The following is a 55,850-nucleotide window of genomic DNA, read 5'->3' on the forward strand; positions in this document are numbered from 1 at the left end:
CGTCAGGCCTTCTTTTTGTAGGCGATGCAATCGATCTCGACCTTGCAATCGACCATCATGTTCGCCTGCACGCAGGCGCGCGCCGGGGCGTGCTCGGGCTTGAAGTATTCGCCGAACACCTTGTTGAAGCTCCAGAAGTCACGCGGGTCTTCCAGCCAGACACCCACACGCACCACGTCCTCCAGGCCGTAACCGGCTTCGGTGAGGATCGCGACCAGGTTCTGCATGGTCTGGTGGGTCTGCTCGACGATGCCGCCCACGATGATTTCGCCATCGCGCGCTGGCACCTGGCCGGACACGTGCAGCCAGCCGTCAGCCTCGACTGCGCGGGCGAATGGACGTGGCTGGCCGCCACCTGCGGTGCTACCTGCGCCGTAACGAGTAATGCTCATGAAAGATCTCCTTGGGTTGAGCGGTTAAAAACGAATGTTCTTGAGAAATTCTGCCAGGCGCGCCGACTTCGGCTGCTCGAACAGCGCCTTGGGCGGACCCTGCTCCTCGATGCGGCCCTGGTTCATGAAGACGATCTGGTCGGACACCTCGTACGCAAAGCGCATTTCGTGGGTGACCAAGAGCATGGTCATGCCCTCTTCGGCCAGGCCCTTGATCACGCTCAGCACTTCGCCGACCAGCTCCGGATCGAGCGCGGACGTCACTTCGTCGAACAGCATCAGGCTTGGGTTCATGGCGATGGCGCGGGCAATGGCCACGCGTTGCTGCTGTCCACCGGACAACTGCCCCGGGTAGTGATTGCGGCGTTCAAGCAGGCCCACACGCTCCAGCCATTTTTCGGCCAGGGCGACGGCCTGATCCTTGGGCAGCTTTTTTACCTTGAGCAGGCCCAGGGTGACGTTCTGCAGCGCAGTCAGGTGCGGAAACAGGTTGAACTGCTGGAATGCCATGCCGGTCATCGCCCGGTGCTGGGCGATCACGCGTTCGGGGTGGCGCACGCGCTTGCCGTTGACGTCGCTGTAGCCGATGTCCTGGCCTTCGAGGCGAATGTGCCCGCCCTGGAACTCTTCGAGCAGGTTCACGCAGCGCAGCAAGGTGGTCTTGCCCGAGCCGCTGGAACCGATCAGGGTGACGACGTTCCCCTTGTTCATCTTAAGGTCAACGCCCTTGAGCACTTCCACCGGCCCGTAGGATTTGTGCAGCCCTTCGATGCTGAGCAGCGCCGGGGCGGCTTGTGCGGTTTGAGTCTGAGTCATGGCAAGGCCACCCGTTTTTCGATTTGGCGCCCGAGAAGCTCGATGGCGTAATTGATGACGAAGAAGAGGAATCCGGCGAACAGGTAAAACTCGAGGGTCATGAAGTTACGGGCGATGATCTGTTGCGTGCTGAGCAGCAACTCGGCCACTCCGATCACCGACAACAGGGTCGAAGCCTTGACGATTTCCGTGGACGAGTTCACCCAGGTCGGCAGGATCTGGCGCAAGGCCTGAGGCAGCAGCACGTAGCTCAGCGACTGGCTGAACGTCAGGCCGATGGCCTTGCCGGCTTCCAGTTGCCCACGGGGAATGGCCTGCAGCGCGCCGCGCACGATTTCCGCGACGTGGGAGCCGCAGAACAGCGTCAGGCCCAGTGCGCCCGCCTTGAACGCGGTGATCTGCCAGCCAAGGGCCGGCGCCATGTAGAAGCACGCCAGCACCAGCACGAAGACCGGTGTGCCGCGAATCAGATCGACGTAGGCGCGAAACGGCAGGCGTGCCCACCACTTGCCATAGGTCAGGATCAGACCGGCGAACATGCCCAGGATCGTACCCAGGACAATCGCCAGGCCCGCACACTGAATGCTAGTCACAAAACCCGCCCACAACGGCTCGCGGGCAATCCACAACTCATGCAGCCAGCCAGGTTGTTCGTACATATCAGCAGCCTCCTAGCGGCGAATCGCCAAGCGCTGTTCGAGGTAGCGCAAGAGCATGGCGATGAGGTAACAGGCCGCGACATACAACGCCGTGGTCACCAGCCAGGTTTCGATCACCCGGTAGCTTTCGACGTTGATCTTGCGCGCGTAATAAGTGAGTTCCGGCACCGCGATGGCCGCGGCCAGCGAGGTGTCCTTGAACAGCGAGATGAAGTTGTTCGACAGCGCCGGCAGCACGTTGCGCAGCATCACCGGAACGATGATGTACGCCCGCACCTGCCATTCACCCAGGCCGATGGCCAGGCCCGCTTCGCGCTGGCCCTTGTGGATGCTGAGCAGGCCTGCGCGAAACACTTCGGTCAGGTAGGCCCCGGCGTAGACCGACAGGGTCACGATGAACGACGGAATCTTGTCTAGGCGAATACCAAGGCTCGGCAAGGCGAAGTAGATCAGCAGGATCAGCACCAGGATCGGCGTGTTGCGAATCACGGTGACATACACCGACGCGACGATGCGCAGCGCGCGGTACTTTGACAGCATCGCAAACGCAGCCATCAGGCCGATCACGCAGCCGATGGCGATGGAAATCAGGGCCAGTTCAAGGCCCAGGCCCAGCCCCGCCAGCAGGCTGGGGAAATCCCGCCAGACTGCCGCAAAGTTCAACTGATAATTCATGGTCAAAAGTACCTGGGACAGGAAGGCGCCACGGCCCTCTCTGCCCCGTCAGTTGCAGGTTGCGTTACTTGTATTCCATCGGGAAGCCAATGGCTGGAGTCGGCAGGTCAACGCCGAACCACTTCTTGAAGGACTCCGCATACGCCGGGAATTCCACACCGGTCATGGCTTCATGCAGCGCGGTGTTGACGAAGTTCAGCCAGTCCTGGTCGCCACGTTTGACGGCGCAGGCATAGGTCTGCGGGCTCCAGGCGAAGGCCGGGGAACGATAACGGCCAGGGTTCTGCACCATCAGGTATTTGACCGAAGACTGGTCGGTGGCGGCCGCGTCGGCGCGACCGGAGTTGATGGCCTGGTACATCAGATCGACGCTGTCGTACTGGTCAACCTTGGCCTTGGGCAGCGCCTGATGCACCAGCTCCTCGGCATAGACGTTTTGCAGCACCGCGACAGTGACGCCCTCGCCCGCGCCTTTCAGGTCGTCGATTTCCTTGTACTTGCTGTTGTTCGGCAGCAACAGCGCCACGCCCTCGCGGTAGTACGGCAGGGTGAACGCAACCTGTTGCGCGCGGCTGGCAGTGACGGTGATGAACTGGCAGCTCATGTCGACCTTGTCGGTCAGCAGGTTGGGAATCCGCGCATCGGACGATTGCACCACGAATTCGACTTTCGACGGGTCGTTGAACAAACCCTTGGCGACGATGCGCGCAATGTCGATATCAAAGCCCTGCAATTTGCCGTCGGCACCCTGGAAGTGCCAAGGCGCGTTGGTGCTGCCGGTGCCCACGACCAGATGGCCGCGCTGCAAGACGCTGTCAAGTTTGCTGTCTGCCGCCTGCGCCACAGAAACGCAGGTGGCCGCAGCCGCCAGAACAAACGCAAAAGCTTTCACAAATGAGGGTCCGCGATGCATGGGAGAAGCTCCGTCGAGTCGTTGTTAATTCCGCTATAGCGGAACCTAGTTTGTAACAGCGGAATGAACAGCAGGAAGTGTGCCACAGAATCGGCAAAAAGAAAGGGCTGGGAAAAAGCTCGCGAGATCAATGAGCTAGAGTTGAAATGCCATCATCGGCAGTCTTAGGAGCCGCCCGCTGCCCGCTACTGAAGGCCACATCCTCGGGTAACGTGGCCCCAGTGTTGTGCGTAAAGCCCCACAATCGCGCATCAGGCGCGCCATGCGCTCAAGCCTGGGAAAGGTTGATCGACCGTTTGTCACCGGGCGCAGGACATTGGCATGCCCATGAGGGCCTAAGATCAGGTAATGCCTCTGTTCAAAGGAGACGCATCATGAACACGCGCACACTGGCAAGCCTGTGCCTGGCAGGCCTGATGAGCATGAGCCCTGCCCTGAGCCTGGCGGGGTCAACCTCGGCCGCAGACGCCGGCGGCTCGGCCCTGCCGCCCGGCATCAACCCGACCACACCGGCAGGCGGAAACGGCGGCGATGCCGATGGCCTGGAGAAAAAACCGGCCAACCCACAAGCGCCCGGCAAAGAGAAGAAGGCGGCCCCATCCAAGAGCACTGAAAAGCCCGCCTCCACCGTGCACAAGAAATCAACTGCGCCCAAACAATAAGTTCAACTCCTGGGTAGGGTTCACATATGAACTTTGTGTGAACCCGCACCCGCTCGGGCTCCCGCTGCCCTAAGATGGAATCAGACGCGTAAAGAATGGAATAACAACAAGGGAACGTTGGCACCGTAAATGCTTCAAAGGTTTATGAAGTTTTTGTGACAAGGCTGTGACTATGTACAGTCATTGCGCTTCTCACAGGTGTACGGTGAAGGAAATTGAAATGAAACAACGCGCAACTGTGATTTGCCGACGGGATGACCAGATCCTGTACGTGCGCAAACCCAAGGCCAAGTGGACACTCCCCGGCGGCAAGATCGAAGCCGATGAATCCCCTGCCCAGGCTGCCTCCCGTGAACTGCGCGAGGAAACCGGTCTGATCCTCGAGGACCTTTCCTACGTCACCCGTTTCGAAGGCGGCGAAGTGCTGCATCACGTCTTTGAAGTGTCTGTCACCTTCATGGCCACACCCACTGCCAGGAATGAAATCGCTGATTGCAAGTGGTTCACGGCCAAGCAACTGGGCGATCTCAAGGTCAATCCGTCCGCCAAGTCCATCGTCAAGGCATTTCTGGACGACGTTAAGTCATAGCCAGCCAGCTCAGGCTTTCCTTAGCGCGCAGCGTCTGGGGTGCATCAGGCTTTTGTAGGTGGCCGAGACCGAAATCCAGATCAGTGCCAAGGTGCCCGTTACCACTCCGGCCTTGTGCTCACGCAGCACCCCCAACTGCTCGGGCGTCGCGGTATAGGCCATAACCCCGGCCAGCACTGCGGCCACCGCGCTTGAGCAGGACGTGGCAATGAGCAGTGCGTGGGTGAGGTCCGGTGTCTGACGGTAGAAAATCGCGCTGGCAATGTAGACGGCAATCGCCGCCACGCTGATGAAGAACGAATACTGAAACTGAGTCTCGCTCATCGCCAACGCCTCAGAAATCCCGGGATTTGAGGATATGCAGCGCGCAGGCGGCGCCGAGCACCGCACCCACCGCAGCGCTGCCCATGCCGGGCACCAGCAGGTTTGCGATGGTCGCCGAACCTGTGGTCATGGCAATCATGCGCACGTCCATCAGGCGAGAAATCAAAGGGCGAGACGAATTGTTGCGAATGTCCTTGCGCGGCATGTTCATGTCCATCCATGTGAGACGAAGGTGAGCGCGCTTAGGCGCTGCCCGGTTGCCAGGAAGTCTGGAAGGCCTTGGCGCGCTTGGCAATGGAGGGACATCAAAAACAGACGCTTCCTACACATGCACGGCTCCTACCCCGATGTTGGACTATCCCAAAAAGCCGAGGATGGAAATGTGCTCCAGGACCCGCAAGTACTTCTCATATCCATCCTTTCGCAGAACGAGCGGGGGGACGCCGAACAAGACCGTCAAAACTGCAAACACGGCGCCTGCCCACCAGGAGCTCCGGAAAGCGAAGAGGGTGCACGGCACCAGGATGAAAATGGTTGTCAATACCGAGAGTTTTCTATCCCTGGCTTGCTCGTCATACCGCTCAAACATCCTGCACCTCCTGGCTAGATCTGCTGAGTATTAGCAGCGAAGAGATACGCTTACAACCCTGCCCAGCCACTGCATGGCCTCCCCCACTTGGCGGCGAAGCGCAGACCGGGCTTTTTGTACCTATAAACGTGATGCGCGATGCTCCAGGAGCCAAAGTGCCACTACTTGTGTAAAATTGGCCAGCTATGCCCAGTGAGGGCTGATAACGGGTACATCCAAAGGAAGCTGGTGATGCAAGTAGTACGCAATTTTACCTTAGCCACGTTAATCGCACTGACTGCAGGGTGCGCGACCGGGCTTAACTCATCTCAAGAAGCGGAACTTGCAAGCTATCGCGCAAATAACTTGGCAGTTGAGGAAAAGAACTCGGGCGCTGCCGCTGGGCTCGGACTGTTGCCTGGCGGCGGCTCATTTTATGGTCGTGCATATGGTTACGGGGTCGTTAACCTACTGTTGTGGCCGATTTCCATTCTCTGGGATCCAGTAAGCGGGTATGACGCGGCGGAGTCCATAAACTATCAAGCCACCAGAGCGCACGTGAAGAGCTTGAAGAAAGCCGACCTCGATGAGTTGGATAGTAAGCTCGCTGCCGATGAAATTGATATGAAGGGCTACACCCTGGAAAAGCGAAAGGTTGAGGAGAAATATTCCTACAAGCTTTGACGGAAGTTTCGCTGCTTAGCCATTGCAAACCCAAAGCCCGCCACTTGAGCGGGCTTTTTCATGTCTTGATCCGGACTGAGAACATTTGTACTCCTTCCATATTACCACCCGTTTGGATCCTTTTTACTGTGTATACATACAGAGGTAAAAATGGGGGCTTACAATGCTTCAGCAGCCCGAGTTCAGCCAGGTAAAACCTCGCTCCTACGGGCAGATCGGCCACCTGCATCACCCGGCCTCTCGCCCATCGCGGGGCCGGGTTCCTCAGATTCAATAATCGCCCAAGTAGAAAAAATGAATTTGTGACTTGCCCGCCAGGTCAAGAATTATGAACGCAGTAAATCTGACGAGGTGACAGTAATGACTATCCAGGCAGAGACACTCGTACAACTGACCGAAGCGCTCCAAGAAAGAGGAATGAACCTGGTCGCAGATGTTCACTTCACTCGAGCGCCGTACCGGCAAAATCATCGCTGGATCTGCATCGTAGAGTGACACCGCTCTCTGCCGGCGGCTCGGACTGATACTCCACCGCCGGCCCCACTGCCCCGCTACCCCGTGTTCCCTTCCTGCTCCACCAACTGAATAACCCACTCCCTGACCGCATCAGCAGGTGCCATGGCGCTCGGTTACCAAGGCGGCAACCAGCCACCGGAGGGTCACTGCGCCAATCGTTTCTTGAACATTGGCCGGGCAGAAGGCGTGGCGCGGGAAAGGATTTCGCCTCCTGCTTTCCTCCCTCCAAGAACTCGGCGCACATCCGTCAGACCTCCGACCTGCACAAGCAGTGGGTCCCAACCCTGCGCGAACTGGGGGTGCGACACCGTCCACCGTATAACTGTCGTCATACTTATGCGACAATCTGCATAATGTCTGGCATGAATCCCTCCTTTATTGCCCAACAGCTCGGACACTCAGTCCAGATGCTGCTCTCCACTTATGCGCGCTGGCTCAGTTCGAGCGGCGATTGGGGTGAGATGGAAAAGCTAAGGATTGGTCCAAACCTGGTCCAAGGCCAAAACCAGCAATCAGTAACTCCTTGATAGGTAAAGCAATTGATCTCCACAGCTAACATCACCATGCAGTTCGGCCCCAAGCCGCTGTTCGAGAACGTTTCGGTCAAATTCAACAACGGCAATCGTTATGGCCTCATCGGTGCCAACGGCTGTGGCAAATCCACCTTCATGAAAATCCTGGGTGGCGATCTGGACCCGTCCGGTGGCCAGGTGATGCTCGAGCCGAACGTCCGTCTGGGTAAACTGCGTCAGGATCAGTTCGCCTACGAGCAGTTCAGTGTGATCGACACCGTCATCATGGGCCACGAGGAGCTGTGGAAGGTCAAGGCCGAGCGCGACCGTATCTACTCGCTGCCGGAAATGACCGAAGACGACGGCATGGCCGTGGCGGAGCTGGAAACCGAATTCGCCGAGATGGACGGCTACACCGCCGAATCCCGCGCTGGCGAGCTGCTGCTGGGCCTGGGTATTCCGCTGGAACAGCATTTCGGCCCGATGAGCGAAGTCGCGCCAGGCTGGAAGCTGCGCGTGCTGCTGGCCCAGGCGCTGTTCTCCGATCCTGAAGTGCTGTTGCTCGACGAACCGACCAACCACCTGGACATCAATACCATTCGCTGGCTGGAAACCATTCTCACGGCGCGTAACAGCACCATGATTATCATTTCCCACGACCGTCACTTCCTCAACAGCGTCTGCACCCACATGGCTGACCTGGACTACGGCGAGCTGCGCCTGTTCCCGGGCAACTACGATGAGTACATGACCGCCGCGACCCAGTCCCGCGAGCAGTTGCTGTCGGACAACGCCAAGAAGAAAGCCCAGATCGCCGAGCTGCAGACCTTCGTCAGCCGCTTCTCGGCCAACGCCTCGAAAGCCAAGCAGGCCACTTCCCGCGCCAAGCAGATCGACAAGATCCAGTTGGCCGAGGTCAAGCCATCGAGCCGCGTCAGCCCGTTCATCCGTTTCGAACAGACCAAAAAGCTGCACCGCCAGGCCGTGACCATCGAGCACATGTCCAAAGGCTTCGACGGCAAGACCCTGTTCAAGAACTTCAGCTTCACCGTTGAAGCCGGCGAGCGCGTGGCGATCATCGGCCCGAACGGTATCGGCAAGACCACCCTGCTGCGCACGCTGATGGGCGAACTGGCTCCGGATGCGGGCGCCGTGAAGTGGACCGAGAGCGCGGAGCTGGGCTATTACGCTCAGGACCACGCCCACGACTTCGAAGACGACGTCACTCTGTTCGACTGGATGGGTCAGTGGACTTCGGGCGAGCAAGTGATCCGTGGCACCCTGGGTCGCATGCTGTTCTCCAACGATGAAATTCTGAAATCGGTCAAGGTCATTTCCGGTGGTGAGCAGGGCCGCATGCTGTTCGGCAAGCTGATCCTGCAGAAGCCGAACGTGCTGGTGATGGACGAACCGACCAACCACCTGGACATGGAATCCATCGAGGCGCTGAACCTGGCGCTGGAAAACTACCCGGGCACGCTGATCTTCGTCAGCCACGACCGCGAGTTCGTATCGTCCCTCGCCACCCGCATCATCGAGTTGAGCGCCGACGGCGTGACCGACTTCAGCGGCACCTACGACGATTACCTGCGCAGCCAGGGTGTGGTTTTCTAAACCACGCTCCGCGGTAATCCCGAAGCCCCGCCCCGTGACGGGGCTTTTTATTGGCCAATCGCGCGTCCTGGCGTGAACGTATGGATCAATGATTGCGCCAACAAATGTCGGTTTAAATCGTTAGCCTGCTTTCATTTCCGCTCGCCTCGGGTAATGATGATGCACCACTCCCACCGCTCCAGCGAAGAGTCCTATGTCCGCCGCCTTGCCGCCCGATACCCCCGTCCGCAACGCCAGTTCAACGGCGATTACCCTGCAGATCGTCTCCATCGTCTTCTATACCTTCATCGCATTCCTGTGCATCGGCCTGCCCATCGCGGTGATGCCGGGCTACGTGCATGACCAATTGGGGTTCAGCGCGGTGGTCGCCGGGCTGGTCATCGGTGCGCAGTACCTGGCGACGTTGCTCAGCCGACCTTTCGCCGGCGGCATCTGCGACAACATCGGCACCAAGCGCGCCATCGTCTACGGCCTCACAGGCATCGCGATCAGTGGTGCGCTGACGGTGGTGGCCATCCTGCTGCAAAGCCTTGCCAGCATCAGCCTGACGATCCTGATCATCGCCCGATTGATCCTCGGTGCGTCCCAGGGACTGATCGGCGTCGGCACCATCAGTTGGTGCATCGGCCTGGTCGGCGCAGAACACACGGCGCGCTCGATTTCCTGGAACGGTATCGCCTCCTACGGCGCCATCGCCATTGGCGCACCGCTGGGCGTGCTGATGGTCGATGCGCTGGGGTTCGTCAGCCTGGGGCTGGTGTTGGCGGCGCTCGCCATGGGCGCCCTGCTGCTGATCCGCAACAAGCCGCCGGTGCCAGTGGTGCGCGGCGACCGCATGCCGTTCTGGTCCGTGTTCGGGCGCGTGGCGCCTTACGGGCTGAGCCTTACGCTGTCATCCATCGGCTACGGCACCCTGACCACATTCATCACCCTGTTCTACGTCAGCCGCGGCTGGCAAGGCGCTGCCTGGTGCCTGACCGTGTTCGGCGTGTGCTTCATCGTCGCCCGGCTGTTTTTCATCAACGCCATCAACCGTTTCGGCGGCTACCGCTCGGCCATCGTCTGCATGTCGGTTGAAACCGTGGGCCTGGTGCTGCTGTGGCTGGCGCCCAATACCCTGGTGGCGCTGATCGGTGCGGGATTTGCCGGTTTTGGCCTGTCGCTGGTGTACCCGGCGATCGGTGTCGAGGCGATCAAACAGGTGCCCAACAGCAGCCGGGGCGCGGGCCTGGGCGCCTATGCGGTGTTCTTCGACCTGGCGCTGGCGGTTTCCGGCCCGCTGATGGGCGCGATTGCATTGGGCATGGGTTATGGCTGGATCTTTTTCTTCGCCGCGCTCCTGTCGGTGCTGGCACTGGCCCTGACGCTGTTGCTGTCACGCCGGCCGGCAGTCGATACCCGGTTATAAGCGCAGCCAGGCGCGGGGCAAAAAAGCCTGAACTGCCGCGCCTGCCTCCGGTCGGACCTATTACACCCCAGTAGCTCACCGAACAGGAGCGTGCGTGTGATTCCCGACCCGGATGGCATGGGTGCCACCCCTTCGCAACTGGCTGGCATGCCCGACGTTCACCGTTTGCGTGTGCTGACGGTCAATACCCACAAAGGCTTTACCGCGCTGAACCGGCGCTTCATTCTGCCGGAACTGCGCGAAGCGGTGCGCAGTACGGGCGCCGACCTGGTGTTCTTGCAAGAAGTGCTGGGCGGCCACGATCGCCACGCCGCCCGCTACCATGACTGGCCGATGACCTCGCAATACGAGTTTCTCGCCGACAGCATGTGGAGCGACTTTGCCTATGGCCGCAATGCGGTGTACCCCGACGGCCACCACGGCAATGCATTACTGTCCAAATACCCCATCCTGCAATACCGCAATCTCGACGTCTCGATCACCGGCCCCGAACGCCGCGGCCTGTTGCACTGCGTGTTGCAGGTGCCGGGGCATGAGGAAGTCCATGCGATCTGCGTGCACCTGAGTCTCTTGGAGAGCCACCGGCAGTTGCAACTGGACTTGCTGTGCGCCCTGCTCGACTCCCTGCCCGAGCATGCGCCGGTGGTGATTGCCGGAGATTTCAACGACTGGCAGTTGCAAGGCAACAAGCGGCTGGCGCGCTGCACCTACCTGCACGAGGCCTTCGAGCGCAGCCACGGGCGGCTGGCGAAGACTTATCCAGCGCGTTTCCCCCTGCTGCGCCTGGACCGGATCTACCTGCGCAATGCCACCAGCCACAATCCGAAGATTCTCGGCACGCGCCCCTGGACGCACCTGTCCGACCACCTGCCGCTGGCGGTCGAAGTGCACATGTAGCGCCGCCATGGAGCCATGCGGCCATCATCCGTTTGTCAGGTAAGCGGCCAATTGTTTAAACCAACCTTGCTGTACCTCATCCCACATTATGCGAGCCACATGACTCGCACTTCTCATAACAAGAGGTACGCAATCATGGCTAACACCGGAAAATCGAACCCTGGCAACTTCCAGAACGACCGCGAAAAAGCCAGCGATGCTGGCAAGAAAGGCGGCCAGGCTTCGGGCGGCAGCAACGTCGCCAACGACCGGCAGAAAGCAACCGACGCAAACCGTTCTGATGCCAACAAAAAAGGCGGTTCGATGCCACAAGGCGGCGCAGGCCGCAAATCCTGATTTATTGAAAGTCAGAGAGACGAGCGAGGGCGAAAGCTCTCGCTCTTTTTTTGGCTGCAATCAAGTCGGGTGGTCAGGATCGATCAAGGGCACGGTGGCATCGCGGTCGAACTGTGAGCCTGGGTCTTCGTTGCCGGGGTCGTTATCGACGTCCACCTCAATCTCTTCTTCAGTCTGAACAGCGCCGTGGGGCTTGGGTTCGGGGACGTTGGTATGAGTTTGCATGGCCGTTCTTCCTCATTTCTTGTGTATGGAGCTTAGCTGGCGCTGACCGTCCAGTGGACCGCGTCTTCAGGGAATTGATACTGCTCGACCCGATGGGCGATCCCGCAGGCCAGCGAATCTTCTGCCCGAATGACCTTTTCCTCTGCCGACAGGCACTTGCCGATATCCACCGGGTGCGCCGCGCCTTCGGTTTCACTCAGATAGATATTCACGTAGCGCTGCAGGTCGTTATCGAGGCTGCGCAGGTATTCGCGAATCCGCGAGTGGTCCACCGAGCTCTGATTGAAGTACCAGCTCATGGGGTGGATCAGGAATCGCGAATGGGGGCAGACGATGCGCTCATGGGCGGCCAGGTAAATGACAATGCCCATGGATTCGATATTGCCGCTGTTGAGCGCGCGGATCGGCACCTTCAGGGATTTCAGAAAGTTGTACAGCGTGAACCCCAGCGCCGTGCTGCCACCTGCCGTGGACAGGTTCAACAGCAGCCCCGTGGCGCCCTTGCCGATGGCCTCGAGGCAGCGGTCGCGCAATTGCTCGGTGCTGGCCTGGTCGACCCCGCAATGAAAGTGAACGATGTGCTCGGTCATCAACTGCCCTCCGCTGCCGGATAACGATGCCTGGTCAAAGGTTGGAAGCGTTCTGGCCCATGAAAGTTGCATCCACACCCTGTAGGAGCGCGCTTGCCCGCGACAGCAGTGCAACAATCACCGCTGATGTGTCTGAAAGATCGCTATCGCGGGCAAGCGCGCTCCTACGGCCGAACTCCTGCTTCACTGAGGGATCAGTTAAGAATCCGCATCCCCACACTCCATGACACCAGACAGGACACTCATATGAGTCTGCACGACAAGATCATCGGCCATCTGGGCTTCGGCTCTGCCCCGCTTGGCAACATGTTTCGCACCATCAGCGAAGAAGAAGCCGCCGCCACCGTGCAGTCGGCGTGGGATCAGGGCATTCGCTACTTTGACACCGCGCCGATCTACGGCGCAGGCCTCTCCGAACAACGGCTGGGCCAGGCGCTGGCCAACCAGCCGCGTGACCAGTACACCCTCAGCACCAAGGTCGGGCGCCTGGTGTCCGATGAGCTGGACGACAGCCCCCGCAGCGGCCCGTTCAGCGAAGGCCTGAAGAACAGGATAGTCACCGACTACTCCGCCGACGCGACCATGCGTTCGATTGCCGCGAGCCTGGAGCGCCTGAACACCGACCGGCTGGACATCGTGTTCGTCCACGACATCGCTCAGGACGCCCACGGTGACGAATGGATCGAACACTTCAATATCGCCCGCAAAGGCGCCTTCAGGACCCTGACCCGGTTGCGCGAGGAAGGCGTCATCAAGGCCTGGGGCCTGGGCGTCAACCGCGTCGAACCTTGCGAGCTGACCCTGGATTTAAGTGAAGCACAGCCTGACGGTTTTCTGCTGGCCGGACGCTACTCTCTGCTGGACCACGACCAACCACTGCAACGCCTTTTCAACAAGGCCCGCGAACACAACGCCGAATTCGTCGTGGGCGGGCCCTACAGCTCGGGCGTGCTGGTGGGCGGCCAGCATTTCGAGTACCAGCCGGCGCCAGCGGCGATGCTGGACAAGGTGGCGCACATCCAGGAAATCGCCCGGCAATATCAGGTGGACATCAAGGCAGCGGCCTTGCAGTTCGTGCTGGCCAACCCGTTGGTCGCGGCGGTGATCCCGGGCGCCAGCCGCCCTTCGCGGATCACCGAGGATGTGACGGCCTTACACGCGCAGGTGCCGGACGGGTTCTGGCAGGCCATGCGCGATCAGGGCTTCATCGCGGCGCAAGCGCCGGTGCCGATGAAGGATTGACCTTCCCAAATCTTATCCGTAGCAGCCCGGCCGGGCGGCGCTCCGCTTGCCGGCGGGGGCGTCCTCCAAATCGCCCCCGCCGGCAAGCCGTGCTGCTACGGGGGGCATGTGATACCGACCATCTGTAACATCCCCGTTGACTCATCTGTCATTTCGGTTAGTCTCTCCAGCGCACTGTATACAAAAACAAATACAAATAGCGCCGGAGATTGTTGAACATGCCAGTAGACAACACCCTGGATCCAGCCCTTGCCGCCCGTGCCTCCACCGCCGATCACCCGGCCCTGAGCCCCCGCCTTCATAACCACGACCTCGCGCCCCGACGCGCCGAAGGCAGAACATGGGGTGGATACAGTATCTTTGCCCTTTGGACCAATGATGTACACAATCTCGCCAACTACTCCTTCGCCATCGGCCTCTATGCCTTGGGCCTGGGCAGCTGGCAGATCATGCTGTCGCTGGCCATCGGTGCAGCCTTCGTCTACCTGTGCATGAACCTCACCGGCGACATGGGCGTGAAGACCGGCGTGCCATTTCCGGTCATCAGTCGGGTCAGTTTCGGCATCTTCGGCGCGCAGATTCCAGCATTGATCCGGGCGGTCATCGCCATCGCCTGGTTCGGAATTCAGACCTACCTGGCCTCGGTGGTGCTGCGTGTGCTGCTCACCGCACTGGACCCGGCACTGGACAGCTACGATCACGACTCGCTGTTAGGGCTCTCATCCCTTGGCTGGGTGTGTTTCATCAGCATCTGGGTGGTGCAGTTCGTGATTCTGGCCTATGGCATGGAGATGGTCCGTAAATATGAAGCCTTCGCCGGGCCCGTGATTCTGCTGACCGTCGCCAGCCTTGCGGTGTGGATGTTCACCCAGGCCAACGGCCAGATTGCCTGGTCGAACAAGACGCCGCTGGAGGGGCTGTCGATGTGGCGCAGCATCTTCGCTGGCAGCGCGTTGTGGCTGGCGATCTACGGCACGCTGATTCTGAACTTCTGTGATTTCTCCCGCTCCGCGCCCTGCAAGAAAACCATCCGCAAGGGCAATTTCTGGGGGCTGCCGGTGAACGTGCTGCTGTTCGCCTTCATCACCGTGATCATTTGCGGCGCACAGTTCTCCATCAACGGCCAGATCATCGAAAGCCCCACCGACATCATCAAGACCATCCCCAATACCTTCTTCCTGGTCCTGGGTTGCCTGGCCTTCCTGATCGTCACGGTGGCGGTGAACATCATGGCCAACTTCGTCGCGCCCGCCTTCGTCATCAGCAGCCTGGCGCCACGTTACCTGACCTTCCGCCGCGCCGGGATGCTCAGCGCCACGGTCGCGGTGCTGATCCTGCCGTGGAATCTCTATAACAGCCCGGTGGTGATCGTGTATTTTCTGTCGGGCCTGGGCGCCCTGCTCGGCCCGCTGTACGGCGTAATCACCGCCGACTACTGGTTGCTGCGCAAGGGCCGTGTGGATGTGCCGCAGCTGTACACGGAAGATCCGGCCGGGCCGTATCACTATTCACGCGGGGTCAACCTGCGCGCGGTCTGGGCGTTCATTCCCGCCGCGATCATTTCGACCATCACGGCGCTGATGCCGGCCTTCGAATCGGTATCGCCGTTTTCCTGGCTGATGGGCGCCGCCATCGGTGCGGCGTTGTACCTGCTGCTGGCCGACCGGCGCCAACGCTTCAAGGACGTCAGTGGCGAGGCCATTGCCGTGCAAGACATCAAGCATTGATTGCAAGCGAGAGAGTTCACCCATGCGTATTTTGATCGTCAACGTCAACACCACCCAGTCGATGACCCAGACCATCGCCGAGCAGGCACGCAGTGTCGCCTCCCCCGGCACCGAGATCGTCGGCCTGACCCCGCGCTTCGGTGCGGAGTCGGTCGAGGGCAACTTCGAGAGCTACCTGGCGGCCATTGCGGTGATGGACCGGGTGATGTCCTACGACCAGCCATTCGATGCGGTGATTCAGGCAGGCTACGGCGAACATGGCCGCGAGGGTTTGCAGGAACTGCTGGAGGTGCCGGTGGTGGACATCACCGAAGCCGCTGCGAGCCTTGCGATGCTGTTGGGCCACAAGTACTCGGTGGTGACGACACTGGATCGCGCGGTGCCGCTGATCGAAGACCGGCTGAAGCTGGCCGGGGTCTACGAGCGCTGTGCGTCGGTTCGGGCCAGTGGCATGAGTGTGCTGGAGCTTGAAGAGATGCCGGGGCGCGCCATCGAAGCCATCGTCGAGCAAGCCGCCCACGCGGTGACCCACGACAAGGCCGAGGTGATCTGCCTGGGTTGTGGCGGCATGGCCGGGCTGGACCAAATGATTCGCGACCGGGCGGGCGTGCCGGTGGTTGATGGCGTGACTGCGGCGGTGGCGTTGGCCGAATCGTTGGTGCGCCTGGGGTTGAAGACCTCCAAGGTGCGCACCTACGCCACGCCGCGTCCGAAGAAGGTGATTGGCTGGCCGTTGTTGCCGTGATCACTTGCCCTTAGCAGCAGGGCCGGGCGGCGTTCCGCTTGCCGGCGTCGGCGATCTTGCGGGCGTCCCGCGGGCAAGCCCGGCTGCTACGGAACCGCGGTGGCTGCAAGAATCGCGACATGCACCTTACCCGTAGCAGCACGGCTTGCCGGCGGGAGCGATCTTGAGGACGCCGACGCCGGCAAGCCGGACTGCTACGGTGGCCGCGAGAATCGGGGCGGGCGCAATGCCTGTAAATCGTTTAGTATCCCCGCCGCCGGTTTCCACTCGGAATTAATAGGGAATCCGCGAACCTGGCCGGTCGATGACACCAGGCTCAAACGGAACTGTCCCCGCAACTGTAGGCGCTGAGCCCTGCTTCACGATTGCCACTGGGTATCCCCGGGAAGGCCGGAGCATGGCGACGATGCGCCAGTCAGGAGACCTGCCGGCAAGCGTCAATCATTCACCGGCGGGGTGTCCGGGAAGGACTCCCGTGTGCGCGGCTTTCCATTCGCGCCTGCACCGCATCGGGATGTGCTTTCCAGTGCCAGTTCGTCGACCATCAGGCTTACTGGAGATCGCCTTTCATGTCGCTGCGCCGCCTCGCCCTTCTGTTCACCGGCCTTTGGCTGTCCAGCGCTGCCCTCGCCGCGCCCACGCATTACCCGCTGACGATCGACAACTGCGGCGTACCGCTGACCTTCGCCCACGTCCCGCACAAAGCCGTGACCATCGGCCAGGCCGCCACCGAAATGCTTTATTCCCTGGGCTTGAGCCAGCAGGTGGTTGGGACCTCGCTGTGGTTCAACCAGGTGCTGGCGCAGTATCAGGACGCCAACAGCAAGATCGAGCGCCTGGCCGACAACGCCCCCAGTTTCGAATCGGTGATCGGCAAGCGCCCGGACTTCGTGCCGGTGCAGTTCGAGTGGATGGTCGGCCCTCAAGGCGCGGTCGGCACTCGCCAGCAGTTTGCGGACTTGAAAATCCCGACCTATATCCTGCCGTCCGACTGCGAGGGCAAGGACAACCTGGTCGGCGCCGATGGCACGCGCCTGCAAGCCTTCAACATCGATACGCTGTACAAGAGCATTGCCCAACAGGCCGAGATCTTCGACGTACAAGACCGTGGCCAGGCGTTGATCGTCGAGTACAAGGCGCGTCTGGGCAAGGCGGTTGAGCAGGCGAAAAACCATGACAGCAAGAACGCCTCGGCGGTGTTCTGGTTCTCCAGCCCCGACCTCAATGCCGCGCCTTTCGTGGCCGGGCGCAAAGGCATTCCGAATTTCATGCTCGATACCCTGGGCATGCGCAACATTGTCGAGTCGGATGAAGAATGGCCCACCGTTGGCTGGGAAACCATCGCCAAGGCCAACCCGACGATTCTGGTCATCGCCCGCATGGACCGCCGTCGCTTCCCGGCGGACGATCACGAGAAAAAACTGGCATTCCTCAGATCCGACCCCGTCACCCGCAACATGGACGCGGTGAAGAACAACCGCATCGTCATCATGGACGCCAGCGCCATGGAGTCCAGCGTGCGTCTGTTCGACGGCATCGAACAGCTTGCCAAGGCCACCGAAGGCCAATGAGTCAATTGAATATCGGCCGCGCGTTGGGCCACTGCCTGTGGGTCAGCGCCGCGCTGTTGCTGGCGGTGATCGCCGGGGTGGCCATTGGCGAAACCTCGATCAGCCTGCCGGTGATCTTCCAGGTGCTGGCCAACAAGCTGTGGGCGGCAGGTTACGTGTTGGACCCTATCGATGAAGGAATTGTCTGGAACTACCGCCTCACCCGCGCCATCGTTGCGGCGGCGTGCGGCGCAGGGCTGGCCATTTCCGGCGTGGTGCTGCAATCACTGCTGCGCAATGCGCTGGCCGATCCGTACCTGCTGGGCATCTCGGCGGGCGCCTCCACGGGCGCCGTGCTGGTGACGCTGATAGGCCTGGGTGCCGGGGCCATTTCATTGTCCACCGGTGCCTTCGCCGGGGCGATTGCGGCGTTCGCACTGGTCGCCCTGCTCGCCCGCTCCTCCCGGGGGGAATCGGCTGCCAACCAGATCATCCTCGCCGGTATCGCAGGCTCACAGTTGTTCAACGCCGTGACCTCGTTTCTGATCACCAAGTCGGCCAACGCCGAACAGGCGCGGGGCATCATGTTCTGGTTGCTGGGCAACCTCAGCGGCGTGCGCTGGTCATCGGTGATGCTGGCCGTGCCCGTGGTGTTGCTCGGCCTGCTGGTGTGCCTGTGGCACCGTCGGGCGCTGGATGCCTTCACGTTCGGCAGCGACTCGGCCGCCTCGCTGGGCATTCCGGTGCGCCGCGTGCAGGCCATCCTCATCGCCACCGCCGCGCTGGTGACGGCGGTGATGGTGTCGATTGTCGGCTCCATCGGTTTCGTCGGGCTGGTCATCCCTCATGCGGTGCGGATGATCGCTGGCGTGCGCCATGCGCGCCTGCTGCCCTTGAGCGCCTTGAGTGGCGCACTGTTTCTGATCGCCGCTGACGTGTTGTCGCGCACGCTGATCAAAGGCCAGGTGCTGCCCATTGGCGTGATCACTGCGCTGGTGGGCGCGCCGGTGTTTGCCCTGATCCTGATTCGCGGGAATCGCACACGATGAATGCCCTGACCGAAAACACCGCCACCGTGCTGGGTGGCACCGACTTGGGTTACGTCATCAAGGGCGCGCAGTTGCTCGACGGCGTGACCCTCGGCATTCGTGCGGGCGAGAACCTCGGCATCGTGGGGCCCAACGGTTCGGGCAAATCGACGCTGATCCGGCTGCTGGCCGGGATTCTCGCGCCCACGTCCGGCGAGGTTCGGCTGGGTGATCAGCGCCTGGCCGCCCTCAAGCGACGCGACATCGCCCAGCGCCTGGCGGTGGTCGAGCAGCATGCCGAAACCAGCGATTCCATCAGCCTGTTGCAGGCGGTGGAACTGGGGCGCACGCCGTGGCTGTCTGCGCTGGCGCCGTGGAGCGATGAAGACCGGCAGATCGTCAGCCAGGCCATCGCCGATGTGAACCTTGCGCACCTGGCCCACCGCGCCTGGCACACCCTCTCAGGCGGCGAGCGCCAACGGGCGCACATTGCCCGGGCACTGGCCCAGCGGCCGCAGATTCTGCTGCTGGATGAGCCGACCAACCATCTGGATATCCAGCAGCAACTGTCGATCCTGTCGCTGGTGCATCGCTTGCCGGTGACCACGGTCATTGCGCTGCACGACCTGAATCAGGCGCTGGCCTGTGATCGCCTGGCGGTAATGGATGGCGGGCGGCTGGTGGCGCTGGGTTCGCCTTTCGAGGTCCTATCGCCTGAGCGCCTGCATAAAACCTTTGGCGTGCACGGACACTGGCTGACCGACCCGTACGACGGCGCACGGATCCTGCGGCTGCGTCCGCTCTAGCCGCTACTACCTCGCCTGTAGGAGTGAGCTTGCTCGCGATGCGTTTCACCAGGCACTACAGGGTCGCCTGACCCACCGCCATCGCGAGCAAGCTCACTCCTACAGGTAAGGCGTTGCTTTGAAACACCTATCCATGACTCAAGATTCCCGCCCCTTTGCCGATAGCGGCATACCATCAGACGGATTTGCTTCAAACATCGCACTGTCCTGATCGACCTGCTGCCCTGCAGCCCATTTCTACGCGTGAATCCAAAAACAATCAGGAGCGCCGATGAACATCAAACAGAAACTCACCTGGGCTTTTGCGGTAATCGCCTGCCTGCCGATCATCCTCGTTGCAACCATCGTTATCGTTAACCTGCGCAGCGATGCCCAGAGTGACTTCGTCGACGGCAGCAGCCGGGAAATCCGCCAGGTGGCCAACGCCATGCAGCTGTTCTTCGACGGCATCCGCCAGAACGTCGACTACCTGGCCGCCCACCCGACGGTTACCGGCGCAGGTGACGGCGTGAAAAGCTACATGAGCGCCGATGCGCCGAACATCGCCCAGACCGAGCCGGACCATCAGCTGTACAGCCTGTTCGAGAGCCTGGCCAAGAGCCACCCGGACTACTCCTACGTGTCATACGGCCTGGCCAACGGCAGCTATGCGTTCTGGCCCGGCGATCCGAAAATGGCCAGCTACGATCCGCGCCAGCGCCCCTGGTACAAGACCGCCCAGGCCAACCCCGGCAAAACCCTGCGCACCGAAGCCTACTATTGGGCAGGTGACGATGCGGTACTGGTCAGCACCGTGCGCGCGGTCAACAACACCCTGGGCAGCAACGGTGGCGTGGTCAACATCGACGTGTCCCTCAAGCAGCTGACCAGCATCGTCAAGCAGATCAAGCTGGGCGAAACCGGCTACCTGATGCTGATGGAAAACAACGGCACGGTACTGGTGGACCCGAAACAACCCGAACACAACTTCAAGAAGCTGGCGGACCTGGGCGATGGCTTTACCCAACTGGCCAAGGCCGGTCCCGGGCTGACCGAAGTGAGCATCAATGGCGAGCACTTCATGGCCAACGTGTTCCCGTCCGAGCAACTGGGCTGGAGCTTCATCGGCCTGATCAAGCAGGAAGAAGTCATGGCCTCGGCCACTCGCCTGACCTGGCTGATCGCCGGGATCGCCGCCGTGCTGGCGGTTATCTTCGCCGTGGTCGGCGCCAGCTTCGCGACGTTGATCGTGCGCCCGATTCGCGGCGTGGCCAGCGGACTGGAAGGCATTGCCCAGGGTGAAGGCGATTTGACCAAGAGCCTGTCGGTGCGCGGCAAGGATGAAACCGCGCAACTGGCCAACTGGTTCAACCAGTTCCTGGCGGCGATTCGCGGGCTGATCCAGCACATCGGCCATGCGGCCACCAAGATTCTCGACAGCTCCACCAGCTCGACCCGGGTGTCCAACGACATGGCCGAAGCCGCCGGCAGGCAGCGCGAAGCGGTGGACATGGTGTCGACCGCGTTCCATGAAATGGTCGCCACCGCCAACGAAGTCGCCCGCTCCTGCAGCCAGGCCGCCGATTCGGCCGACAGCGGCCAGCGTCAGGCCCGCGAAGGCCAGCGGCAGATCGATGATGCTGTGAACAGCGTCGATCAACTGAGTGCCGAGATCTCACGTTCGGCCAACGACATGTCGCAGCTGGAAAAGGACAGCAACGACATCCAGTCGATCCTCGACACCATTCGTTCGATTGCCGAGCAGACCAACCTGCTGGCGCTCAACGCAGCCATCGAGGCGGCACGGGCCGGCGAACAGGGACGCGGCTTTGCGGTGGTTGCCGATGAAGTGCGGGCACTGGCCAAGCGCACGGCGGACTCCACTGCCGAGATCGACTCGCTGTTGGGCAACCTGGCCAAGCGCACCGCGTCGGTGGCGCAACAGATGCACGCAAGCCTGGACGTGTCCCAGCAGTCCGTGGCGAAGATCGGCCAGGCGCGCAGCAGCTTCGGGCAGATTCGTGAGTCGGTGGACGTGATCCGCGACATGAACACCCAGATCGCCACCGCCGCCGAACAGCAGCATCAGGTGGCCGAAGACATCAACCGGCACATCAGCCAGATTCATGGTGATGCGCAATTGGTGGCTGAACTTGCGGATTCGGCGCGAGGTGATTCGAAGAACCTTGCGGCCCTGTCCAACGAGCTGGACAGTCTGGTGCGTCGGTTCAGGACTTGATACCGCTTTCGTAGCAGCAACTCGAACCTGTGGGAGCGGGCTTGCCCGCGAATAGGGAAGACCAGACTCCGAAAGGGTGTCTGACCCACCGCTTTCGCGGGCGAGCCCGCTCCCACAGGATGTAGTTTTGCACCTTGGGTGTGAGGCTCACCACGCCACGATGGTCGAATCCGCCCGTGGTTCGGTGCCGCCGCACAACACGCCGCTGACCGGGTCACGCACGATGATCTGCCCCCGGCCGTAATCGGTGGAGTCGTAGGCGATGACAATCTCATGCCCGCGCCGGGCGAGCGCGGCGGCCAGATCCTTGGAGGCGCCCTGCTCGATGCCGATCTGCATGCCGCCCAGCCACTGCCACCTCGGCGCATCCAGCGCGGCCTGCGGGTTGAGCCCGAAATCCACCAGGTTCATCACCATCTGCACATGGCCCTGAGGCTGCATGTAGCCCCCCATCACGCCGAAAGGCCCCACCGCCTCGCCGCCCTTGGTGATGAAACCGGGAATGATGGTGTGAAAGGTCTTCTTGCCCGGCACCAGGCAATTGGCGTGGCTGGCGTCCAGGCTGAATTCCTGCCCGCGGTTCTGCAACGCAAGACCGCTGTCCGGCAACACCACCCCGGAACCGAAGCCGTGATAGTTGCTCTGGATGAACGACACCATGTTGCCCTCGGCGTCGGCGGTGGCCATGTACACCGTGCCGCTTGAGTGCGGATCCCCAGGCTTGGGCGCCTGGGCACGCTCACCGATCAGCGCGCGACGCTCGTCGCTGTAGCGGTCGCTCAACAGATCGGCCACCGCCACCCGCATGTGCAGCGGATCGGTGATGTGGTGCAAGCCATCGGCGTAGGCCAGTTTCATGGCTTCCAGCTGGCGATGCCAGGTCAGTTGGCTGTCGCGATGGTCGAAGTCGAAGCCTTCTAGAATCTTCAGCGTCATCAGCGCCACCAGCCCCTGGCCGCTGGGCGGGATTTCCCAGACGTCATAGCCGCGGTAATTGACGCTGATCGGATCGACCCACTGCGGCTGAAAGCCGGCCAGGTCCTCTGTCCGCAGATAGCCGCCAGTCGCCCGGGAATGCGCGTCCAGCCGCTTGGCCAGGTCCCCGCGATACAGGCTTTCGCACTGGGTTGCGGCGAGCTCTTCAAGGGTGCGCGCCTGGGCCGGGTTGCGGAACACCTCCCCCGCCCTCGGCGCACGGCCATCGATAAGGAAGGTATCGAACCAGCTCTCCAACGCTTCATCGCGATGGGGCGAGAACTCGTCCAGCGCAATCTGCCACTGATGCGCAACCACCGGCGAGACCGCAAAACCGTCCCGGGCCAGGCTGATGGCCGGAGCCAGCAATTCGGCAAACGGCAGCTTGCCGAAGCGTCGGGACAGTTCGGCCCAGGCCGCCGGGCAGCCAGGCACCGTCACCGGGGTCCAGCCATACAGCGGCATCTGCCCATGGCCTGCGGCCTTGACCGCTTCGATGCTCAAGGCGGCCGGCGCATTGCCATTAGCATTCAGGCCATGCAACTTGCCCTGGGTCCAGACCAGCGCAAAGGCGTCACCGCCGATGCCGCAGCCGGTGGGTTCGACCACGGTCAGCGCAGCGGCCGTGGCAATCGCCGCATCGATGGCGTTGCCGCCCTTTTGCATCACTTCCATGCCGGCCTGCGCCGCCAGCGGCTGCGAGGCGGCGACCATGCCACGGCGGGCAAACACACTCTGGCGCCGGGACGGATACGGGTACTCGTGTGCGGAAAAATTCAACATGGCGAAGGCTCTTCAAAACAGGTTCATTGGCCAGACTTGATGCGGTTCCATTCGCGGGTAATCAGGCGCTGGATGTTGTCCGGCAGGTCGGCGGAAACGAAGGCTTTGCTGATCACCTCATCGCTTGGGTAGATCCCCGGATTGCCGCTGACTTTCGGGTCCATCAGGGCGGTGGCGTCGGTGTTGGGGTTGGCGTAGCCCACGTAATCGCTGACCTTGGCGATCACCTCCGGACGCAGCAGGTAGTTGACGAAGGCATGGGCGTTGGCGACGTTACCGGCGTCCTTGGGAATGGCCAGCATGTCGAACCAAAGGTTCACGCCTTCCTTGGGGATCAGGTAGCGAATGTCGACGTTCTTGCCGGCTTCGTGGGCGCGGGTTTGGGCCTGCATCACGTCCCCGGAATAGCCGATAGCCACGCAGATGTCGCCGTTGGCCAGGTCCGCCGTGTATTTCGACGAGTTGAAGTAAGTCACCGAAGGCCGCAATTTCATCAGCAATGCCGAGGCCTTCATGTAGTCATCAGGCCTGGTGCTGTTGGGGTCCAGGCCGAGGTAGAGCAGCGCCTGAGGGATGATCTTCACCGGCGCATCGAGAAAGGCCACGCCGCAGCTCTTGAGCTTGGCCAGGTTGGCCGGGTCGAAGACCATCGACCAGGAATCCAGGACCACGTCCTTGCCCAACACCGCCTTGACCTTCTCTGCGTTGTAGCCGATGCCCACCGTGCCCCACATGTACGGCACTGCATAACGGTTGCCCGGATCGGCCGCCTCCAGACGCTTCATCAAGCGTGGGTCGAGGTGGTTCCAGTTGCTCAGCAACGAGCGTTGCAGCGGTTGATAGGCCCCGGCGCGGATCTGCTTGGACAGGAACTGGCTGGACGGCACCACCAGGTCGTACCCGGAATGCCCGGAAAGCATCTTGGCTTCGAGCATCTCGTTGGTGTCGAAGATGTCGTACTCGACCTTGATGCCGCTGTCCTGCTGGAAGTTTTTCAGGGTATCGGGGCCGATATAGTCGGACCAGTTGTACATTTTCATCACGCCATCGGCGGCTTGAGCAACGGGCAGCACAGCGACAGAACACAACGCAGCGGCAAAGCAGATCGAACGCATGGTGATTTCCTTATGAGCGTTACAGCACGCGGCTGAGAAAGGCTTGGGTACGCGGATGGGACGGACGGGTGAAAATCTGCTGCGGCGGGCCCTGCTCGATCAACTCCCCCTGATCGAGCACCACGACGCGGTCGGCCACTTCACGGGCAAAGCCCATTTCGTGGGTCACCACCACCATGGTCATGCCGTCGTCGGCCAGCTCCTTCATGACCTCCAGCACCTCGCCCACGGTTTCCGGGTCCAGGGCGCTGGTGGGTTCGTCGAAGAGCATGGCCTTGGGTTTCATCGCCAGCGCCCGGGCGATGGCCACCCGTTGCTGCTGGCCGCCGGAAAGCATCGACGGATAGTGTGCGGCCTTGTCTGCCAGGCCGACCCGGGCCAGCAGTTCCCGGCCCTGGCTCAAGGCCTCCTGGCGAGACACGCCCAGCACATGAATCGGTGCCTCGATGATATTTTCCAGCGCCGTCATGTGCGCGAACAGGTTGAAGCGCTGGAACACCATGCCGATGTCGCGGCGCTGGCGGGCGATGTTGCGCTCCGAATCGCGCACCAGGCTGCCGTCGGCGCGTTCGCGGTAGCCCATGTTCTGGCCGTTGACCCGGATGCGCCCGGACTGAATGTCTTCCAGCAGGTTGATGCAGCGGATGAAAGTGGTCTTGCCCGAGCCCGAGGCGCCGATCAGCACCACCACTTCGCCTTTGCGTACCTGCAGGGAAATGCCTTTGAGGATTTCCAGATCACCGAAGGACTTGTGAACGTCCAGCGCCTCGATGATCAGTTCTTCACTTTGATGCGCCATCTCAACGCCCCCTCAACAGTTTCATCGCGCTGCGGCCAAACATCCGCCGGGCCGCAGGCGGCTGGCGGTCGGACTGGCCGAAGCGCTGCTCCAGCCAGCGCTGGAAGAAGCCCCACAGGGTGGTCAGCATCAGGAAGTAGATCGCCACCACCAGATACAACTCGAACACGCGAAAGGTCGCCGAGGTAATCATCTGGGTGCTGAGCAGCAACTCCTGCACACCGATCACGCTGACCAGCGTGGTGTTCTTGAGCATCACGTTGAACTCGTTGCCCAACGGCGGCACGATCACCCGGAACGCCTGGGGCAGCACGATGCGGCGCATCAGCTTGCCGAAGGTCATGCCCAGTGAACGGCCGGCCTCGTACTGACCCTTGTCCACCGCGCCGATGCCTGCGCGGATGATCTCGGCCATGTACGCCCCTTCGTTCAGGCCCAGGGCAATGATCGCCGCCTGAATGTTGCCCGGGATGATGAACCAGCCAAGGTCGATGTCTTCGAAACGAAAGATCCCGCCCGCCGCCAGCGCCGTGTACAGGAACACGATCTGCACCAGCAGCGGCGTGCCGCGCATCAGCCACACGTAAAACCGAACCGGCAGGTACAACAGCGGGTTCTTCGACAGACGCATCAATGCCGCCACCAGCCCCAACACGCAGCCAAGCAGCATCGCCAGCACGCTGATCAGGCACGTCAACCACAGCCCGGTGAGGTAGACCCCACTGGGCTGGGTCAGGTATTGCCAGAACACTTCCCAATTGAAATTCATCATGCAACCCCGTTCTGCGCCGGCTTAATCGAGCTTGTCGCTTTCGACGTGCCACTTGGCGAGTAACTGGGTGTAGCTGCCGTCGCTGCGCATGTCGCTGATGATCTGCTGCACCGCGGTGGTCAGTTGTGCGTCGTCCTTGCGAATGCCGAGCCCGGTAAGGATCCGGCTGAACGCGGGCACGCCTTCCTGAAACAGATCCGGGGCCATGGCGGCGTAGTAACCGGCGGTTTCGACGGTGGTGCCATAGGCGTCCACCTGCTTGATGCGCAGCGCCTGGAAGGCATCGGTGTCGGTGTTGTAGACCACCAGCTTGAGCGGCGGCTTGCCGGCCTTGGCCAGGGTCTCGTTCTGGGTGTCGAGCAGGGTCTTGATGGTCGAACCGTTGAGCACCGCCACCTTGTTCCCGGACAGGTCATCCAGCGACTTGATGCCCTTGGGGTTGCCCTTGGGCACCACCACCGACTGGCTGGAGTACATGTAGTTGACGATGTTGATCACTTCGCGCCGCTCGGGCTTGTCGAACAACTGGTCGACGATCATGTCGCACTGTTGCGCCAGCAGCGCCGGGACCAGCCCCGAGAACGGAATCACCCGCCACTCCACCTTCTTGCCGCCCAGGCGCTTGGCGACTTCCAGCCCCAAATCGATGGTCAGGCCTACCGGTTTCTGCGCGGCGTCGAATGACACCAGGGGCGGCGAATCCATGCCTGAGCAATAGGTGAGTTTGTCGACCTTCTGCAGCCGGTCCGGCACCGTCGTGGCGGCGGATGCCAGCGGTGCGAGCAGACTCAGGGAAACGAGCATGGCCAGTGTGGCGGGTGTGTGCATGACGAAAGCTCCAATGTTCGGTAAGAAAGCAAGGGCAGTTCTGAACGTCAGTACGGTGTAACGGGCGGGCTGGATACCCGCTTCTGGTTGAGGGTCAGGCGGTTTTCTGTTGTTCGAGAAAGTCGATCAGGCTCGGCACGGTGCCTTCGATGTGCTCGCGCAGGATGCGCTCGGCTTGCTCGGCATCCCCTGCGCGCAGGGCATCGAGGATCACGGCGTGCTCATCACGGGCGCTCAGGGGCTTGTCGCCGTGTTCCAGCCACAGGCGCATGTGCGGCTCGATGACCGTGTACAGGGCGCTGATCTGGCGCATCAGGCGGCCGCGCTCGCTGAGGCTGCAGAGGTATTCATGGAATTCGCGGTGGCGGCTGACCCACTCGGAACTGTCGTCGCGGTAGGCGTCCATGTCGTCGAGCAGGCGTTCGAGGTGAGTCAGGTGGCGCTCGGTGATCTTCGGCACGGCGACGCGGATCGCCAGACCTTCCAGCGCACTGCGCATCTCGAAGACTTCGCGCATTTCGTCAATGTTCAAGCCGCTGACCACCGCACCGCGATTGGGCCGCAGCGTCACCAGCCCATCGGCGGCCAGGCGCCTGAACGCCTCGCGCACCGGCATGCGGCTCATGCCGATCTCGCCGGCGATTTCCTCGGCAATCAGGCGCTCGCCCATCTTGTAGGTGCCTTTGCAAATCGCATCGAGCAGGAAGGCATATGCCTCTTCTTCAGCGGTTACGGCCTGGCGGTCGGTGTAACGGGGCGCGAGTCGCATGTGTCACCTGTTTGTATTTTTGTATCCAATCATCCACGGATACGAAAAAGCAAAGTCAGTGCCAGCTTTGCAAAAGCACTTGCAAGGTGATGAAAGGGATGGGAATTTAGCGCAAACGCGAAAATCGGCAGCGCAAGCGATGTGCTACCAATCGGATCAGGCATGGGTACAGGCGCACAACCATGGAGCATGGGCGTGCGAGGGGGAACGACGTCCGGGCGTCAGGGGTGACGAATCACCGACTCGATGCGCTGCATCGCCGGCAACAGCGCCTCGGCGATTTCCTGGGCCTTGGGTGTCGGTTGCATCTTGCGGTCGCGGCGCAGGAACAAGGGGTCGCCGAAGAACTCGCGCAGGCGCACCAGAGAGCCACTAACCGCCGGTTGCGTCACTCGCAGATGCTGGGCCGCGCCACTGACGCTGCGCTCGCGAAACACCACCAGAAAGGTCAGCAACAGGTTCAGGTCAAGACTCAGCAGAATATCTTCATTCAGGGACATCAGGGCTCACCCCGCTCGGCTCGGTGACAAAACTGTTGAACTGGATATGGCTGATGGCGCCGCACGAAAGCAGCTCCATGAAACCGGCCAGCTCAGGATGGGAAAAGTGAGCCTGCATCTGCGCCTCGGACTGCCAGTAGCCGCTGACGATCCAGGAGGCGTCACAGGCCTTGCTGGCGGTCAGGGTGTAGGCAATGCACGGCGTGGTGCTGTTCAACACATCGAGCATGCGCGGCACACGGGCATCGACTTCACTGCGACGCCCGTGGGTGGCGTGTATTTCTACGGTGTTGATCGCCGATACAAGCATCATCCTCTCCTGCGATAAATGATGGGGCGATTCTGACGCGCCAGACGCCCCGGATAAACCACAGGTTTGGAGTTTCTGCGTTGCGGATTAAGCGACAATTAACCCATGGCTCAGATGGCCAGGCTGTCGACCACCCCGCCGTCGACTCGCAGCGCCGCGCCGGTGGTAGCAGAAGACAGCGGCGAAGCCAGATACGCCACCAGGTTCGCCACTTCATCGACCTCGGCGATGCGCTGGATGATCGACGAAGGTCGCGCGGTGCGTACGAAGTGGTTGGCTTCCTCCCGAGCGCTGCGGCCAGATTCGGCCATGGCGTCCTTGAGCATGTCCTCGACGCCGTCGGTGAAGGTCGGGCCCGGCAGGATCGCGTTGACCGTGACCCCGGTGCCCGCCAGACGCTTGGCCAGACCGTGGGAAACGGCCAGGTTGGCAGCCTTGGTGGTGCCGTAGTTGATCATGTTGGCCGGGATGGCCACGCCGGATTCGGACGATACGAAGATCACCCTGCCCCATTTCTGCTCGACCATGGCGCCCACGTAGTGGCGCGACAGGCGCACGCCGGAGATGACGTTGGTTTCGTAGAAACGGCTCCATTCGCTGTCGTCGGTTTCGAAGAAGTCTACTTCGTTGAAGATGCCCAGGTTGTTGACCAGAATGTCGGCGCGCGGATGGGCCTCGAACAGACGCTGGGCGCCCTCTGCGGTGCCCAGGTCAGCCACCAGGCCATGCAATTGTGCGTCTGGCACGTCGCGTTTGATCGAGGCGATGGCTTCATCCACCTTGCCCTGCCCACGGCCGGCAATCACCACCGAGGCCCCGCACTGTGCCAACGACTTGCCGATCGCCAGACCGATACCGGCTGTCGAACCGCTGACGATGGCGAGTTTTCCGTTCAGGTCGATTTTCATGCTGCATCTCCATCAAGGCTATCAAGGTGGGCGGCTGAAAACGGGCCCAATGGCCGCGTCAGCCGGTCGCCAGGGTGACGACAACGAAGCCAAGCGTAGATGCAAAAGCGCGAGACCGTCCAAGACATGTTTGGATGAAGTTGAGACGTTAGAGGTCTTACCCTCGATATCGCAGGTTTGAACACTGTAGGAGCGCGCTTGCCCGCGACAGCGTCCTCGAGATCGCTCCCGCGGGCAAGCCCGGCTGCTACGGGGTTGGGGTGAAACTGGCATCCGCGTTCACGCAGAACCGTAGCAGCACGGCTTGCCGGCGGGGGCGTTCGTGAGATCGCCGTCGCGGGCAAGCGCGCTGCTACGGGATTGGGGTGAAACTGGCATCCGCGTTCACCCAGAACCGTAGCAGCACGGCTTGCCGGCGGGAGCGTCCTTGAGATCGCCGTCGCGGGCAAGCGCGCTCCTACGGGATTGGGGTGAAACTGGCATCGGCATTCACGCAGAAGCGTAGCAGCACGGCTTGCCGGCGGGGGCGTACTTGAGATCGCCGTCGCGGGCAAGCCGTGCTCCTACGGGGGTGTTTACTTGTTGAACGCCGAGTAGCTGTTCATCAGGTTGCGGTAGTTCGGGATGCGCTGGGACAGCAGGTTCGCCAGGCCTTCCATGTCGTTGCGCCAGTCGCGCTGCAGCTCGCAGGCCACGGCGAACCAGTTCACCAGTTGTGCACCGGCTGCGGACATACGCGCCCACGCCGCCTTCTGCACCACGTCGTTGAAGGTGCCGGAAGCATCGGTCACCACGAACACATCAAAGCCTTCTTCCAGCGCGCACAGGGTCGGGAACGCCACGCAGACATCCGTCACCACACCAGCAATGATCAGCTGCTTGCGACCAGTCGCCTTGATCGCCTTGACGAAATCTTCGTTGTCCCAGGCGTTGATCTGGCCAGGACGGGCAATGTACGGCGCGTCCGGGAACATTTCTTTCAGCTCAGGCACCAGTGGGCCGTTGGGGCCGGATTCGAAGCTGGTGGTCAGGATGGTTGGCAACTTGAAGAACTTGGCGCAATCGGCCAAGGCCAACACGTTGTTCTTGAACTCGTTCGGCGAGAAGTCCTGCACCAGCGAGATCAGACCGGTTTGGTGGTCGACCAGCAGAACGACGGCATCGTTGATATCCAGACGCTTGTAAGGAACGGTCATGATTGACTCCATCAGTGGGGTTGCAGTGTATGCGATGCCAACAGACTGCGTCGGCGGGTGCCTCGCCAGGCAAGCCCGGCGAGGCGTTGAGACGCTTTAGAATGCGAAGCAGGAACAGCCGAAGGCGCCCCAGAAACCCTGGAAGTCGCTGACCGGGGCTTTCGACTGGCGGGCCTTGTCATGGCCATGGGCATGCACGGCGCACGGCCCGCTGCACTGGTGAACTGCACCGGCCAGCGGCGCGCCCTGACGCCAGTGACCCGGCACCATGGCCACCGGCGACCAGTCCGGCAGTACCGGCACGCTTGGCGGCGCCAGTTGGTCGAACTCGTTGGTGCCATAGACGACCTTGCCGTCCACGATGGTCAGCACCGACTCGATCCACTTGATCGACTCTTCCGGCACGCTGAAGAAGTCCTGGGACAGCGCGACCACGTCAGCCAGTTGACCGACCTTGATCTGGCCCTTCTTGCCCTGCTCGGAGGAGAACCAGGCGCTGCCACGGGTGAACAGCTCCAGTGCGGTCTCGCGGGACAGGCCTTCGGGGTACAGTTCCATGCCGCCCACGGTGCGGCCACTGACCATCCAGTACAGCGAAGTCCAGGGGTTGTAGCTGGAGACGCGAGTGGCGTCGGTGCCGGCACCCACCGGCACGCCTTCGGCCAGCATGCGCTTGATCGGCGGCGTATGTTCAGCCGCGTTCTTGCCGTAGCGATCGACGAAGTATTCGCCCTGGAACGCCATGCGGTCCTGAATCGCGATACCGCCACCCAAGGCCTTCACTCGCTCGATGTTTTTCGGCGTGATGGTTTCGCAATGGTCGAAGAACCACGGAATGCCGTTGAACGGAATGTCGCGGTTGACCTTCTCGAACACGTCCAGCATGCGCGAGATCGACTCGTCATAGGTGGCGTGCAGACGGAACGGCCAGCGGTGTTCGACCAGGTGCCGCACCACCGGCTCAAGATCCTGCTCCATGCCGGCTGGCAGGTCGGGACGCGGTTCGAGGAAGTCTTCGAAGTCGGCCGCCGAGAAGGTCAGCATCTCGCCCGCGCCGTTGTGACGCAGGAAGTCATCGCCCTGGTGCAGCTTGACGGTGCTGGTCCAATGCTTGAAGTCCGCCAGCTCTTCCTTGGGCTTCTGGGTGAACAGGTTGTAGGCGATACGCACGGTCAGCTGCTTGGCCTCGGCCAACTGGGTGATGACTTCGTAGTCGTCCGGGTAGTTCTGGAAACCGCCGCCAGCGTCGATGGCGCTCGTCAGGCCCAGGCGGTTCAACTCGCGCATGAACTGGCGCGTCGAGTTGACCTGGTATTCCAGCGGCAGTTTCGGGCCCTTGGCCAAGGTCGAGTACAGGATCATCGCGTTCGGGCGCGCCACCAGCATGCCGGTCGGCTCGCCATTGCTGTCGCGCACAATCTCGCCGCCCGGCGGGTTTGGCGTATCGCGGGTGTAGCCGACCACGCGCAGCGCGGCGCGGTTGAGCAATGCACGGTCGTAGAGGTGCAGCACGAACACCGGGGTGTCAGGCGCGGCCTGGTTCAGCTCTTCGATGGTCGGCAGGCGCTTTTCAGCGAACTGGAATTCGTTCCAGCCGCCCACCACGCGCACCCATTGCGGGGTCGGCGTGCGATCGGCCTGGGCCTTGAGCATGCGCAGGCCGTCGGCCAGCGAAGGTACGCCTTCCCAGCGCAGCTCCAGGTTGTAGTTCAGGCCACCGCGGATCAGGTGCAGGTGCGAGTCGTTCAGACCCGGGATCACCGTGCGCTTGTGCATGTCGATGACCTGGGTGGCGCTGCTGCGCATGCCCATGATTTCGGCGTCGGTGCCCACGGCCACGAACTTGCCGCCGGCGATGGCAACGGCGCTGGCCTTGGGTTGTTCCTGGTCAACCGTATGAAAGTTTCCGTTGAATAGAATCAGATCGACGTTCATAGGAGTTCCTTGGGCAGAAGATTTGGAAGCACCGACGGCAAAGCCGGTGACAGGCATTGAGGTGAGAATCGCGGCGGCCGCACCGAGCAACGAGCCCTTGGCAACGAAGCTGCGGCGCTCGCTGCTGCCTGGGGCGTCATCGTCGTGCTTATCCTTCATGATCGGCTCCGGGCGCGGGCTTGGGCGCTGCGTTGAGCCAGGACGCGAACAGTTTGGTAGCCTGGGGCATCAGCAGGTAGACGACCAGCAACACAATGGTGATGGTGACCAGCGCGGTGCTGATGATGTAGTTGCCCAGCAGCGGGAAAGCGCGGAACACCGGGCCCCAGAGCAGCGGGATCAACAGAGTCAGCGGGCAGATCACGAAAAAGGTCACCACCGACTGTTTCCAGCGTGGCGGCGGTGGCGTGTCGCTGGCCGGCACGAACCAGAATTCGTTGTGCGGGTTGACCTCGGTCAGGTCGCCATCGGCCAGCATCGGTGCGGCCTCGGCCACCAGTTCCCGGCGCTGTGCCGAGTCCAGCCAGCTCTGCATGGCGTCCGTCGAACAGAAGCGCAGCACGCAGGTGAACATGTGCAGGCCATCGGCCTTGCCACGAATGACATCGACGCCCAGATGCCCGGGATACGAGGCGGCAATGGCCACGATGCGGCGCAACCAGGCCTCGTATTGTGCCTCCTGCCCTTGCTTGACCCGGTGCTTGATCACCAGCGTGACGATCTCGTCAGGGGACAGTTTCGAGGTCGCGGCGACGTCGGCGGACATGGCGGATTCAGGCATAGCGAAGCGCTCCGGAGAAACGATGGCCGAGCGCCAGGCGGCCAGGCCCGGCGATCAGCACACTGGTGAAAATGATGATGAGCAACCAACCGAACTGCCCCTGCTCAACGCTCCAGTCGCCGTGCACCACTACGAGGGCCACCAACAGCAGGAAGAGAATAGGCAGGCACGCCAGACGCGCCAGTACGCCGGTCAGAATCAGCAGCGGGCACAGGACCTCGGCGAAGATCGCCATGCCCAGGGTCAGGGTGGCGCCCATGTGGAACGGGTCTTCGATCAGTTGCAGTTGGGCGTTGAAGTCCAGCAGCTTGGGCAGCCCATGGACGAACAGCAGAAACAGCGCCCCACTGGCCCGCAGGAACAACAGCCCCAGGTCCAGTGAACGGTCGTTGAAGGTTGAATAGCTCATCGCATACCCATGAATTCATGAACGGCTCGTCAACGGCGCAAAACACCCTCGGCGAGCATTGAAGTCATAGTGATGGGCACAGGGTTAGCGGTATTGAACGGACGTGCTGCGATTGGACGGTTTGTGCGTGGCGGGATTGATGCGAAATGTTACGGAGCGAGTCAGTTGCTCTCCTGAATCTGCCCCTTGCGCTCCATGATCATCTGCTGGCCGCTCTGCTGGCGCTGCTGTTGCAGGGCATCGCTACTGCCGTTGTTCGCCGGGGCGATGGTGTTGCTGCCGTTGCTGTTTGTCGCGTTGGTGCCGTTGGCGTTGGTGCCGTTTGTTCCGGTGGCGTTGGTGTTGCTGCTGTTGCTGCCATTGGTGTTCGCAGCGTTGGTGCCATTGGCGTTGGTACCGTTGGTGCCGGTTGCGTTGGTGTTACTGCTGTTGCTGCGGTTGGTGTTCGCAGCGTTGGTGCCATTGGTGTTGGTGCCGTTGGTCCCGGTTGCGTTGGTGTTGCCGCTGTTGCTGCCATTGGTGTTCGCTGCATTGGTGCCGTTGGCGTTGGTGCCATTGGTGCCAGTCGCGTTAGTACCCGAGCCCGTTGCTGCACCGCCTGCCGATCCGCCGCCCGTTGCCCCGCCTGCTCCGCCTGCACCGAACCCGGATGCGGCGATCATCAGCGCGGGTGCGTCAGCGGTTTGTGCCAGGACCACGGCAGGTGCCAGCGTAACGGCGGTAAACAGCAGAGGGATCAAGGCTTTGCGTGAGCGGATCATCATGGTGTCTCCAGCAAGAACGCGAGGGGTCTGTGGGTTGGAGGACGGGCGACCAACAGCGTTCGATCTTTTGCATCACGCGCCGATTGAACGGTGCATATGGGTGGTGTGCCAGATCGGGTCATCTTCGATGTCGTCGATGGCAAAGCCCTGGCGCTGCCAGAAGCTGATCGCTCCCGGCAGGAAAGGATGGGTGTGCAGGTACAGCACTTCGACGCCCTGCTCCACTGCGACAGCTTTCAAGGCGTCGAACAGACGAGCGGCCAGGCCCATGCGCCTGAAATCGGGGGCGATGAACAGACGTACCACCTCCACCGTCTTGTGCCCTGAGTAATCCAGTTGCGGGAAACGCCCGTCGTACGGCAGATAGCCGATGACGCCGACCAGTTGACCCGCATGGCGAGCGATGAGAAACCGGCCAGCCTCCGGGGCCAGATAGACGTCGTCAAAGCGCTGCAGATCATCGGGCATCACATCCGGGTCGAGCATCGGAAACATCCCGGCCCGCGCGCCCATGACAAAGGTCAGGATGTCAGGGATATCGCAGGATCGGGCCAGGGAAATCAAAGGGGGCATGCGTCAGGCCAAGGCAAAAACACCGATCGTAGCAGTCCGGCTCGCCGGCGTGGCGATCTTGAGGCCGCAACGCCGGCAAGCCGGACTGCTACGAGTGCGTGTGGCATCGGCTTGTAGGAGCGCGCTTGCCCGCGATGGCGGTGTGTCATGCGACATCAAGGTGTCTGGCCTGACGCTTTCGCGGGCAAGCGCGCTCCTACGGGATCGGGGTGGACACACCACCTGAGAACAACCCAAGTTCCGTAGCAGCACGGCTTGCCGGCGGGGGCGGTCTCGAGATCGCCCCCGCGGCCAAGGCCGGCTGCTACGGGACGGGGTTTGGTCAATACCTGGGCTTGACCGCTCTCCAGTCCGGCTTGTACTTCTGCATCTGCCTGACGTCGTCGCGCGAGCGGATTCCGCAGGTCAGGTACTGGTCGTTGAGCTTGCCCAACTGGTCGTAGTCCAGCTCCAGCCCCAGGCCCGGATCGCGGGTGATCTTCACGCAGCCGTCGACGATGGGCAGCTTGCCGCCCTTGATGACCTCCTCGTCCGGCTCCTGCCACGGGTAGTGGGTGTCGCAGGCATAGTCCAGGTTCGGCACCGCGGCGGCCACGTGGGCCATGGCCATGAGGCTGATGCCCAGATGCGAGTTCGAATGCATCGACACCCCAAGCCCGAAGGTTTCGCACATCTTCGCCAGCGCCTGGGTGTCCCGCAGACCGCCCCAGTAATGGTGGTCGGCGAGGACGATCTGGACGCTGTTCTGCGCGACACTGCGGCGGAACTCGTCGAAATCGGTCACGACCATGTTGGTGGCCAGCGCAAGCCCTGTGCGCTTGTGCAACTCGGCCATGCCATCGAGCCCCGGCGTCGGGTCCTCGTAATACTGCAAGTCGTCGCCCAGCAGCTCTGCCATACGGATCGAGGTTTCCAGCGACCAGTTACCGTTGGGGTCGATGCGCAACGGATAGCCAGGAAACGCCTTCTTCAGAGCCTTGATGCACGAGACCTCATGCTCGGGCTCCAGCGCCCCGGCCTTGAGCTTGATGCTCTTGAAACCATAAGCCTCGATCATCCGCCGCGCCTGGGCGACGATCTGCTCTTCGCTCAAGGCCTCGCCCCAGCTGTCTGGCGCGTAGGGCGGGCCGGCATGGGTGGCGTACTTGAAGAACAGGTAGGCGCTGAACGGCACCTGGTCGCGCACCGCGCCACCGAGCAGGTCCACCAGCGGCAGGTTCATGGAGCGCGCCTGCAAATCGAGAAAGGCGACCTCGAACGCCGAATAGGCATTGCTCACCGCTTTGCTGGCATGGGAACCGGGCGCCAGTTCTGCCCCAGCGATACTGGCCGGTTTGTGGGCCGCAACAGTGGCCTTGACCACCGCCTTGAGCTGCGCAAGGTTGAACGGATCCATACCGATCAGTTGGCTCTGCACCTGCTGCTGGATCGCCAGCGCCGGGGCATCGCCGTAGCTTTCGCCCAGGCCGATATAACCGTTGTCGCTTTCCACCTCGATGATCGAGCGCAGCGCGTAGGGCTCGTGGATGCCGCTGGCATTGAGCAACGGCGGATCACGAAAGGCAATCGGGGTGACGGTAACACGCGTGATTTTCAAATGACTTCTCCCGGTCAATCAGGGTTTGAGGCTTGAAGAGGGGTTGAGCGTCGCAGGGGCAGCCAGCGTGGCGCCGATGTCGCCCGGCAGGTGCCGGTCAGCGCGGGGCGTGGTGCGGGCAAAGAAGATCACCACCGCCGCCAGCAAGGACGTGGCCGCGAGGCCGTACAACCCGCCAGTGATGGAACCTGTGGTCTGTTCCAGAAAGCCGAAGGTGGCGGGCGCGACGAACCCGCCCAGGTTGCCGATGGAATTGATGAGGGCGATCACTGCCGCGGCGATGCGCGCATCCAGATAGCCCTGGGGAATCGGCCAGAATAACGCCGAGGCCGCCTTGAAGCCGATGGCCGCGAAACAGATGGCAACGAAAGCGAACACCGGCCCGCCAGTGGTGGACATGAACATCCCGCCCGCCGCGATGACCAGGGTCAGCGACACCCAGGCCTGCTGGTGCTTGAAGCGTGCGGCCAGCGCCGCGAAGCCGTACATGGCGAGGATGGAGATGATCCATGGAATGGAGTTGAACAGCCCGACCTGGAAGTCGCTCATGCTGCCCATTTTCTTGATCATGCTGGGCAGCCAGAAGGTCGCGCCGTAGATGGTCAAGGCCACCGAGAAATAGATGAAGCAGAACAGCAGGATCTGCCGGTCAGCCAGCAGCCGGAAGATCGACGGCTTGACCACCTGCGTCGCTTCGCGGGCCTTTTGCTCGGCGTCGATGGCTGCGATCAGTGCGCCCTTCTCCGCTTCCGTGAGCCACTTGGCCTCGCGGGGATGGGACTGCAGCCAGAACCAGACGAAACCGCACAGGGCAATCGAGGCAAAGCCTTCGATCAGGAACATCCATTGCCAGCCGTGCAGGCTCAGCCCACTGATGCCCAGCAACGCGCCGGACACGGGCCCGGAGATCACCGAGGCCACGGCCGAGCCGCTGAGGAAGATCGCCATGGCCTTGCCGCGCTCACTGGCCGGCAACCACTGGGTGAAGTAATAGATGATGCCGGGAAAGAACCCCGCCTCGGCCGCGCCCAGCACGAAGCGCAGGATGTAGAAGCTGGTTTCGCCTTTCACGAACGCCATGGCCATCGCCGCCGCGCCCCAGGTAAACATGATGCGGGTCAGCCAGGCGCGGGCGCCGAAGCGTTGCAACAGCATGTTCGACGGCACCTCGAACAGCGCGTAACCGACGAAGAACAAGCCGGCACCCAGCCCGTAGGCCGCCGCGCCGATGCCCAGGTCGGTTTCCATGTGGCTGCGCACGAAGCCGATATTGACCCGGTCGATGTAGTTGACGATGAACATGACCACGAACAGCGGCAACACGTGCCGCTTGACCTTCGCGGCAGCGCTGGCCAGAGCCGGGACGTCCAGGGACGATGAGGGATTGTTCAAAAGCGCGACTCCCGTTCATTGTTTTTTTAGGGATGAGTTTTTGCAGATGAGCCGATGATGGACGCCGATATTGTTCCCGTCTAATCTAGATTGACTGCTGATTGATACCCGGAATATATCAATGTTCGAACTGGCCCAACTGCGCTGCTTCACCACGGTGGCCACGGAACTGAACTTCCGCCGCGCCGCCGAGCGCCTGAACATGACCCAGCCGCCCTTGAGCCGGCAGATCCAGTTGCTGGAGCATCATCTGGGGGTCGAGTTGTTCACCCGCAGCACCCGCAGCGTGGCGTTGACCGCTGCCGGCCGGGCGTTCTTCATCGAGGCGCAGAACCTGCTGGATCGTGCGCAACAGGCGGCACTGGCGGCCAAGCGCATTGCTCAGGGCGATATCGGTTCGGTGAACATCAGTTTCGTCGGCAGCGCGGTGTATGAGTTTCTACCCAAGGTGATCGCCGAGGCGCGGCTCAATCAGCCCCACGTGAAAATTTCCCTGAGCGAGATGAACACCGCCTCGCAGCACGAAGCCTTGCGCGCCCGCCGCGTAGACCTTGGCATCGTCCGCGCTCCGCTGCTGCAGTCCGGTTATGAAACCGAGCTGTTGGTGCGCGAGCCTTTTGTGCTGGCGGTGCCGAGCACGCATCCGTTGGCGCATGCCTCGAATCTGCGGGTCGAAGACCTGCATCAGCAGCCCTTCCTGATGTACTCGCACTCAGCCTACCCGCCGTTCAACGAACTGCTGACCGGCATGTTCCGCTCGGCGCAGGTGGCGCCGGAGTACGTGCAATGGCTGGGCTCGTCCCTGACGATTCTGGCGCTGGTCAACGCGGCCATGGGCCTGGCGCTGGTGCCCCGCTGCGCGACCAATGTGGTGTTCAAGAACGTGGTGTTTCGCGAACTGGATCTGGGCGAAGGGGTGCAGAGCGAGCTGCACCTGGTGTGGCGTGCGGACAACGACAACCCGGCGTGCATGATGCTGCTCCAGGGAATCCGGGCGGCGGTCAAGGCCGAGGCGCGTCTGCAAAACGCCGCTGTAAATCCCCCACCGGCCTCGCTATGATCGGCCCATGACGCCCTCGATGCCGATTCGCTCACCCTGCCCGCCCGGCGCCTGCATTTGCGAGCGCGAACGGCTGCTGGAAACCGCAGGCACAGACCTGCGCATCCTCTGCCTGACCCGCCAGGAAGAAAAACGCCTGCTTGAACGCCTGGAAAACATCGCAAGCCTGACCGACCTCGAACACATGCAAAAGCGCATGTACGAGCAACTGGGCATCCGCCTGTCCATCGCCCCGGGTTTCAATGAAGTGCGCAGCATGCGCGGCATCGCCATCGACATCGCTGAACTGCCCGGCATGTGCCGCAAGACCCGCCAGGCCATCCCTGCCGCCATCCGCAGAGGGCTGGAGAAACGACCGGAAATCGCCTGGAGCCTGCTCAATGCTCATGACTTGTTGCGGGATGCGTAAGCTGTAGCAGCGCGGCTTGCCGGCGGGGCGGTGTGTCAGTTGCACAATCTGTCACTGACACACCGCTCCCGCGGGCAAGCCCGGCTGCTACGACGATTGGCGTTGTCGGGAAGGTATTGGCTATTTCTCCCAATCCGCCTTGGCGATCGCCAATCCGTGCAAGCCGTTGTACTCGGCACGCTTGGGCTGTTCCCAACCTTGCAGCAACGCCGGATCGAGGTCGTAGATTTCAACGCCCAGCGGCCTGCACACCGTCAACGGGTCCTGCGCCTCAGGCCCCCACATCGGCAGCGACAGGTCCCCGCCCGGACAGGTGGACAGCGCGCACAGCAGGTCGATTTCGGCGAAGAACTCCAGGTAGTCGCCCTTCTGGGCCGGGCAGGCTTTCATGAAGTACAGGTCGTCGTGATTCAGGCCTGTGCATTGAAAGATGTTGAGCACGTCATGCACGTCGAACTCGGTCAGCCCATGGGGCAGCACGGCGCGGGTGAGGTTGGAGTGGCAGTGGTGATGAAAATCCTCGCCGGTGAGCATCTTGTTAACGTAGGGATCGCAGCGTGTGCCGAGCAGGTCGTGCAGGCGCCCGCCGTGTTCGTCGACGCCGTAACTGGCCAGGCTGTCGTCGGTGATGGTCACCATGGGGCGCAGGAATGGCAGGTTCGACCACAGCCGGTCATGGGTGGTGACGTGGGCGCCTTGCAGCTGCCGGGTGCGCGCTGCCCACATGCGCTCGCGCGGGTCGTTGGCGTTCCATACGTTGAAGTCGCCGACCTGGGGGCCTACCGGGGTGGTTACACGAAACACCTGACCGGCCTTGACCTTCCACGCACGACCGGTGCGGATCGGCACTTCGAAGTGCTCCACCAGGGTGCGGCTGTCCTGATTGTCGCGGATCCGGTCGTAGAACGCTGTGTCGATCTGTAACGCTGCACCTTTACTGACCTGATACGCGGCGGGGTAGTCTTTGTACATGCGGCTCTCCTGAGGGTCCGGGCTGTTTCAGCGATTCGGTTGGGCTCAGGAACAGCATAGGCCGTGCCAAAGTTGATTCGGGACAGGATCGGGGCAATGGCGGCCTCAAGATCGCCCCCGCGGGCAAGCCCGGCTGCTACGGGATTTTCGCAGCGCCTACAATCCGTAGCAGCACGGCTTGCCGGCGGGAGCGATCTCGAGGCCGGTTACGCTCGCGCTACAGCGCATCGGTCCATAACCGCCGGGCCAGGCCCTTGAGCATCAACGACTCCTGCCAGCGGTCGCTGATGTCCCGGCCGAAGCGGTCGGTGATCGCATACGGCGGCGGGCCAAGTTCGCAGGTAAACGACAGGCTCGCGCTCGCGCCGGCACGCTCGCGCCAATCGTCGATCCCATAGCGCCACCAGCGGCTGAACAGCTCGACCCAGGGCCTGTGTTGCTCAAAGCTGATCGGCACCTGGACTTGCTCGCAACTGGCCACGCGCCCGTGAAAGCCTGAACTGCGCTGCAGGATGGTTTTGATCTGCTGCTGATCCTGTGCGTCGGGTTGCAGCGGGATTTCCCGGCCCACCACGTAATGCGACAAATCCGCCAGCAGCTTCAATTCCGGCAACTCCCTGAGCAGATCAAGAGTGAACGGCAGGTCGTTGGTGATGCGGTAGCGATGGGTTTCCAGCAGCACCGGAAAATCCACCTGTTCGGCCAGCCGCAGCCAGCCATCGACCAGCGTGATCGCTTCACTCAGGTTGCGCGGCCGCAGGTCTGCCTGGATCGTCAGGTGATGGCAACCGTACTGGCTGGCGATGTCCAGCGCCGGCTGCAAATCGTCCACAGTCTTGGGAAACAACTGGCCCTCGATGTGCAATCCCAGTTCATTGGCCAATTCGGCAAGGTGCCGTGCGGCGGCGGGCTCGTAGAAGTGATCGGTGATCCCGTCAAAACCTGCCTCGGCGATGCGCGTCAACTGTGCTTCCAGCGGGCCTGGCAAAACGCCCTGCTCGTTCTGCATCGCCCACATCGATTGAAACACCACAAACTCCTGTTGCTTGATGTCAGGCATGGGCACCTCGCAGCAGTCCTTTAAGTGACACGTTCGCGTCCGCCAATTGCGTGACCGGCAGCATCACCTGACTTTCGATCAGCCGTTCGCAGAGCTTGATGTCCTTGGCCACGCTGTTGCCGCGCCCCCAGCCGCTGGCACCCACCAGTTGCGCCTCGGAGTTGAGGTACAGCAAGACGAACCCGCCATCGCTCCCTTCCCGCGTGATCACCTGCGCACCCGCTTCAAGCGTGCCGACGGTCTGCAGAGCGAACTCGTAATGATCGGACCAGAAGCCCGCCACCCCGCTGATCGGCTGCAGGTGCCCCAGCATGTTCAAGGCCGCCAGCCGCCCCTGAGTCTCGGCATTGCGCCAGGTTTCCTGGCGCTGAAAAAGGCCCTCGCCATCGGGAAATTCGCAGACATCCCCGGCGGCAAAGACGCCCGGGGCGCTGGTCTGCAGGAACCGGTCGACCCGGATGCCGCTGCCCGTTTCCAGCCCCGCATCTTTAGCCAGTTGCAGATTGGGCTGCATGCCAATCCCCACCAGCAACACATCACAGGGCAGGCACTCGCCGCTTGCCAGTTGCACCGCTGTCAGCGCCTGTTCGCCCTCAATGCTCTCGATGCGGGCACCCAGATGGACCATCACGCCCCGTTCGCGGTGCAGGTCGAGCAAGGTCTGCGACAGGCGTTCTGGCAGGGCTCGCGCGGCCAGCCGTGGCCCGGCTTCCAGCACAGTCACCGCACACCCCAGTTCGCGGGCGGTTGCGGCTACTTCAAGCCCGATGAAACCTCCGCCGACCACCAGCAAGCGAGTGCCCGGCGTGAGGCATGTTCGCAGCCCCACAGCCTCATCCACCGTGCGCAGGTAATGCACGTTGCTGAACCTGCGGGCACCCAGATCCAGGCCGCGCGACTGCCCGCCCATGGCCAACAGCAGCTTGCCATACTCAAGCTGCTGGCCGTTATCCAGCGTCAGCCGTTGCTCCCGCACATCGATACCGGTCACCCGCACTCCGCTCAAATGCTCGATGCCGGAGGCGATGAAACCGGCTTGGCTGAACAGGCTGCACGCCTCAAGGGCCGACTCACCCTTGAGCAGCGCCTTGGACAGCGGCGGCCGTTCATAAGGCAGGTGCACCTCGTCGCCGATCAGGACAATGCGCCCGGCAAAACCGGCCTCGCGCAGTGTCAGCGCGGCGCGCCCGCCGGCGTGCCCTGCCCCAACGATGACCATCGCATTTTGGCTCATGACTGCTGTTCCAAAGTATCGAGGAGCACCCTGCCCGCCTCGACCTTGACCGGATAGGTCTTGAGGTTGATGCACGCCGGGGCGTTCAGCGCCTTGCCGTTGCGGTAGTCGAATCGGCCGTTGTGTTTGGGGCACTCGATGACGAAGTCCATTACCAGGCCATCGGCCAGATGGATTTTCTCGTGGGTGCACAGGCCGTCGGTGGCGAAGAATTCGCTGCCGGCCGAACGGTACACCGCGTAGGTTTTTTGCTGATGATCGAAACGGATGACGTCTTCTTCATCGATATCGTCGACGTGACACACCTCTACCCACTGATTGCTCATGGCAGTGCTCTCTTGTTGTTCGAAGGGCGAAGGGATTTCAGCTGAAGGCTGATTCCTGCGGGGAGGATGCGGTGTCCGGCGTCACTTCACGCACAGGCCTGCGAATATAAAAACCCGGATCCTTGCGCTGTTTGAGCAGCGTCGGAATGATCTCCCGGTAGGCGTCGATGATGCTGTTATAAGGCGGCGGGCAATCGGCTTTTATTTCCTCGTGAAGTTTGGCCAGTGCGTGATATGGCACCATCGGAAACATGTGATGTTCCAGGTGATAGTTCATGTCCGAATAAAAGAAGCGGAACACCGGGTTCATATAAATCGTGCGGCAGTTCTTACGGTGGTCGAGTTCATCCTCGGCCAGACCCACGTGCTGGGTCAGGCCGAAGGCGTAACTGAGCCAGCCGCCATACATCGTTGGCAGCAATACATACATCAGCGGCAGCCAGGAATTGAAGTACAGCGCCGCGCCAATCACCAGCCCATGCAAGGCCAGCCAGATGCGTGCGGTGCGGTAGACCTTGGGAAACTCCGATTCCGGGACGAACACCTTCTCCTCTTCACTCATCTGTCCCGAGGCATGGACGAACAGCGACTTGAACGCGTTGTAGACATGGGGCAGCGACAGGAACTTGAGGGCAATCATGTTCAGGCGCGGAGGGCGTGGCTCGACGATTTCCGGGTCACGGCCGACGATAATGGTGTCGGTGTGGTGGCGGGCATGGCTCCAGCGCCACACCTGCGGCTCGTACATGACCATGAAGCACGCCAGTTGATAGACCGCATCGTTCATCCAGCGGGTCTTGAAGGCAGTGCCGTGGCCCGTCTCGTGCCAGCGCGAGTTGGCGGCGGTGCCGTACAGCAGGCCATAGACCAGGAAAAACGGCACGCAGGCGGCGCTGCCCCATAAGAGGTAACCGCCAATGCCGGTGACCAGCATGGCGCCGAGCCACAGGGCGGTATCACGCAGGGCGCGGCCATCGCTGCGTTGCATGAGTTCTTTCATGCGTTTGCGCGGCACCGGGCATTGATACCAGACCGCCGACACCAGCCCGGCCTCCTCGGCCTTGCGCGCCTGTTCACCGGTCAGGCTGTAGTCTTTTGGGCGATCCGGATCGAAGGGTATTTGGGACATTGTTATTGTTCTCCAGATAATTGAAACCGCGTCGTTCACGCACTTCGCTGATTCAAAAATATAGAGAGCAAGGGCTCTGCAACAAGCGCTTGAAAGTATTCTCTCTCAAGCTATCATCCAGCCCTGCCGGTGCTTGATAGTTTTCTATCACGGGCCGTTTTTTTTCCGTTGATATGCCGTGTAAGCAAGAGCGGATCTGAATCAAAGAGCGCGTATGAATAGCAAGAAACGCCCGACGATCGCCACCGTTGCCCAGTACGCCAACTTGAGTGTTGCCACCGTTGACCGGGTACTCAATGCCAGGGCGCCGGTCAATCCCGACACCGCCGAAAAAGTCCATGAAGCCGCCGAAGCGGTGGGTTATTTTGCGGCGCGGCTGATCTCGCAACGCATCAACGAAAAGAAACCGGCCTATCACTTCGGCTTTCTTCTGCTCGGCACTTCCCAGACGTTCTACAAGACATTGGGCGATGCCATCGTCGAGCAGGCACGGGAGGCGCGCACGGCGAATATCGTCTGCCATCTGGAGCTGATCCACGACCGCTCGCCGCAGTCCATTGCCGCGCAGATTCGCCAGTTGGCCGAGCAATGCGATTGCCTGGCGCTGGTCAGTTTCGAGCATCCGGTGATTCTGCAGGCCATCGAAGAGGTGCGGCTCAAAGGCGTGCCGGTGGTGTCGCTGCTGACCGAGCTGCCCACCGTGCATCCTGGCGCTTACGTTGGCACCGACAACCATGAAGTCGGTCGCACGGCTGCCTGGCTGATCGCCCATGGCTCACATCCAGCGGGTGGTTGCGTGGCGGTGATGCTCGGCGGACACCGTTTTCTGGGGCACGAGCAACGTGAAGCCGGGGTGCGCAGTTTCTTCGAAGAGAAGGCCCCGCAGTTTCGCGTACTGGCGCCAATCATCACCCTGGATAACGGCGCGATCACCGAGGAAGCCACGCTGGAACTGCTGGCGCGACACCCGGACCTGCGCGGTATCTACGTGGCCGGCGGTGGCGTCGAAGGGGTCATCAGCGCGCTGGCGGCAACCCCTGAACGCCCGCCGCTGTGCGTGATTTTGCAGGAACCGACGATGGAATCCCGCCAGGCCATGCGCAAAGGCCTGGTGACGCTGGTGATCGACTCCCAGCCCAGGCTGATCGCCAAGGAATTGATCGAGGTGATGGTGCAGTTGCCGCGAGTCAAGGAAATCGACCCGCAACGGCACCGGGTGCTGGTGCCGTTGCAGATCGTGACGCCTGAGAATATTTGAATGGCTACTGATTCTGCCGAAGGCGTAGCAGCGCGGCTTGCCGGCGGGAGCGGTGTGTCAGTCACACTTATCGTCACTGACACACCGCTCCCGCCGGCAAGCCGTGCTGCTACGGGATGAAGGACCGACGCCCGTTATGCCAACCGCTTGACCCGCATCGCCTCCACCGCCTCGGCAAACCGCTCGACCGGCCAACCCTCGTCCAACGCCTGCGCCATCAACTGCTGCCCGGTCTGCGGGGCCATGCCGTGCAGCGGTGGGTCAGTGTCCAGATTGGTTGGAAACGAGTACCCATCAGCACTCATGGCAATCACCGCTGACACCTCGACCGGGTCCATTTCACCCTGCGCCCCCCGCTTGCGCAGCCACGGATAGAGCGCCAGCATCATCCGCTCGCGGTTGACCGTCTCCATGGGTTTGCCGAACGCTGCTGAAATCTGCAGCAGGTTGGCCATACGGTACTGGTCCGGCGTGCGGTTTGTACCCGCTGCATGGAACAACGCAGGGTTGAAGAACAACAGATCACCCTTGCTCAATGGCAACTGAATCGCATGCCCGGCGAAGTAATCGATGAAACGCTGGTCGCGCCACGCCAGATACCCAAGCTCATAGTGCTGGGAAAACGGCAGCAACAGCGTAGGACCGGTCTCCAGCGGCATGTCGGTATGAGCCACGGCGCCCTGCAAGGTCAGGTTCTGCGACAGCCGATGCAAGGGCAGCGGGTAGCGCGCCACCACCTCGTCGGTCTGAAAACCCAGGTGATAGTCGCGATGGGGCTGCTGGGCCTGCCCGCCCGGCGTCACCACGTTGACCTGCGCCGTGGCCTGGAAACACGGCCCCAGCCACGCCTCGGCGATCAGCCCCAACAGCGGGTTGGCGTAGTACTCGATAAACGATTCCGGCGAATGCTCGGCGGCCTTCTGCAAGGCATTCCAGATCCGCTGGTTGGCCCCGGCCTTGGCGAAGTGGTCAGCACGCACCACCTTCGCGGCCTCCTGGGCGATGATCTGGCGAAACACCTCGCTGTGCCGGTCGATCACCCCGTGGTCGGTGTAGGCGCCACGCACCACCAGCACGCCGGGGCCATCGCTGAGCAGCCGATGCAGTTCGCTCATCAGCGCCTGGCGGTTGCTGTGCATGGCGTTGCGCAAGGTGTCGGCCGCGTAGATCACCACGCGGCTGGCCACTTCCTGTGCGAAGGGGTAGTCGGCCAGATCAACCTCTTGCTCGCACACCTGGGCAAAGGCGTCGGGGTCCAGGTCATCGACGCGGCCGAACAGGCTCACAGGCCACCCAGGCCGTCGAGGGTCAGCGGCGCATCCGGTCGCGGGGTCGAGCCGTCGCCGCAGCCCATGATGCCCTGTTCCATGTCGATCACGGCGCCGGTGGTCATGCCCGACTGGTCCGACAGCAGGTAGGCCACGCTATTGGCCACTTCCTGCGGCTTGAGCAAACGGCCGAACGGCGCCTGGGCTTCGGCGCGAGCCAGCCAGCCGTCGTCGGCCCCGTGGTACTGGCGCTGGATCTGGTCTTCGTGGGGCGTATCCATCCAGCCGATGTTCAAGCCGTTGACCCGGATGCGGTTGCGCAAGGTGCTGAACGCGACGTTCCTGGTCAGCACCGCCAGCGCCCCTTTGGAGGCGGCATACGCCGAGAGAAACGACTGACCGCCGTGACCGCTGACACTGAGGATGCTGACGATGGAGCCTTCGACCTTGTTGGCGATCATCAGCTTGATGCATTCCTGCATCAGGAAAAACGGCGCCTTGACGTTGACTGCAAAGATGCGGTCGAACAGCTCCGGCGAGGTGTCGATGATGCTGCCGCGATCCGACATTCCTGCGCAGTTGACCAGTCCGTGGACCGTGCCGAACCGGGTTTTGGCCTCGGCCACCACGCGGCGGCAGTCGTCGACGTTCTCCATGTCGGCCTCGACGAAAAACGCCTGGCAGTCCAGTTCGGCCAGCTGCCGCACCTGTTCTTCGCCCTTGTCGCGGCTGCGGCCGCAGATCACCAGGCCCGCTGCGCCCCGTTGCGCCAGGGTGCGCGCGACCGCGGCGCCCAGGCCTTGGGTGCTGCCAGTGACAACGAAATAGCGGCCGCTGAATGAAGTGGAAAGGTCCAGTCCTGACATGCTCGGTTCTCCTGCTGTTGTTGTTTTTGATAGCGGATGACACAGTGACAATAGAATTTAAATTCCATCTGTACAACGATTGGAACTGAGGCTAGCATTGCCCTCACCTCACAGAGACCCGAATCAACCTCAACAAGACCTCAAAACAGGCTCAAGGGGATTCCATGCTCGACCGCGCCAGACGCTTTTCCATCAAGCAGATCGCTGCCCAGGCCGGGGTCAGCAAGGCGACCGTCGACCGTGTGCTGCACGAGCGCGGAAGCGTCCATTACCAGACCAACCGGCGTATCCAGCAGGCTCTGGAAGAACTCGAAGCCCAGGAAAAATCAGGCCCTGCGGTCGGCCGCACCTTTCACATCGACATCATCCTGCACGTGCCCAAGCGCTTCAGCGACGCGGTTCAGGACGCCATTCATGCGCAACTGGGGAGCCTGGCGCCCTTCCGCATCTTTCCGCGCTTTCACCTGTATCAGGAAATCGACACCCAACAGATGCACGACCTGATCCTGCGCTGCGTGAGCAAGGGCAGCCAGGGCCTGATCCTCAAGGCCGCCGATGAGCCGCAGATCAACGAAGCGGTGAACCGGGTCACCCAGGCCGGCATTCCGGTGGTGACCCTGGTGTCGGACCTGCCGCAAAGCGAGCGCATCGGCTACATCGGGATGGACAACCGCACGGCCGGCCAGACCGCCGCCTACCTGATGTCGCGCTGGCTGGACGGCGCCGTGCAGGATGTCGGGGTGATGATCAGCAGCGAGCTGTTTCGCGGCGAGGAAGAACGGGAGATGGGCTTTCGCACCTGGCTGCGCAGCCGCGCGCCACACCTGCGGGTGGTCGACATCACCGGCGGTTTCGGCGTGCACCAACCCACCTTCGAACGGGTAACTCAGGCACTCAACGACAACCCCTCGATCAAGGCCATCTACAGCGTCGGCGGCGGCAACCGGGCCATTGTCGATGCCTTCGCTGCGCTTGGGCGGCCGCTGGCGGTGTTCATCGGCCACGACCTGGATCAGGAAAACCGCCAGTTGCTGGCCGAGGAAAAGATTGCCGCGATCATCGACCACAACCTTCAGGTCGATGCACGGAATGCCTTCACCCAGATCTTGCAGTTTCACAGGCTGTGCAAGGCCGATCCGATTCAGTCTTCGGCGGTGCAGATCGTCACGCCGTTCAACCTGGCGCACTGAGTTACCGCTTCAACCGATCTACTCCCACAACAACAATCTCTGGAGATCCACCCATGCTACGCATCGCAGTCCTCGGCGCAGGCCGTATCGCCAACATCCACGCCGCCAACGTTGCGGCCAATCCCGATGTGCAACTGTCGGTGATCGCCGACCCATGGCGCGAAGGCGTCGACAAGCTGGCCGCCAAGCTCGGTTGCGCTGCCGCCTATGACTGCGCCCAGGCCATTGCCCGCGACGACGTCGATGCCATCGTCATCGGCACCCCGACGGACACCCACATCGACCTGATGCTGCGTGCGGTAGAACTGGGCAAACCGGTGCTGTGCGAAAAACCCATCGACCTGGATTTCGCCAAGGCGGCCAAGGCCGTGGAAGAAATCGAGCGCCGGGGCGGCAAGGTCATGCTGGGCTTCAACCGCCGCTTCGACCCCGACACCCTGAAGATGCGCAAGTCCATCGCCGACGGCAGCATCGGCGAGGTGCGCCAGGTGGTGATTACCAGCCGCGATCCGGGCCTTGCGCCGGTGGAATACCTCAAGCACTCGGGCGGGATTTTCCGTGACATGACCATCCACGACTTCGACACTGCGCGCACGCTGTTGGGTGAAGAGCCGGTGGAAGTCATGGCCATCGCCAGCCGCCTGGTGGACCCGGCCCTGGCGCAGATCGACGACTACGACAGCGTGATGGTCCTGCTGCGCACCGCTTCCGGCAAGCAATGCCACATCAACTGCTGCCGCGAGGCCGTGTATGGCTATGACCAGCGCCTTGAGGTGTTCGGTTCCAAGGGCATGGTCCTCAACGACAACCACCGCGCCACCAGCGTGCGCACCTACAGCGCCAACCAGACCGAAGTGCTGGAACCGCTGATGAACTTCTTCCTGGAGCGTTATGCCGATTCGTATCGCAACGAGTTGAACCAGTTCATCGATGCCGTGAAGGCTGGCGACCCGCTGCCGACCAACGCACGGGACGGCCTCAAGGCGCTGCACCTGGCCAATTGCGCGCTGGAATCGATCAAGACCGGGCGTGCGGTAAAGGTCGAGCTGTAAGGCGTTATGGGTCCCGTAGCAGTCCGGCCGGGCGGCGTTCCGCTTGCCGGCGTCGGCGTCCTCGAAATCGCCCCGCCGGCAAGCCGTGCTGCTACGGGGCTGTGTTGGCTGGAGGATATGGGACCAACACCTCGATCCGTAGCAGCACGGCTTGCCGGCGGGGGCGTCCGAAAGATCGCTGACGCCGGCAAGCGGAACGCCGCCCGGCCGGACTGCTACGGGTTGGGTATGGACTATTTGAAATCCCGGCTGCGCACATCCAACCCGGTCAACAAGGGCGTGAGGTCGAACAGCCGTTGGGCGATGATGTGGCGTACGCCTTTCTGGTATTCGAACTTGCCGAACACCTGCATCAACTGCGACCCCACCAGCACCTTGCGCTGACGCTCGGCCAGATCACGCCAGACCACCACGTTGATCATCCCGTGTTCATCCTCAAGGGTGACGAAAGTCACGCCACTGGCGGTTCCGGGCCGTTGCCTGCCTACCACCAGCCCGGCGACACTGAACAGCCGCCCATGCTCCTCGTGCAACAGGTCCTTCGAGCTGCGAAAGCGTTTGGCCGCCAGCGTCCGGCGCAGCAGGCTCAAGGGGTGCGGGCCCAGGGTCGTGCCGAGCATGTCGTAGTCCGCCTTGAGATCCTGAGCCACGCTGGGCAGCGGCAAGGGCACCTGTGCTTCGCTATCAAAACAATCATCGCCGAACAGCGGCCGCTGCACCTCGACCCCGGCAATCTCCCAGCGCGCCCGATGCCGATGCCCGACCAACCCGCGCAGCGCCCCGGAATCCGCCAGTGACGCCCGGGCACGGTTGTCCAGATCGGCTCGTACGCACAGGTCAGTGACATCCTTGAAAGCCCGCACTCCCCTAGCCTCTTCAATGCGCCGCGCATCTTCCTCACGAAAACCGCGAATCATCCGCAGCCCCATGCGAATCGCCAGATTCTGCGAGTATTCCCGGCCTTCCACCGGCTCCAGCGAGCAATCCCAGTCGCTGTAGCGCACATCCACCGGGTGCACGTCGATGTGGTGACGCCGTGCATCCTGCAGCAGTTGGTCCGGGCTGTAGAAACCCATGGGCCAACTGTTGATCAAGGCGCAGGTGAAGGCCGCAGGTTCATGGCACTTGAGCCAGCAACTGGCATAGGTGAGCAATGCGAAACTGGCGGCGTGGGACTCGGGAAAACCGTAGCTGCCAAAACCCTTGATCTGCTCGAAGATCCGCGTGATGAAGGCCTCTTCATAGCCGTTGGCGCGCATGCGCGTGGCCAGGCGTTCGCGATGGGGTTCCAGCCCGCCGTGGCGTTTCCACGCGGCCATGGAGCGGCGCAACTGATCGGCCTCACCCGGCGTGTAGTCTGCCGCGATGATGGCCACTTCCATCACCTGTTCCTGAAACAGCGGCACGCCCAAGGTGCGCTCGAACACCTCCTTGAGCTTTGGCGGGTAGGTCACCGGCTCTTCCTTGTTTCGCCGGCGCAAGTACGGGTGCACCATGTCACCCTGGATCGGCCCGGGGCGCACGATGGCCACTTCGATCACCAGATCGTAGAAGGTCTGGGGCCGCAGCCGCGGCAGCATCGACATCTGCGCCCGGGACTCGATCTGGAACACGCCCACGGTGTCGGCACGGCTGATCATGTCGTAGGTCGGTGGGTCTTCGCTGGGGATGCTGGCGATGGTCAGGTCATACCCGCGATAACGGGTCACCAGATCGAATGTGCGGCGCAAGGCACTGAGCATGCCGAGGGCCAGGATATCGACCTTGAGCAGCCCGACCAGGTCCAGGTCGTCCTTGTCCCACTGGATGATGGTGCGCTCGGCCATGGCCGCGTTCTCCACCGGCACCAGGGTTTGCAGCGGGTGTTCGGAGATTACGAAGCCGCCGGGGTGCTGCGACAGGTGCCTTGGGAAACCGATCAGTTCGCCCGCCAGGGTCAGGACCCGGCGCAGCACCGGGCTGTCAGGCTCGAACCCGGATTCGCGCAAGCGCTCGGCGGGCGGCAGGTTGTCGGTCCAGCGCCCGCAGCAATCGGCCAGGGCGTTGATCTGGTCAGGCGGCAGGCCGACCACCCGCGCCACGTCACGAATCGCCCCGGCGCCGTGATAGGTACTGGCGACAGCAGTCAGCGCCGCCCTGCCCCGGCCATAACGGCGGAAGATGTATTGCAGCACTTCCTCGCGGCGTTCGTGCTCGAAGTCGACGTCGATGTCCGGCGGCTCGTTGCGCTCTTCGGAGATGAAGCGGGCGAACAGCATCCGCCCCTTGCCCGAAGCCGGATTGAGTTCGGTGATGCCCAGCGCGAAACACACCGTCGAGTTGGCCGCCGAGCCCCGACCCTGGCACAGGATGGCCTGCTGGCGGGCGAAACGGACGATGTCATGCACGGTCAGGAAATAACTTTCGTATTTCTTTTTGGCGATGATGGCCAGCTCATGCTCGATGTTGTTGCGGGCGATCTCGGGCACGCCGTCAGGCCAACGGTTGCGCGCCCCCTCTTCGGTCAGGTGGCGCAGCCAACTGCTGGGCGTGTGCTGTTCAGGCACCAGTTCATGGGGGTATTCGTAGCGCAACTGATCGAGGCTGAAGGTGCAGCGCCGGGCGATGACCAGGGTCTGGGCCAGCAGTTCGGCGGGATACAACTGGGCCAGCACGCTCGGCGCCCGCAGATGCCGCTCGCCATTGGCAAACAGCCGGTGCCCTGCCTCGGCGACCGTGGTGTGGTGGCGGATGGCAGTCATGGTGTCCTGCAGGGCGCGCCGGCCACGGGCATGCATGTGCACGTCACCACTGGCCACGGCGGGAATGCCATGGGCCCGCGCCAGAGCCAGCAGCATCGACAGGCGCTTGCGGTCATCCGGCCCGCAGTGCAACTCCACGCTCAGCCACAGGTTGTCGCCAAAGGCCTGTCGCAGCCAGCGGCCTTGTTCTGCAAGCCCGTCGGCCTTGAGTTCAAGGTCCGGCACCCACAGCGCCAGCAGGCCATCGAGCGGGACGTTGAAGTCTTCGTGCAGCAGTCGGTATTCGCCCTTCTTGCTGCGCCGTCGGCCTTGGGTAATCAAGCCGCACAGCGCCTGGTAGCCGGCAAGGTTTTCCACCAGCAGCACGACTTTCGGGCCGTTCTCGATGGACATTTCACTGCCAATGATCAGCGGCAGTTCGCTCTCTTTCGCCGCTTGCCAGGCCCGCACGATGCCGGCCAGGGTGCATTCATCGGTGATGGCCAGCGCCTGATAGCCGTGACGCTTCGCCCGCTCGAACAGCTCCGCAGCACTCGAGGCCCCACGCTGAAAGCTGAAGTTGGACAGGCAATGCAACTCGGCGTAGTTGGCCATCATGCAAACCAGCCGTGAAGCAACAGGCCGCTGTCGTCATTCACGTTGCGATAGGCCCAGCCGCGCTGGCCGCTGCGGGTTTCGACAAGGAAATAGTCGCGGCGCACGTCGGCTCCGTCCCACCAGCCTGACTCGATGCGCTCGGGCCCGGCCAGCACTCGCACCGACGAATCGGCCAGCGGCTCGGGCTCGCGCAGCAGCCAGCCGGGGCGCGGCACTCGAAGCGTCGCCAGCACCGGTTTGCTTTTTGGCGCTGTGCTCGGCAGCCAGGCGCACTCGGGGCGGTGATCGGCATGAAAGCCCAGCCCGCTGACCGCGTCGTCTCCAAGGCGCGCCCGCAGGCGTTCGCGCAATTGCTCCCAGGGCATGCTCTGTTGCGGGCGGTCATCGAACAGCTCTCGGTGGGACGGCACGAACGCTGGTAAATCCCTGGCCAGCAGGCGCAGGGCGCGTACGGGGGACGGCACCTGCACCTGTTCCAGCCGCCCGCGAGCCAGTTCGAAGAGCATGCCTGCCTCGCGCTCGGCACTGAGCAGGCCGACGGGAATCAGCGTATCAGGCGCCACACTGCCGACGCTGGGCACGTGCTCCAGATGAATGACGAAACGTTGCACGCCGCTGTCGCGCCCGCCCAGGAACAGCGCCAGGTCGGCGATCATGCGTTTCAAGGGGAACAGCAGCGCCTGATGGGATTCGACATCGAAGTTCAGCTCGATGCGCGTCTCGAAATGATCCGGCGGTACGTAACAGTCCAGTGCCACCGGCCTTCGCCCAATCAGGGTGTCCAGATGCTCGAGCACGGTTTTGGGAAAGCGTCTTGCCAGGGTGTCGCGGGGCAAGGCCAGCACCTGATGCAGGCGATGCAGGCCCATGCGGATCAGCGCGGTTGCGGCCTCTTCCGGCAGGCCGATGCGATTGACCGGCATCTGTTCCAGCATCGGACCCAGGCGCTCGTTGCAGGTGACAGCCAGGCCGTCATGGGCGTTGGTCAGCATCCGCGCCGCCACGGGGTTTGGCGCCACTACAATGCGGTGGCTGAAGCCCATGGCCGTCAATTCCTGGCGTAACCTTGCTTCGAAAACCGGCCAGGGACCAAACAGGCCCAGGCTGGATTCGACTTCCATCAGCAGCACCCTAGGGTATTTCAGGCTGACCTGAGAGCTGAAGCGGTATGCCCAGGCTGCCAGCAATCGCTGCCAGCGCTCGGTCTCGGCCGGATCGTATTCAACGGTGTCGAAGTCGCGAGTCATGGCGTGGGCGGCCGTCAGGGACTGGCCGGGACGCAGGCCCAGTTCCCGGGCAGCACTGTTGACGGTTTGCAGCACCCGGCGTTGGGTCGGGCCGCTGAGCAATACCAGCGGCCGCTCAGGCTCGGCGCGACGACGCATCACGCCGTCCAGCGCCAGTTGTGGCAGCAGGACACAGGCCCAGAGCATGCAGACCTCAGGCGTCCAGGTTGAACGGAATGGGTGATGAAGGTGCCAGCCCGCCCCGGCACTTGAGCACCCGCAACTGACTGGGGCGAACATCGATGGCCAGGCGCAAGGCCGCAGGTGACGGGTTGGCGGCCGCCTGTTGCCCGCGACAGGCAAAGGCCAGGGTCTCGCCGGTTTCGGCGGCGACCTGTAAGCGGCGCAGTGCGCGGTCATCGACCTTGCCCGGCCAGCACAGTACCGCACCACAACTGCCCGAACGCAGGCACTGCTCGACCGCCCACAAGGCATCGCGCTCATTGGCGTCGATCACCGACAGTTGCCGCAGATCGATCCCCGCCGCCTGCCAGGCCTGGGCATAAGGCACGTGGGGCGGCGCCACCAGCACGATGCGTTCGCCGCAGTCGGCCAGCCGCGCCAGGGTCGGCCAGAGCAGGCGCAGCTCGCCACTGCCATGGGCCGGGATCAGGATCTCCGTCAGGGCGGCCGGTGGCCAGCCACCGATGGGTAATGCGGCATCGAGCAAGGCGTGGCCGGTGGGTTGCACGCCCACCGGCTGGGCCTGCGGGCGGCCTTTCCAGATCCGGCGCTCGTCAAGCAGCGCGTCGAGGCTGACAACCGCGCCCATCACTCGCGCCTCACCAGGCCACAGAACACGCCTTCGATGGCGAAGTCCTGATCCGGGCGCACCACGATGGGCGCATAGGCCGGGTTGCGCGGCAACAGGCGGAACTCGTCCTGGCCCCGCTCAAGGCGCTTGATGGTCACTTCGCCATCGAGCCGGGCGACGACGATCTCGCCGTCACGGGCGTCAGGCCTTTGCAGGATGCCCACCAGGTCGCCGTCGAAGATGCCGTCCTCGATCATCGAGTCGCCCTTGACCCGCAGCAGGTAGTCGGGAATGCGCAGGAAGGTGCGGCTGTCGAGAGTGAAGGTGTCGTGAATGTCGATGTCCGGGCCGATCGGTGCACCAGCGGCCACGCGACCCAGTACCGGTATTTCCAGCATCTCGGCACGCTTGCGGTGCTCGACCAGGCGAATGCCCCGCGCCTGGTGGGCGGTGACTTCAATGTAACCGGCCTCGGTGAGCGCCAAGATGTGTTTGCGCGCCACGCTGCGCGAAGCGAACCCGAAGGCTTCGGAGATTTCCGCAAGG

56 protein-coding genes, 2 pseudogenes and 1 riboswitch (1 of these 59 running past the window's edge) are annotated in these 55,850 nt (G+C 62.3%); of the genes and pseudogenes, 21 read left to right on the forward strand and 37 right to left on the reverse strand.

Going from position 1 to position 55,850, the window contains the following annotated elements:
* Positions 1-2 precede the first annotated feature (2 nt).
* The 5 genes from NPS29_RS20305 to NPS29_RS20325 all read right to left on the reverse strand — a co-directional run bounded on the left by NPS29_RS20305 (position 3) and on the right by NPS29_RS20325 (position 3,455).
* Positions 3-392 (reverse strand): RidA family protein, encoded by a 390-nt coding sequence (locus NPS29_RS20305; RefSeq protein ID WP_274134626.1) that lies wholly within the window; start codon positions 390-392, stop codon positions 3-5.
* Between the two features lie 24 nt (positions 393-416).
* The gene (locus NPS29_RS20310) at positions 417-1,208 is read right to left on the reverse strand and encodes an amino acid ABC transporter ATP-binding protein (RefSeq protein ID WP_274134627.1); all 792 of its coding nucleotides are present in this window, start codon (positions 1,206-1,208) and stop codon (positions 417-419) included.
* Complete coding sequence (locus NPS29_RS20315) at positions 1,205-1,867, reverse strand: amino acid ABC transporter permease (RefSeq protein WP_274134629.1); 663 nt, start codon at positions 1,865-1,867, stop codon at positions 1,205-1,207. The genes NPS29_RS20310 and NPS29_RS20315 overlap by 4 nt, the downstream gene beginning before the upstream one ends.
* Positions 1,868-1,879: 12 nt before the next feature.
* Positions 1,880-2,542 (reverse strand): amino acid ABC transporter permease, encoded by a 663-nt coding sequence (locus NPS29_RS20320; RefSeq protein WP_274134630.1) that lies wholly within the window; start codon positions 2,540-2,542, stop codon positions 1,880-1,882.
* 64 nt (positions 2,543-2,606) lie between these two features.
* Positions 2,607-3,455 carry a transporter substrate-binding domain-containing protein gene (locus NPS29_RS20325; protein ID WP_274134632.1) on the reverse strand — a complete coding sequence of 283 codons (849 nt, stop codon included), beginning with the start codon at positions 3,453-3,455 and terminating at the stop codon, positions 2,607-2,609.
* Between the two features lie 374 nt (positions 3,456-3,829).
* On the opposite strand from NPS29_RS20325, the gene NPS29_RS20330 reads away from it, so the two are divergent.
* Together NPS29_RS20330 and NPS29_RS20335 are read left to right on the forward strand one after the other, a co-directional pair.
* Positions 3,830-4,117 (forward strand): hypothetical protein, encoded by a 288-nt coding sequence (locus NPS29_RS20330; protein ID WP_274134634.1) that lies wholly within the window; start codon positions 3,830-3,832, stop codon positions 4,115-4,117.
* Between the two features lie 220 nt (positions 4,118-4,337).
* Positions 4,338-4,706: an NUDIX hydrolase gene (locus NPS29_RS20335; RefSeq protein ID WP_274134636.1), complete on the forward strand. Its 369-nt coding sequence runs from the start codon at positions 4,338-4,340 to the stop codon at positions 4,704-4,706.
* 9 nt (positions 4,707-4,715) lie between these two features.
* On the opposite strand, the gene NPS29_RS20340 is transcribed toward NPS29_RS20335, so the two are convergent.
* Together NPS29_RS20340 and NPS29_RS20345 are read right to left on the reverse strand one after the other, a co-directional pair.
* A complete protein-coding gene (locus tag NPS29_RS20340) occupies positions 4,716-5,030 on the reverse strand; it encodes a hypothetical protein (protein ID WP_274134638.1) in 315 nt (104 codons plus the stop codon).
* Between the two features lie 10 nt (positions 5,031-5,040).
* Positions 5,041-5,241: a hypothetical protein gene (locus NPS29_RS20345; RefSeq protein WP_274134640.1), complete on the reverse strand. Its 201-nt coding sequence runs from the start codon at positions 5,239-5,241 to the stop codon at positions 5,041-5,043.
* 609 nt (positions 5,242-5,850) lie between these two features.
* Between NPS29_RS20345 and NPS29_RS20350 the strand changes: the two genes are divergently transcribed.
* The 6 genes and pseudogenes from NPS29_RS20350 to NPS29_RS20375 all read left to right on the forward strand — a co-directional run bounded on the left by NPS29_RS20350 (position 5,851) and on the right by NPS29_RS20375 (position 11,565).
* Entirely contained in the window at positions 5,851-6,282 is a 432-nt protein-coding gene (locus tag NPS29_RS20350) for a hypothetical protein (protein ID WP_274134642.1), read from the forward strand.
* Positions 6,283-6,977: 695 nt separating this feature from the next.
* A pseudogene (locus tag NPS29_RS20355) lies at positions 6,978-7,325 on the forward strand (site-specific integrase); the annotation flags it as partial.
* 12 nt (positions 7,326-7,337) lie between these two features.
* The gene (locus NPS29_RS20360) at positions 7,338-8,924 is read left to right on the forward strand and encodes an ABC-F family ATPase (RefSeq protein ID WP_274134643.1); all 1,587 of its coding nucleotides are present in this window, start codon (positions 7,338-7,340) and stop codon (positions 8,922-8,924) included.
* Positions 8,925-9,117: 193 nt separating this feature from the next.
* Complete coding sequence (locus tag NPS29_RS20365) at positions 9,118-10,332, forward strand: MFS transporter (protein WP_274134644.1); 1,215 nt, start codon at positions 9,118-9,120, stop codon at positions 10,330-10,332.
* 117 nt (positions 10,333-10,449) lie between these two features.
* Positions 10,450-11,229 (forward strand): endonuclease/exonuclease/phosphatase family protein, encoded by a 780-nt coding sequence (locus tag NPS29_RS20370; protein ID WP_274134714.1) that lies wholly within the window; start codon positions 10,450-10,452, stop codon positions 11,227-11,229.
* 135 nt (positions 11,230-11,364) lie between these two features.
* Positions 11,365-11,565, forward strand: a complete 201-nt coding sequence (locus tag NPS29_RS20375) for a general stress protein (protein ID WP_274134645.1) — start codon at positions 11,365-11,367, stop codon at positions 11,563-11,565.
* A gap of 60 nt (positions 11,566-11,625) precedes the next feature.
* Here the strand turns inward: NPS29_RS20375 and NPS29_RS20380 are convergent, their stop codons facing one another.
* Positions 11,626-11,790, reverse strand: coding sequence for a hypothetical protein (locus NPS29_RS20380; protein ID WP_274134646.1), 165 nt, complete (start codon positions 11,788-11,790; stop codon positions 11,626-11,628).
* A gap of 32 nt (positions 11,791-11,822) precedes the next feature.
* On the reverse strand, positions 11,823-12,380 hold the full coding sequence (locus tag NPS29_RS20385; protein ID WP_274134647.1) for an ATP-dependent Clp protease proteolytic subunit: 558 nt from the start codon (positions 12,378-12,380) through the stop codon (positions 11,823-11,825).
* 246 nt (positions 12,381-12,626) lie between these two features.
* Here NPS29_RS20385 and NPS29_RS20390 point away from each other — a divergent pair, with 246 nt between their 5' ends.
* From NPS29_RS20390 to NPS29_RS28950, 8 genes and pseudogenes are all read left to right on the forward strand, one after another.
* Positions 12,627-13,622, forward strand: a complete 996-nt coding sequence (locus NPS29_RS20390) for an aldo/keto reductase (protein ID WP_274134648.1) — start codon at positions 12,627-12,629, stop codon at positions 13,620-13,622.
* A gap of 218 nt (positions 13,623-13,840) precedes the next feature.
* Complete coding sequence (locus NPS29_RS20395) at positions 13,841-15,349, forward strand: NCS1 family nucleobase:cation symporter-1 (RefSeq protein ID WP_274134649.1); 1,509 nt, start codon at positions 13,841-13,843, stop codon at positions 15,347-15,349.
* A gap of 22 nt (positions 15,350-15,371) precedes the next feature.
* Positions 15,372-16,094, forward strand: a complete 723-nt coding sequence (locus NPS29_RS20400; protein WP_274134650.1) for an aspartate/glutamate racemase family protein — start codon at positions 15,372-15,374, stop codon at positions 16,092-16,094.
* Positions 16,095-16,334: 240 nt separating this feature from the next.
* Positions 16,335-16,540: riboswitch (cobalamin riboswitch) on the forward strand.
* A gap of 123 nt (positions 16,541-16,663) precedes the next feature.
* A complete protein-coding gene (locus NPS29_RS20405; protein ID WP_274134652.1) occupies positions 16,664-17,665 on the forward strand; it encodes an ABC transporter substrate-binding protein in 1,002 nt (333 codons plus the stop codon).
* A complete protein-coding gene (locus NPS29_RS20410; RefSeq protein ID WP_425312541.1) occupies positions 17,662-18,693 on the forward strand; it encodes a FecCD family ABC transporter permease in 1,032 nt (343 codons plus the stop codon). Before NPS29_RS20405 ends, NPS29_RS20410 begins: the two co-directional genes overlap by 4 nt.
* Positions 18,690-19,478, forward strand: a complete 789-nt coding sequence (locus tag NPS29_RS20415; protein ID WP_274134655.1) for an ABC transporter ATP-binding protein — start codon at positions 18,690-18,692, stop codon at positions 19,476-19,478. Before NPS29_RS20410 ends, NPS29_RS20415 begins: the two co-directional genes overlap by 4 nt.
* A gap of 271 nt (positions 19,479-19,749) precedes the next feature.
* Positions 19,750-20,838, forward strand: a pseudogene (locus NPS29_RS28945) (cache domain-containing protein); the annotation flags it as partial.
* Positions 20,839-20,967: 129 nt separating this feature from the next.
* Positions 20,968-21,696, forward strand: coding sequence for a methyl-accepting chemotaxis protein (locus NPS29_RS28950; RefSeq protein WP_400607727.1), 729 nt, complete (start codon positions 20,968-20,970; stop codon positions 21,694-21,696).
* 147 nt (positions 21,697-21,843) lie between these two features.
* On the opposite strand, the gene NPS29_RS20425 is transcribed toward NPS29_RS28950, so the two are convergent.
* The 17 genes from NPS29_RS20425 to NPS29_RS20505 form a co-directional block, all read right to left on the reverse strand.
* A complete protein-coding gene (locus tag NPS29_RS20425) occupies positions 21,844-23,454 on the reverse strand; it encodes a gamma-glutamyltransferase family protein (RefSeq protein WP_274134659.1) in 1,611 nt (536 codons plus the stop codon).
* Positions 23,455-23,477: 23 nt separating this feature from the next.
* Complete coding sequence (locus NPS29_RS20430) at positions 23,478-24,569, reverse strand: polyamine ABC transporter substrate-binding protein (protein WP_274134661.1); 1,092 nt, start codon at positions 24,567-24,569, stop codon at positions 23,478-23,480.
* 19 nt (positions 24,570-24,588) lie between these two features.
* Positions 24,589-25,368 carry an amino acid ABC transporter ATP-binding protein gene (locus tag NPS29_RS20435; protein ID WP_274134662.1) on the reverse strand — a complete coding sequence of 260 codons (780 nt, stop codon included), beginning with the start codon at positions 25,366-25,368 and terminating at the stop codon, positions 24,589-24,591.
* 1 nt (position 25,369) lies between these two features.
* Positions 25,370-26,137 (reverse strand): amino acid ABC transporter permease, encoded by a 768-nt coding sequence (locus NPS29_RS20440; protein ID WP_274134665.1) that lies wholly within the window; start codon positions 26,135-26,137, stop codon positions 25,370-25,372.
* A 24-nt stretch (positions 26,138-26,161) separates the two neighbouring features.
* A complete protein-coding gene (locus NPS29_RS20445) occupies positions 26,162-26,944 on the reverse strand; it encodes an ABC transporter substrate-binding protein (RefSeq protein ID WP_400779850.1) in 783 nt (260 codons plus the stop codon).
* A gap of 118 nt (positions 26,945-27,062) precedes the next feature.
* Positions 27,063-27,737, reverse strand: a complete 675-nt coding sequence (locus tag NPS29_RS20450) for a GntR family transcriptional regulator (protein WP_274134669.1) — start codon at positions 27,735-27,737, stop codon at positions 27,063-27,065.
* Positions 27,738-27,958: 221 nt separating this feature from the next.
* Positions 27,959-28,237: a helix-turn-helix domain-containing protein gene (locus NPS29_RS20455; RefSeq protein WP_274134670.1), complete on the reverse strand. Its 279-nt coding sequence runs from the start codon at positions 28,235-28,237 to the stop codon at positions 27,959-27,961.
* Positions 28,224-28,547: a putative quinol monooxygenase gene (locus NPS29_RS20460; protein ID WP_274134671.1), complete on the reverse strand. Its 324-nt coding sequence runs from the start codon at positions 28,545-28,547 to the stop codon at positions 28,224-28,226. Before NPS29_RS20460 ends, NPS29_RS20455 begins: the two co-directional genes overlap by 14 nt.
* Positions 28,548-28,657: 110 nt before the next feature.
* Complete coding sequence (locus tag NPS29_RS20465; RefSeq protein WP_274134672.1) at positions 28,658-29,455, reverse strand: SDR family NAD(P)-dependent oxidoreductase; 798 nt, start codon at positions 29,453-29,455, stop codon at positions 28,658-28,660.
* A 575-nt stretch (positions 29,456-30,030) separates the two neighbouring features.
* Positions 30,031-30,651, reverse strand: a complete 621-nt coding sequence (gene ycaC, locus NPS29_RS20470) for an isochorismate family cysteine hydrolase YcaC (RefSeq protein WP_274134673.1) — start codon at positions 30,649-30,651, stop codon at positions 30,031-30,033.
* A 96-nt stretch (positions 30,652-30,747) separates the two neighbouring features.
* Positions 30,748-32,586, reverse strand: coding sequence for an amidohydrolase (locus NPS29_RS20475; protein ID WP_274134716.1), 1,839 nt, complete (start codon positions 32,584-32,586; stop codon positions 30,748-30,750).
* A gap of 148 nt (positions 32,587-32,734) precedes the next feature.
* Positions 32,735-33,367: an antibiotic biosynthesis monooxygenase gene (locus NPS29_RS20480; RefSeq protein ID WP_274134674.1), complete on the reverse strand. Its 633-nt coding sequence runs from the start codon at positions 33,365-33,367 to the stop codon at positions 32,735-32,737.
* Entirely contained in the window at positions 33,360-33,776 is a 417-nt protein-coding gene (locus tag NPS29_RS20485) for a DoxX family protein (protein WP_274134675.1), read from the reverse strand. The genes NPS29_RS20480 and NPS29_RS20485 overlap by 8 nt, the downstream gene beginning before the upstream one ends.
* Positions 33,777-33,937: 161 nt before the next feature.
* Positions 33,938-34,540, reverse strand: coding sequence for a hypothetical protein (locus NPS29_RS20490; protein ID WP_274134676.1), 603 nt, complete (start codon positions 34,538-34,540; stop codon positions 33,938-33,940).
* A 72-nt stretch (positions 34,541-34,612) separates the two neighbouring features.
* Positions 34,613-35,113, reverse strand: coding sequence for a GNAT family N-acetyltransferase (locus NPS29_RS20495; RefSeq protein ID WP_274134677.1), 501 nt, complete (start codon positions 35,111-35,113; stop codon positions 34,613-34,615).
* Positions 35,114-35,435: 322 nt separating this feature from the next.
* Complete coding sequence (locus NPS29_RS20500) at positions 35,436-36,710, reverse strand: glucarate dehydratase family protein (protein ID WP_274134678.1); 1,275 nt, start codon at positions 36,708-36,710, stop codon at positions 35,436-35,438.
* Positions 36,711-36,728: 18 nt separating this feature from the next.
* Complete coding sequence (locus NPS29_RS20505) at positions 36,729-38,012, reverse strand: MFS transporter (protein ID WP_274134718.1); 1,284 nt, start codon at positions 38,010-38,012, stop codon at positions 36,729-36,731.
* Between the two features lie 211 nt (positions 38,013-38,223).
* Between NPS29_RS20505 and NPS29_RS20510 the strand changes: the two genes are divergently transcribed.
* Together NPS29_RS20510 and NPS29_RS20515 are read left to right on the forward strand one after the other, a co-directional pair.
* Positions 38,224-39,162, forward strand: a complete 939-nt coding sequence (locus tag NPS29_RS20510; protein WP_274134679.1) for a LysR family transcriptional regulator — start codon at positions 38,224-38,226, stop codon at positions 39,160-39,162.
* A gap of 7 nt (positions 39,163-39,169) precedes the next feature.
* Entirely contained in the window at positions 39,170-39,571 is a 402-nt protein-coding gene (locus NPS29_RS20515; protein WP_274134680.1) for a hypothetical protein, read from the forward strand.
* Positions 39,572-39,691: 120 nt separating this feature from the next.
* Here NPS29_RS20515 and NPS29_RS20520 read toward each other — a convergent pair whose 3' ends face one another.
* From NPS29_RS20520 to NPS29_RS20540, 5 genes are all read right to left on the reverse strand, one after another.
* The gene (locus NPS29_RS20520) at positions 39,692-40,543 is read right to left on the reverse strand and encodes an urea carboxylase-associated family protein (RefSeq protein WP_274134681.1); all 852 of its coding nucleotides are present in this window, start codon (positions 40,541-40,543) and stop codon (positions 39,692-39,694) included.
* Positions 40,544-40,760: 217 nt separating this feature from the next.
* A complete protein-coding gene (locus NPS29_RS20525) occupies positions 40,761-41,603 on the reverse strand; it encodes a sugar phosphate isomerase/epimerase family protein (protein ID WP_274134682.1) in 843 nt (280 codons plus the stop codon).
* The gene (locus NPS29_RS20530) at positions 41,596-42,837 is read right to left on the reverse strand and encodes an NAD(P)/FAD-dependent oxidoreductase (protein WP_274134683.1); all 1,242 of its coding nucleotides are present in this window, start codon (positions 42,835-42,837) and stop codon (positions 41,596-41,598) included. The genes NPS29_RS20525 and NPS29_RS20530 overlap by 8 nt, the downstream gene beginning before the upstream one ends.
* Complete coding sequence (locus NPS29_RS20535) at positions 42,834-43,163, reverse strand: MocE family 2Fe-2S type ferredoxin (RefSeq protein WP_274134684.1); 330 nt, start codon at positions 43,161-43,163, stop codon at positions 42,834-42,836. The genes NPS29_RS20530 and NPS29_RS20535 overlap by 4 nt, the downstream gene beginning before the upstream one ends.
* Positions 43,164-43,200: 37 nt before the next feature.
* Positions 43,201-44,292 carry a fatty acid desaturase family protein gene (locus tag NPS29_RS20540; RefSeq protein WP_274134686.1) on the reverse strand — a complete coding sequence of 364 codons (1,092 nt, stop codon included), beginning with the start codon at positions 44,290-44,292 and terminating at the stop codon, positions 43,201-43,203.
* 214 nt (positions 44,293-44,506) lie between these two features.
* Between NPS29_RS20540 and NPS29_RS20545 the strand changes: the two genes are divergently transcribed.
* The gene (locus NPS29_RS20545) at positions 44,507-45,550 is read left to right on the forward strand and encodes a LacI family DNA-binding transcriptional regulator (RefSeq protein ID WP_274134688.1); all 1,044 of its coding nucleotides are present in this window, start codon (positions 44,507-44,509) and stop codon (positions 45,548-45,550) included.
* A 134-nt stretch (positions 45,551-45,684) separates the two neighbouring features.
* On the opposite strand, the gene NPS29_RS20550 is transcribed toward NPS29_RS20545, so the two are convergent.
* Together NPS29_RS20550 and NPS29_RS20555 are read right to left on the reverse strand one after the other, a co-directional pair.
* Entirely contained in the window at positions 45,685-46,836 is a 1,152-nt protein-coding gene (locus NPS29_RS20550; RefSeq protein WP_425312542.1) for a phytanoyl-CoA dioxygenase family protein, read from the reverse strand.
* Entirely contained in the window at positions 46,833-47,684 is an 852-nt protein-coding gene (locus NPS29_RS20555; protein ID WP_274134689.1) for an SDR family oxidoreductase, read from the reverse strand. Before NPS29_RS20555 ends, NPS29_RS20550 begins: the two co-directional genes overlap by 4 nt.
* 164 nt (positions 47,685-47,848) lie before the next feature.
* Between NPS29_RS20555 and NPS29_RS20560 the strand changes: the two genes are divergently transcribed.
* Both NPS29_RS20560 and iolG read left to right on the forward strand, forming a co-directional pair.
* Positions 47,849-48,874, forward strand: a complete 1,026-nt coding sequence (locus NPS29_RS20560; protein ID WP_274134691.1) for a LacI family DNA-binding transcriptional regulator — start codon at positions 47,849-47,851, stop codon at positions 48,872-48,874.
* Between the two features lie 53 nt (positions 48,875-48,927).
* The gene (gene iolG, locus NPS29_RS20565) at positions 48,928-49,926 is read left to right on the forward strand and encodes an inositol 2-dehydrogenase (RefSeq protein ID WP_274134693.1); all 999 of its coding nucleotides are present in this window, start codon (positions 48,928-48,930) and stop codon (positions 49,924-49,926) included.
* A gap of 233 nt (positions 49,927-50,159) precedes the next feature.
* Here iolG and NPS29_RS20570 read toward each other — a convergent pair whose 3' ends face one another.
* The 4 genes in view from NPS29_RS20570 to lexA are tightly spaced (at most 7 nt apart) and all read right to left on the reverse strand, a layout consistent with a single transcriptional unit that may run on beyond the window.
* On the reverse strand, positions 50,160-53,264 hold the full coding sequence (locus tag NPS29_RS20570) for an error-prone DNA polymerase (protein WP_274134695.1): 3,105 nt from the start codon (positions 53,262-53,264) through the stop codon (positions 50,160-50,162).
* Positions 53,261-54,697 (reverse strand): Y-family DNA polymerase, encoded by a 1,437-nt coding sequence (locus NPS29_RS20575; protein WP_274134697.1) that lies wholly within the window; start codon positions 54,695-54,697, stop codon positions 53,261-53,263. The genes NPS29_RS20570 and NPS29_RS20575 overlap by 4 nt, the downstream gene beginning before the upstream one ends.
* A 7-nt stretch (positions 54,698-54,704) precedes the next feature.
* Positions 54,705-55,322, reverse strand: a complete 618-nt coding sequence (imuA, locus tag NPS29_RS20580; RefSeq protein WP_274134699.1) for a translesion DNA synthesis-associated protein ImuA — start codon at positions 55,320-55,322, stop codon at positions 54,705-54,707.
* On the reverse strand, positions 55,322-55,850 hold the 3' portion of the coding sequence (gene lexA / locus NPS29_RS20585) for a transcriptional repressor LexA (protein ID WP_274134701.1). It continues 89 nt past the right edge of the window; the window shows 529 of its 618 coding nt (coding positions 90-618); its start codon lies beyond the right edge, outside the window; its stop codon occupies positions 55,322-55,324. The genes imuA and lexA overlap by 1 nt, the downstream gene beginning before the upstream one ends.

Origin of the sequence: Pseudomonas putida (genome assembly GCF_028682175.1) — a bacterium.
Taxonomy (GTDB): Bacteria; Pseudomonadota; Gammaproteobacteria; order Pseudomonadales; family Pseudomonadaceae; genus Aquipseudomonas; species Aquipseudomonas putida_AD.

Coding starts and splice junctions, on each gene's coding strand:
- NPS29_RS20305 (WP_274134626.1), bottom strand. CDS start 392: ATGAGCATTACTCGTTACGGCGCAGGTAGCACCGCAGGTGGCGGCCAG.
- NPS29_RS20310 (WP_274134627.1), bottom strand. CDS start 1,208: ATGACTCAGACTCAAACCGCACAAGCCGCCCCGGCGCTGCTCAGCATC.
- NPS29_RS20315 (WP_274134629.1), bottom strand. CDS start 1,867: ATGTACGAACAACCTGGCTGGCTGCATGAGTTGTGGATTGCCCGCGAG.
- NPS29_RS20320 (WP_274134630.1), bottom strand. CDS start 2,542: ATGAATTATCAGTTGAACTTTGCGGCAGTCTGGCGGGATTTCCCCAGC.
- NPS29_RS20325 (WP_274134632.1), bottom strand. CDS start 3,455: ATGCATCGCGGACCCTCATTTGTGAAAGCTTTTGCGTTTGTTCTGGCG.
- NPS29_RS20330 (WP_274134634.1), top strand. CDS start 3,830: ATGAACACGCGCACACTGGCAAGCCTGTGCCTGGCAGGCCTGATGAGC.
- NPS29_RS20335 (WP_274134636.1), top strand. CDS start 4,338: ATGAAACAACGCGCAACTGTGATTTGCCGACGGGATGACCAGATCCTG.
- NPS29_RS20340 (WP_274134638.1), bottom strand. CDS start 5,030: ATGAGCGAGACTCAGTTTCAGTATTCGTTCTTCATCAGCGTGGCGGCG.
- NPS29_RS20345 (WP_274134640.1), bottom strand. CDS start 5,241: ATGAACATGCCGCGCAAGGACATTCGCAACAATTCGTCTCGCCCTTTG.
- NPS29_RS20350 (WP_274134642.1), top strand. CDS start 5,851: ATGCAAGTAGTACGCAATTTTACCTTAGCCACGTTAATCGCACTGACT.
- NPS29_RS20365 (WP_274134644.1), top strand. CDS start 9,118: ATGTCCGCCGCCTTGCCGCCCGATACCCCCGTCCGCAACGCCAGTTCA.
- NPS29_RS20370 (WP_274134714.1), top strand. CDS start 10,450: ATGGGTGCCACCCCTTCGCAACTGGCTGGCATGCCCGACGTTCACCGT.
- NPS29_RS20375 (WP_274134645.1), top strand. CDS start 11,365: ATGGCTAACACCGGAAAATCGAACCCTGGCAACTTCCAGAACGACCGC.
- NPS29_RS20380 (WP_274134646.1), bottom strand. CDS start 11,790: ATGCAAACTCATACCAACGTCCCCGAACCCAAGCCCCACGGCGCTGTT.
- NPS29_RS20385 (WP_274134647.1), bottom strand. CDS start 12,380: ATGACCGAGCACATCGTTCACTTTCATTGCGGGGTCGACCAGGCCAGC.
- NPS29_RS20390 (WP_274134648.1), top strand. CDS start 12,627: ATGAGTCTGCACGACAAGATCATCGGCCATCTGGGCTTCGGCTCTGCC.
- NPS29_RS20395 (WP_274134649.1), top strand. CDS start 13,841: ATGCCAGTAGACAACACCCTGGATCCAGCCCTTGCCGCCCGTGCCTCC.
- NPS29_RS20400 (WP_274134650.1), top strand. CDS start 15,372: ATGCGTATTTTGATCGTCAACGTCAACACCACCCAGTCGATGACCCAG.
- NPS29_RS20405 (WP_274134652.1), top strand. CDS start 16,664: ATGTCGCTGCGCCGCCTCGCCCTTCTGTTCACCGGCCTTTGGCTGTCC.
- NPS29_RS20410 (WP_425312541.1), top strand. CDS start 17,662: ATGAGTCAATTGAATATCGGCCGCGCGTTGGGCCACTGCCTGTGGGTC.
- NPS29_RS20415 (WP_274134655.1), top strand. CDS start 18,690: ATGAATGCCCTGACCGAAAACACCGCCACCGTGCTGGGTGGCACCGAC.
- NPS29_RS28950 (WP_400607727.1), top strand. CDS start 20,968: ATGGTGTCGACCGCGTTCCATGAAATGGTCGCCACCGCCAACGAAGTC.
- NPS29_RS20425 (WP_274134659.1), bottom strand. CDS start 23,454: ATGTTGAATTTTTCCGCACACGAGTACCCGTATCCGTCCCGGCGCCAG.
- NPS29_RS20430 (WP_274134661.1), bottom strand. CDS start 24,569: ATGCGTTCGATCTGCTTTGCCGCTGCGTTGTGTTCTGTCGCTGTGCTG.
- NPS29_RS20435 (WP_274134662.1), bottom strand. CDS start 25,368: ATGGCGCATCAAAGTGAAGAACTGATCATCGAGGCGCTGGACGTTCAC.
- NPS29_RS20440 (WP_274134665.1), bottom strand. CDS start 26,137: ATGAATTTCAATTGGGAAGTGTTCTGGCAATACCTGACCCAGCCCAGT.
- NPS29_RS20445 (WP_400779850.1), bottom strand. CDS start 26,944: ATGCTCGTTTCCCTGAGTCTGCTCGCACCGCTGGCATCCGCCGCCACG.
- NPS29_RS20450 (WP_274134669.1), bottom strand. CDS start 27,737: ATGCGACTCGCGCCCCGTTACACCGACCGCCAGGCCGTAACCGCTGAA.
- NPS29_RS20455 (WP_274134670.1), bottom strand. CDS start 28,237: ATGTCCCTGAATGAAGATATTCTGCTGAGTCTTGACCTGAACCTGTTG.
- NPS29_RS20460 (WP_274134671.1), bottom strand. CDS start 28,547: ATGCTTGTATCGGCGATCAACACCGTAGAAATACACGCCACCCACGGG.
- NPS29_RS20465 (WP_274134672.1), bottom strand. CDS start 29,455: ATGAAAATCGACCTGAACGGAAAACTCGCCATCGTCAGCGGTTCGACA.
- ycaC (WP_274134673.1), bottom strand. CDS start 30,651: ATGACCGTTCCTTACAAGCGTCTGGATATCAACGATGCCGTCGTTCTG.
- NPS29_RS20475 (WP_274134716.1), bottom strand. CDS start 32,586: ATGAACGTCGATCTGATTCTATTCAACGGAAACTTTCATACGGTTGAC.
- NPS29_RS20480 (WP_274134674.1), bottom strand. CDS start 33,367: ATGCCTGAATCCGCCATGTCCGCCGACGTCGCCGCGACCTCGAAACTG.
- NPS29_RS20485 (WP_274134675.1), bottom strand. CDS start 33,776: ATGAGCTATTCAACCTTCAACGACCGTTCACTGGACCTGGGGCTGTTG.
- NPS29_RS20490 (WP_274134676.1), bottom strand. CDS start 34,540: ATGATGATCCGCTCACGCAAAGCCTTGATCCCTCTGCTGTTTACCGCC.
- NPS29_RS20495 (WP_274134677.1), bottom strand. CDS start 35,113: ATGCCCCCTTTGATTTCCCTGGCCCGATCCTGCGATATCCCTGACATC.
- NPS29_RS20505 (WP_274134718.1), bottom strand. CDS start 38,012: ATGTTCATCGTCAACTACATCGACCGGGTCAATATCGGCTTCGTGCGC.
- NPS29_RS20510 (WP_274134679.1), top strand. CDS start 38,224: ATGTTCGAACTGGCCCAACTGCGCTGCTTCACCACGGTGGCCACGGAA.
- NPS29_RS20515 (WP_274134680.1), top strand. CDS start 39,170: ATGACGCCCTCGATGCCGATTCGCTCACCCTGCCCGCCCGGCGCCTGC.
- NPS29_RS20520 (WP_274134681.1), bottom strand. CDS start 40,543: ATGTACAAAGACTACCCCGCCGCGTATCAGGTCAGTAAAGGTGCAGCG.
- NPS29_RS20525 (WP_274134682.1), bottom strand. CDS start 41,603: ATGCCTGACATCAAGCAACAGGAGTTTGTGGTGTTTCAATCGATGTGG.
- NPS29_RS20530 (WP_274134683.1), bottom strand. CDS start 42,837: ATGAGCCAAAATGCGATGGTCATCGTTGGGGCAGGGCACGCCGGCGGG.
- NPS29_RS20535 (WP_274134684.1), bottom strand. CDS start 43,163: ATGAGCAATCAGTGGGTAGAGGTGTGTCACGTCGACGATATCGATGAA.
- NPS29_RS20540 (WP_274134686.1), bottom strand. CDS start 44,292: ATGTCCCAAATACCCTTCGATCCGGATCGCCCAAAAGACTACAGCCTG.
- NPS29_RS20545 (WP_274134688.1), top strand. CDS start 44,507: ATGAATAGCAAGAAACGCCCGACGATCGCCACCGTTGCCCAGTACGCC.
- NPS29_RS20555 (WP_274134689.1), bottom strand. CDS start 47,684: ATGTCAGGACTGGACCTTTCCACTTCATTCAGCGGCCGCTATTTCGTT.
- NPS29_RS20560 (WP_274134691.1), top strand. CDS start 47,849: ATGCTCGACCGCGCCAGACGCTTTTCCATCAAGCAGATCGCTGCCCAG.
- iolG (WP_274134693.1), top strand. CDS start 48,928: ATGCTACGCATCGCAGTCCTCGGCGCAGGCCGTATCGCCAACATCCAC.
- NPS29_RS20570 (WP_274134695.1), bottom strand. CDS start 53,264: ATGATGGCCAACTACGCCGAGTTGCATTGCCTGTCCAACTTCAGCTTT.
- NPS29_RS20575 (WP_274134697.1), bottom strand. CDS start 54,697: ATGCTCTGGGCCTGTGTCCTGCTGCCACAACTGGCGCTGGACGGCGTG.
- imuA (WP_274134699.1), bottom strand. CDS start 55,322: ATGGGCGCGGTTGTCAGCCTCGACGCGCTGCTTGACGAGCGCCGGATC.